The 55,976-nt window shown below is 72.8% G+C and carries 58 protein-coding genes (1 of these 58 cut by a window edge); 32 read left to right on the top strand and 26 right to left on the bottom strand.

Annotated elements, in window-relative coordinates; translation table 11 throughout:
* From ABEB17_RS05690 to ABEB17_RS05680, 3 genes are all read right to left on the bottom strand, one after another.
* Positions 1–1,007 carry the 5' portion of a carbohydrate ABC transporter permease gene (locus tag ABEB17_RS05690; RefSeq protein WP_345715812.1) on the bottom strand. 49 nt of this gene lie to the left of the window's left edge, so only the first 1,007 of its 1,056 coding nucleotides appear in the window; it begins with the start codon at positions 1,005–1,007; its stop codon lies off the left edge, out of view.
* A 6-nt stretch (positions 1,008–1,013) separates the two neighbouring features.
* A complete protein-coding gene (locus ABEB17_RS05685; protein ID WP_345715624.1) occupies positions 1,014–2,315 on the bottom strand; it encodes an ABC transporter substrate-binding protein in 1,302 nt (433 codons plus the stop codon).
* 254 nt (positions 2,316–2,569) lie between these two features.
* Complete coding sequence (locus ABEB17_RS05680; protein ID WP_345715623.1) at positions 2,570–3,598, bottom strand: LacI family DNA-binding transcriptional regulator; 1,029 nt, start codon at positions 3,596–3,598, stop codon at positions 2,570–2,572.
* A 109-nt stretch (positions 3,599–3,707) separates the two neighbouring features.
* Here ABEB17_RS05680 and ABEB17_RS05675 point away from each other — a divergent pair, with 109 nt between their 5' ends.
* From ABEB17_RS05675 to ABEB17_RS05650, 6 genes are all read left to right on the top strand, one after another.
* Positions 3,708–4,949, top strand: a complete 1,242-nt coding sequence (locus tag ABEB17_RS05675; RefSeq protein WP_345715622.1) for an efflux RND transporter periplasmic adaptor subunit — start codon at positions 3,708–3,710, stop codon at positions 4,947–4,949.
* Entirely contained in the window at positions 4,946–5,665 is a 720-nt protein-coding gene (locus tag ABEB17_RS05670; RefSeq protein WP_345715621.1) for an ABC transporter ATP-binding protein, read from the top strand. Before ABEB17_RS05675 ends, ABEB17_RS05670 begins: the two co-directional genes overlap by 4 nt.
* The gene (locus ABEB17_RS05665) at positions 5,662–6,891 is read left to right on the top strand and encodes an ABC transporter permease (protein WP_345715620.1); all 1,230 of its coding nucleotides are present in this window, start codon (positions 5,662–5,664) and stop codon (positions 6,889–6,891) included. Before ABEB17_RS05670 ends, ABEB17_RS05665 begins: the two co-directional genes overlap by 4 nt.
* A gap of 120 nt (positions 6,892–7,011) precedes the next feature.
* A complete protein-coding gene (locus tag ABEB17_RS05660; protein WP_345715619.1) occupies positions 7,012–7,755 on the top strand; it encodes a DUF5666 domain-containing protein in 744 nt (247 codons plus the stop codon).
* 42 nt (positions 7,756–7,797) lie between these two features.
* Positions 7,798–8,340 carry an amino-acid N-acetyltransferase gene (locus ABEB17_RS05655; protein WP_345715618.1) on the top strand — a complete coding sequence of 181 codons (543 nt, stop codon included), beginning with the start codon at positions 7,798–7,800 and terminating at the stop codon, positions 8,338–8,340.
* Positions 8,341–8,357: 17 nt separating this feature from the next.
* Positions 8,358–9,191 (top strand): polysaccharide deacetylase family protein, encoded by an 834-nt coding sequence (locus ABEB17_RS05650; protein ID WP_345715617.1) that lies wholly within the window; start codon positions 8,358–8,360, stop codon positions 9,189–9,191.
* 18 nt (positions 9,192–9,209) lie between these two features.
* Here the strand turns inward: ABEB17_RS05650 and ABEB17_RS05645 are convergent, their stop codons facing one another.
* From ABEB17_RS05645 to ABEB17_RS05600, 10 genes are all read right to left on the bottom strand, one after another.
* A complete protein-coding gene (locus ABEB17_RS05645; RefSeq protein WP_345715616.1) occupies positions 9,210–10,196 on the bottom strand; it encodes an ABC transporter ATP-binding protein in 987 nt (328 codons plus the stop codon).
* On the bottom strand, positions 10,193–11,005 hold the full coding sequence (locus tag ABEB17_RS05640; protein WP_345715615.1) for an ABC transporter permease: 813 nt from the start codon (positions 11,003–11,005) through the stop codon (positions 10,193–10,195). The genes ABEB17_RS05645 and ABEB17_RS05640 overlap by 4 nt, the downstream gene beginning before the upstream one ends.
* Complete coding sequence (locus ABEB17_RS05635; protein WP_345715614.1) at positions 10,998–11,792, bottom strand: ABC transporter permease; 795 nt, start codon at positions 11,790–11,792, stop codon at positions 10,998–11,000. The genes ABEB17_RS05640 and ABEB17_RS05635 overlap by 8 nt, the downstream gene beginning before the upstream one ends.
* Before the next feature lie 78 nt (positions 11,793–11,870).
* Complete coding sequence (locus ABEB17_RS05630) at positions 11,871–12,761, bottom strand: HhH-GPD family protein (protein WP_345715613.1); 891 nt, start codon at positions 12,759–12,761, stop codon at positions 11,871–11,873.
* 123 nt (positions 12,762–12,884) lie between these two features.
* Entirely contained in the window at positions 12,885–13,901 is a 1,017-nt protein-coding gene (disA, locus tag ABEB17_RS05625) for a DNA integrity scanning diadenylate cyclase DisA (protein ID WP_378227079.1), read from the bottom strand.
* Between the two features lie 193 nt (positions 13,902–14,094).
* Complete coding sequence (gene radA / locus ABEB17_RS05620; RefSeq protein ID WP_345715612.1) at positions 14,095–15,492, bottom strand: DNA repair protein RadA; 1,398 nt, start codon at positions 15,490–15,492, stop codon at positions 14,095–14,097.
* 36 nt (positions 15,493–15,528) lie between these two features.
* Positions 15,529–15,882 (bottom strand): hypothetical protein, encoded by a 354-nt coding sequence (locus ABEB17_RS05615; protein ID WP_345715611.1) that lies wholly within the window; start codon positions 15,880–15,882, stop codon positions 15,529–15,531.
* 72 nt (positions 15,883–15,954) lie between these two features.
* A complete protein-coding gene (locus tag ABEB17_RS05610) occupies positions 15,955–16,647 on the bottom strand; it encodes a class I SAM-dependent methyltransferase (RefSeq protein WP_345715610.1) in 693 nt (230 codons plus the stop codon).
* Positions 16,644–17,459, bottom strand: coding sequence for a DUF3109 family protein (locus ABEB17_RS05605; RefSeq protein WP_345715609.1), 816 nt, complete (start codon positions 17,457–17,459; stop codon positions 16,644–16,646). The genes ABEB17_RS05610 and ABEB17_RS05605 overlap by 4 nt, the downstream gene beginning before the upstream one ends.
* Positions 17,460–17,483: 24 nt before the next feature.
* Positions 17,484–17,621, bottom strand: a complete 138-nt coding sequence (locus tag ABEB17_RS05600) for a hypothetical protein (RefSeq protein ID WP_345715608.1) — start codon at positions 17,619–17,621, stop codon at positions 17,484–17,486.
* Positions 17,622–17,690: 69 nt separating this feature from the next.
* Here ABEB17_RS05600 and ABEB17_RS05595 point away from each other — a divergent pair, with 69 nt between their 5' ends.
* Genes ABEB17_RS05595 through ABEB17_RS05560 form a run of 8 tightly spaced genes read left to right on the top strand, consistent with a single transcriptional unit; the run spans position 17,691 to position 24,515 of the window.
* The gene (locus tag ABEB17_RS05595; protein ID WP_345715607.1) at positions 17,691–18,623 is read left to right on the top strand and encodes a Ppx/GppA family phosphatase; all 933 of its coding nucleotides are present in this window, start codon (positions 17,691–17,693) and stop codon (positions 18,621–18,623) included.
* A gap of 36 nt (positions 18,624–18,659) precedes the next feature.
* Entirely contained in the window at positions 18,660–19,478 is an 819-nt protein-coding gene (locus ABEB17_RS05590; RefSeq protein WP_345715606.1) for a sugar phosphate isomerase/epimerase family protein, read from the top strand.
* Positions 19,475–20,095, top strand: coding sequence for a TetR/AcrR family transcriptional regulator (locus ABEB17_RS05585; RefSeq protein WP_345715605.1), 621 nt, complete (start codon positions 19,475–19,477; stop codon positions 20,093–20,095). The genes ABEB17_RS05590 and ABEB17_RS05585 overlap by 4 nt, the downstream gene beginning before the upstream one ends.
* Before the next feature lie 60 nt (positions 20,096–20,155).
* Positions 20,156–20,884, top strand: coding sequence for an ABC transporter ATP-binding protein (locus ABEB17_RS05580; protein WP_345715810.1), 729 nt, complete (start codon positions 20,156–20,158; stop codon positions 20,882–20,884).
* A complete protein-coding gene (locus tag ABEB17_RS05575; protein ID WP_345715604.1) occupies positions 20,881–21,615 on the top strand; it encodes an ABC transporter permease in 735 nt (244 codons plus the stop codon). Before ABEB17_RS05580 ends, ABEB17_RS05575 begins: the two co-directional genes overlap by 4 nt.
* A gap of 23 nt (positions 21,616–21,638) precedes the next feature.
* Positions 21,639–22,574: a proline dehydrogenase family protein gene (locus ABEB17_RS05570; RefSeq protein ID WP_345715603.1), complete on the top strand. Its 936-nt coding sequence runs from the start codon at positions 21,639–21,641 to the stop codon at positions 22,572–22,574.
* Positions 22,575–22,577: 3 nt separating this feature from the next.
* Positions 22,578–23,381: a pyrroline-5-carboxylate reductase gene (gene proC, locus ABEB17_RS05565; RefSeq protein ID WP_345715601.1), complete on the top strand. Its 804-nt coding sequence runs from the start codon at positions 22,578–22,580 to the stop codon at positions 23,379–23,381.
* 12 nt (positions 23,382–23,393) lie between these two features.
* Positions 23,394–24,515 carry a GNAT family N-acetyltransferase gene (locus tag ABEB17_RS05560; protein WP_345715600.1) on the top strand — a complete coding sequence of 374 codons (1,122 nt, stop codon included), beginning with the start codon at positions 23,394–23,396 and terminating at the stop codon, positions 24,513–24,515.
* A gap of 5 nt (positions 24,516–24,520) precedes the next feature.
* Here ABEB17_RS05560 and ABEB17_RS05555 read toward each other — a convergent pair whose 3' ends face one another.
* Positions 24,521–26,080: a tetratricopeptide repeat-containing diguanylate cyclase gene (locus ABEB17_RS05555; protein WP_345715598.1), complete on the bottom strand. Its 1,560-nt coding sequence runs from the start codon at positions 26,078–26,080 to the stop codon at positions 24,521–24,523.
* 157 nt (positions 26,081–26,237) lie between these two features.
* Here ABEB17_RS05555 and ABEB17_RS05550 point away from each other — a divergent pair, with 157 nt between their 5' ends.
* Positions 26,238–26,756 (top strand): GNAT family N-acetyltransferase, encoded by a 519-nt coding sequence (locus ABEB17_RS05550; RefSeq protein WP_345715597.1) that lies wholly within the window; start codon positions 26,238–26,240, stop codon positions 26,754–26,756.
* Positions 26,757–26,889: 133 nt separating this feature from the next.
* Here the strand turns inward: ABEB17_RS05550 and ABEB17_RS05545 are convergent, their stop codons facing one another.
* Complete coding sequence (locus ABEB17_RS05545; RefSeq protein WP_345715596.1) at positions 26,890–27,528, bottom strand: potassium channel family protein; 639 nt, start codon at positions 27,526–27,528, stop codon at positions 26,890–26,892.
* Positions 27,529–27,550: 22 nt separating this feature from the next.
* Positions 27,551–28,975, bottom strand: coding sequence for a TrkH family potassium uptake protein (locus tag ABEB17_RS05540; RefSeq protein ID WP_345715595.1), 1,425 nt, complete (start codon positions 28,973–28,975; stop codon positions 27,551–27,553).
* Between the two features lie 91 nt (positions 28,976–29,066).
* Between ABEB17_RS05540 and ABEB17_RS05535 the strand changes: the two genes are divergently transcribed.
* The 7 genes from ABEB17_RS05535 to ABEB17_RS05505 all read left to right on the top strand — a co-directional run bounded on the left by ABEB17_RS05535 (position 29,067) and on the right by ABEB17_RS05505 (position 34,969).
* The gene (locus ABEB17_RS05535; protein ID WP_345715594.1) at positions 29,067–30,254 is read left to right on the top strand and encodes an acetoin utilization protein AcuC; all 1,188 of its coding nucleotides are present in this window, start codon (positions 29,067–29,069) and stop codon (positions 30,252–30,254) included.
* Positions 30,255–30,455: 201 nt separating this feature from the next.
* Positions 30,456–30,656 carry a helix-turn-helix domain-containing protein gene (locus ABEB17_RS05530; RefSeq protein ID WP_345715593.1) on the top strand — a complete coding sequence of 67 codons (201 nt, stop codon included), beginning with the start codon at positions 30,456–30,458 and terminating at the stop codon, positions 30,654–30,656.
* A 153-nt stretch (positions 30,657–30,809) separates the two neighbouring features.
* Positions 30,810–30,908 (top strand): 30S ribosomal protein bS22, encoded by a 99-nt coding sequence (locus tag ABEB17_RS05525; RefSeq protein ID WP_003792170.1) that lies wholly within the window; start codon positions 30,810–30,812, stop codon positions 30,906–30,908.
* Positions 30,909–31,015: 107 nt separating this feature from the next.
* On the top strand, positions 31,016–32,050 hold the full coding sequence (locus tag ABEB17_RS05520; RefSeq protein WP_345715592.1) for an NAD-dependent epimerase/dehydratase family protein: 1,035 nt from the start codon (positions 31,016–31,018) through the stop codon (positions 32,048–32,050).
* Positions 32,047–33,222: a lysophospholipid acyltransferase family protein gene (locus ABEB17_RS05515; protein ID WP_345715591.1), complete on the top strand. Its 1,176-nt coding sequence runs from the start codon at positions 32,047–32,049 to the stop codon at positions 33,220–33,222. The genes ABEB17_RS05520 and ABEB17_RS05515 overlap by 4 nt, the downstream gene beginning before the upstream one ends.
* Before the next feature lie 5 nt (positions 33,223–33,227).
* Positions 33,228–34,142 (top strand): M15 family metallopeptidase, encoded by a 915-nt coding sequence (locus ABEB17_RS05510; protein WP_345715590.1) that lies wholly within the window; start codon positions 33,228–33,230, stop codon positions 34,140–34,142.
* Positions 34,139–34,969: a L,D-transpeptidase family protein gene (locus ABEB17_RS05505; protein ID WP_345715589.1), complete on the top strand. Its 831-nt coding sequence runs from the start codon at positions 34,139–34,141 to the stop codon at positions 34,967–34,969. Before ABEB17_RS05510 ends, ABEB17_RS05505 begins: the two co-directional genes overlap by 4 nt.
* Before the next feature lie 21 nt (positions 34,970–34,990).
* Here ABEB17_RS05505 and ABEB17_RS05500 read toward each other — a convergent pair whose 3' ends face one another.
* From ABEB17_RS05500 to ABEB17_RS05460, 9 genes are all read right to left on the bottom strand, one after another.
* Positions 34,991–35,989 carry a methyltransferase gene (locus ABEB17_RS05500; RefSeq protein WP_345715588.1) on the bottom strand — a complete coding sequence of 333 codons (999 nt, stop codon included), beginning with the start codon at positions 35,987–35,989 and terminating at the stop codon, positions 34,991–34,993.
* A gap of 57 nt (positions 35,990–36,046) precedes the next feature.
* Positions 36,047–36,226, bottom strand: coding sequence for a hypothetical protein (locus ABEB17_RS05495; RefSeq protein ID WP_345715587.1), 180 nt, complete (start codon positions 36,224–36,226; stop codon positions 36,047–36,049).
* Between the two features lie 181 nt (positions 36,227–36,407).
* Positions 36,408–37,850, bottom strand: a complete 1,443-nt coding sequence (locus ABEB17_RS05490; RefSeq protein ID WP_345715585.1) for a trypsin-like peptidase domain-containing protein — start codon at positions 37,848–37,850, stop codon at positions 36,408–36,410.
* Positions 37,851–37,966: 116 nt separating this feature from the next.
* Positions 37,967–40,054, bottom strand: coding sequence for a M4 family metallopeptidase (locus tag ABEB17_RS05485; RefSeq protein WP_345715584.1), 2,088 nt, complete (start codon positions 40,052–40,054; stop codon positions 37,967–37,969).
* Between the two features lie 276 nt (positions 40,055–40,330).
* Positions 40,331–41,536 (bottom strand): DUF5667 domain-containing protein, encoded by a 1,206-nt coding sequence (locus tag ABEB17_RS05480; RefSeq protein WP_345715583.1) that lies wholly within the window; start codon positions 41,534–41,536, stop codon positions 40,331–40,333.
* 106 nt (positions 41,537–41,642) lie between these two features.
* Positions 41,643–42,335 (bottom strand): sigma-70 family RNA polymerase sigma factor, encoded by a 693-nt coding sequence (locus ABEB17_RS05475; protein WP_345715582.1) that lies wholly within the window; start codon positions 42,333–42,335, stop codon positions 41,643–41,645.
* Positions 42,336–42,347: 12 nt separating this feature from the next.
* Entirely contained in the window at positions 42,348–43,151 is an 804-nt protein-coding gene (locus ABEB17_RS05470) for an HAD family hydrolase (RefSeq protein ID WP_345715581.1), read from the bottom strand.
* Between the two features lie 77 nt (positions 43,152–43,228).
* Positions 43,229–43,918, bottom strand: a complete 690-nt coding sequence (locus ABEB17_RS05465) for a hypothetical protein (protein ID WP_345715580.1) — start codon at positions 43,916–43,918, stop codon at positions 43,229–43,231.
* Positions 43,915–44,466 carry an RNA polymerase sigma factor gene (locus tag ABEB17_RS05460; RefSeq protein WP_345715579.1) on the bottom strand — a complete coding sequence of 184 codons (552 nt, stop codon included), beginning with the start codon at positions 44,464–44,466 and terminating at the stop codon, positions 43,915–43,917. The genes ABEB17_RS05465 and ABEB17_RS05460 overlap by 4 nt, the downstream gene beginning before the upstream one ends.
* Positions 44,467–44,534: 68 nt before the next feature.
* Between ABEB17_RS05460 and ABEB17_RS05455 the strand changes: the two genes are divergently transcribed.
* The 9 genes from ABEB17_RS05455 (at position 44,535) to hemB (ending at position 54,840) form a co-directional block, all read left to right on the top strand.
* Positions 44,535–45,164, top strand: coding sequence for a hypothetical protein (locus ABEB17_RS05455; protein WP_345715578.1), 630 nt, complete (start codon positions 44,535–44,537; stop codon positions 45,162–45,164).
* Positions 45,165–45,317: 153 nt separating this feature from the next.
* The gene (locus ABEB17_RS05450; protein WP_345715577.1) at positions 45,318–45,506 is read left to right on the top strand and encodes a hypothetical protein; all 189 of its coding nucleotides are present in this window, start codon (positions 45,318–45,320) and stop codon (positions 45,504–45,506) included.
* A 44-nt stretch (positions 45,507–45,550) separates the two neighbouring features.
* Positions 45,551–48,526: a helix-turn-helix transcriptional regulator gene (locus ABEB17_RS05445; RefSeq protein WP_345715576.1), complete on the top strand. Its 2,976-nt coding sequence runs from the start codon at positions 45,551–45,553 to the stop codon at positions 48,524–48,526.
* 135 nt (positions 48,527–48,661) lie between these two features.
* Complete coding sequence (locus ABEB17_RS05440; protein WP_378227040.1) at positions 48,662–48,937, top strand: glutaredoxin family protein; 276 nt, start codon at positions 48,662–48,664, stop codon at positions 48,935–48,937.
* Between the two features lie 187 nt (positions 48,938–49,124).
* Positions 49,125–49,838, top strand: coding sequence for a redox-sensing transcriptional repressor Rex (locus ABEB17_RS05435; RefSeq protein ID WP_345715573.1), 714 nt, complete (start codon positions 49,125–49,127; stop codon positions 49,836–49,838).
* Positions 49,835–51,181: a glutamyl-tRNA reductase gene (locus tag ABEB17_RS05430; protein ID WP_345715572.1), complete on the top strand. Its 1,347-nt coding sequence runs from the start codon at positions 49,835–49,837 to the stop codon at positions 51,179–51,181. Before ABEB17_RS05435 ends, ABEB17_RS05430 begins: the two co-directional genes overlap by 4 nt.
* Positions 51,178–52,221: a hydroxymethylbilane synthase gene (gene hemC / locus ABEB17_RS05425; RefSeq protein WP_345715571.1), complete on the top strand. Its 1,044-nt coding sequence runs from the start codon at positions 51,178–51,180 to the stop codon at positions 52,219–52,221. The genes ABEB17_RS05430 and hemC overlap by 4 nt, the downstream gene beginning before the upstream one ends.
* On the top strand, positions 52,218–53,861 hold the full coding sequence (locus ABEB17_RS05420; protein WP_345715570.1) for a bifunctional uroporphyrinogen-III C-methyltransferase/uroporphyrinogen-III synthase: 1,644 nt from the start codon (positions 52,218–52,220) through the stop codon (positions 53,859–53,861). Before hemC ends, ABEB17_RS05420 begins: the two co-directional genes overlap by 4 nt.
* A 4-nt stretch (positions 53,862–53,865) precedes the next feature.
* Positions 53,866–54,840 (top strand): porphobilinogen synthase, encoded by a 975-nt coding sequence (gene hemB / locus ABEB17_RS05415; protein WP_345715569.1) that lies wholly within the window; start codon positions 53,866–53,868, stop codon positions 54,838–54,840.
* Positions 54,841–54,940: 100 nt separating this feature from the next.
* On the opposite strand, the gene ABEB17_RS05410 is transcribed toward hemB, so the two are convergent.
* Positions 54,941–55,504 (bottom strand): YceI family protein, encoded by a 564-nt coding sequence (locus ABEB17_RS05410; RefSeq protein WP_345715568.1) that lies wholly within the window; start codon positions 55,502–55,504, stop codon positions 54,941–54,943.
* 113 nt (positions 55,505–55,617) lie between these two features.
* Here ABEB17_RS05410 and ABEB17_RS05405 point away from each other — a divergent pair.
* A partial coding sequence (locus tag ABEB17_RS05405; RefSeq protein ID WP_345715567.1) for a MarR family winged helix-turn-helix transcriptional regulator occupies positions 55,618–55,976 on the top strand: 359 nt, incomplete at its 3' end.

Below are 55,976 nucleotides of genomic sequence, written 5' to 3'. Positions count from 1 at the left end.
ACCAGCACCACGATGATCAGGAAGGTCACCCAGGCGACGGCGGCCGCCTTGCCCAGCTGCAGGTACTGCCAGCCCTGCTGGTACATGAACAGGCCGATGGTCTGGTACTGGTGCACGGCACCGCCGTCCGCGCTGCCGTTGCCGAACAGCAGCGGCTCGCCGAACAGCTGGGTCGCGCCGATCGTGGACACCACGATGGTGAACAGGATGGTCGGCCGCAGTCCCGGCAACGTCACGTGGCGGAACTGCTGCCAGCGGCTCGCGCCGTCGATCGCCGCGGCCTCGTAGAGGTCCTGCGAGATGGACTGCATGCCGGCGAGGTAGATCAGCGCGTTGTAGCCGGTCCAGCGCCAGGTGACGATGATCGCGATGGCGACCTGCGCCGTCCAGTTGCCGTTGCGCCAGTCGACCGGGCCGACGCCGAACCAGGACAGGATCCAGTTGGCGAAGCCGGCGTCGCGGGCGAACAGCTCGGAGAACACCAGGGTGGCCGCGGCGACGGACGTCGCGTACGGCGTGATCATCGAGACCCGGAAGAACGTGCGGACCCGCATCGAGTAGTTGAGCAGGTGCGCCAGCGCGAGGGCCAGCAGCAGCTGCGGCACCGTCGACAGGACGCCGATGGTGAAGGTCTTCCAGAGCGCGTTGTAGAACAGCGGGTTGCTGAACAACCAGCGGAAGTTGTCCAGGCCGATCCAGGTCATCTCCGAGCCGAGCTTGTACTCGTGCAGGCTGATCCAGACGGTGTTGACCAGGGGGAACAGCCCGAAGGCGGCGAAGATCAGGAAGAACGGCGACACGTAGGCGTAGGGGGCGGCCTTCGCCTCGAAGCGGAAGGCTCGCTGGCGCCAGGTGCGACGCCGCCGCTCCCCCACCCGCACGGATGCGGGTGGGGGAGCGTCCTGCGACGACGGGCCCTCGCCCGAGCCGCCCGAGGCCGTGCTGGCGGTGCTCGAGGCGGTGTCGGGCGAGGCCCCGGCCGCGGCTGCAGACGACACGTCAGACAGGCCCGGTCAGCCGAGCTGGTTCTTGAGCGTGTCGTTCAGGGTGGCCCACGCCTTGTCCGGCGCGACGTGGTTCGTCTCGACCGACTGGAGCGCGGTGCTGATCTGGTTCTGGATCGTGCCGTCGTCCTTGCCGTGGATCTGGGTCGGCGCGGAGGCGGCGATGTCACCGAACACCTTGCCGATGGCGGCCCCGCTGAAGTAGTCGTCCTTGGTGTCGGCGACCAGCGTGAACGCGCCCTTGTTGGACGGGAAGTTGCCGACCTTGTTGAAGACCGTGGCCTGCTGCTCGGGGTCGGTCAGCCACTTGATCAGGTCAGCGGCCTGCTTCTGGTGCTTGCTCTGCTTCGGGATCGAAAGGTAGGCGCCGCCCCAGTTGCCGCCCACGCCGCCGGGCAGCGTCGTGACGTTCCACTTGCCGCTGCCGGCGTCGCCGGCCTTGCCCTTGATGTAGCCGATCATCCAGGACGGGCAGGCGATCGTGGCGAACGAGCCCTTGCCGAAGCCGGAGTCCCACTCGGGGGTGAACTGGCCCAGCTTGGCGGTCAGACCGTCCTGGCCGGCCTTGGCGGCGAGGTCGTAGGCGTGCTTGACGGCGGGGTTGGTGTTCCAGATCAGCTGGCCCGACTCGTCGTAGTAGATCTTGGACTCGGTGGAGACCACGACGTTGTAGAGCCCGCCGGCGGCGTCCGTCCAGGCGGCGCCCTTGGGGGCCTTGGACTTGAACTGCTCACCCATGGCGATGTAGTCGTCCCACGAGGTGAGCTTGGTGGCCAGCTCGGCCGGGTCGGAGGGCAGTCCGGCGGCCTTCATCAGGTCGGTGCGGTAGCAGATGCCCGTCGGGCCGATGTCGGTGCCGAGACCCAGGACGGCGCCGTCCTTCGTGGTGGCGGCCGCCTCCTTCCACGCCGGGTAGCTGGCGACCTGCGCGCCGGCGCTGGTGCCCTTGAGGTCCAGCCACTTGTCGCCCTGGTTCTGCGCGACGTCGGTGATCCGGCCGACCTCGATGGCCTGCACGTCCGAGGCGCCGCTGCCTGAGGCGAGCTTGGTCTGCAGCGCGGTCCAGTAGTTCTTCTCCTGCTCGGTGGAGTCGTACTTGATGGTGATCTCGGGGTGGTCGGCCTGGTACTTGTCGAACAGCCCGGCCTCCTTGTACCCGAAGGTGCCGAAGAGGCTCACCGTGAGGGTGGTCTTGCCCCCCGGGGTCGAGCCCGTTGCCGAGTCGTCGCTGTCGCTTCCGCAGGCAGTGAGGCCCAGGGCCACGCAGATCGTCGCGGCCGCTACCGCGGTCGCCGGACGTCGCAGGTGCATCGTTGTGCTCCTTCTGGCCCGAGGGCCGTTCGTCGTTGAACGTGTTCGTCCTTGAACGTGTGCGATATGAGAGCGCTCTCGCACTTGATGAGAGCGCTCTCACGCTGGCCGGAATACTCGCGTCCGGGGACTAGCGGTGTCAAGGTGTGGCGGACAACAAATTCATCACGGCGCCGCTCCCGCGCACCCATCGCGCTACACGGGGTATTCCGGCACGCATAGCCACGGGAAGCGCGAATGGTGCGGAATCGGGGCTACGTGGTCTCGCGGACGACGAGCTCGGTGGGCAGCATCACGGACGTCGACACCGGGTCGCCGTTGACCAGGGCCAGCAGCAGCAGCGCCATCTCGCGACCGAGCTGCTCCATGGGTTGGCGCACCGACGTCAGCGGCGGGTGGGCGGCGGTGGCCAGCGGGCTGTCGTCGAAGCCGACCACCCGGACGTCGCCCGGCACGGAGAGCCCGGCCTCGCGGATCGCCCGCATCGCGCCGACCGCCATCTGGTCGTTCGCCGCGAACACGCCGTCCGGCGAGAAGCGTTGCCGCAGTAGGTGGTTCATTGCGTCGAAGCCGCCCTCGGTGGTGAAGTCGGACTGCATGGTCCGGCTCGTGGCGACCTTGCGGCCGGCGGCTCGCAACCCGGCCTCGTAGCCGGCCAGCCGGTCCTGCGCGGCCGGCATGTCCAGCGGCCCGGTGATCGTGGCCAGGCGGGTGCAGCCGACGTCCAGCAGGGCCTGGGTCGCCAGCTCGGCGCCGGTCAGGTTGTCGGCGTCCACGTTCGGGATGTCGTCGTCGGGGCGGAAGGGGCGGCCGCTCAGCACCACCGGGATGCCCACCTCGCGCAACCGGGTCGGCAGCGGGTCGTCGCCGTGCAGCGAGACGAACATCGCGCCGTCCACGTGGCCGCCCGCGGCGAACCGGAAGAACTGCTCGTGCTCGGCCTGGTTGGCCAGCACGACGAAGACGAGCTGGACGCTCTGGTCCGACACGGCGCGGTGCGCCCCGCGCAGCACGGCCGGGAAGAACGGGTCCTGGAACAGCCGCTCCTCGGACTCGGACACCACGAACGCGATGGAGTCGCTGCGCCGGGTGACCAGCGACCGCGCGGCCCGGTTGGTCACGTACGACAGCTCGGCCGCCGCGTCCAGCACGGCCTTCTTCGCCGACTCACTGACCCGCGGCGACCCGGACAGCACCCGCCCGGCGGTCGCCCGGGACACCCCGGCCAAGGCCGCCACGGACTCCAGCGTGGGCAGGCCGGGCGCTCCGCTGTGATCTCGCACGTGCCGGAGTGTAGGGCCCTGGGACGGCCTGTGGCTCGCGGCGAGATCGACAGCCCGCACACCGGACGTTCACAGGTCCTGCACAGGAACGCTCGTCATCCTTCCCGTCATGAAGCTTCCACGTCCCGGGCGGGTGGCCACGGTCAACCTGTCTATCGCCGCCGTCCTCGTCATCGCCCTCGTCATCGGATTCCTTGTGCTGCACGGGGACGGGGGGACGGCGACGGCCTCGACCGCGCGCACCGCGACCGTGTCCACCGGCGACGTCAGCGCCACCGTGAGCGCCACCGGCACCAGTGCGCCGACCTCGACCTCCGAGGTCTCGTTCACCAGCAGCGGCACCATCGCGAGCATCAAGGCGAAGGTCGGGCAGACGGTGAAGAAGGGTCAGGTGCTCGCCACCCTGGACACCGACCAGCTGCAGACCGCGGTGGACGTCGCGCAGGCCAAGCTGGACGCCGCCCAGGACCAGTACTCCGCCGCGGTGGAGGGCTACGACGACGCCGTGGACGCCGAGAGCTCCGCGGACGACACGGCCAGCACCAGCCAGAACGGCCAGAGCCAGCAGTCGTCCGCGACCTCGGTCTCGTCGGCGTCCGCCCAGCTCGCGTCGGCCCGGGCGAGCCGCCTGCAGGCTGAGAGCGACCTCGAGTCCGCGCAGACCGCCCTCGCCGGCGCCACGCTGCGCAGCCCCCGCGCCGGCACCGTGCTGACCGTGAACGGGACCGTCGGCGGTTCGTCGGGCGGGTCCAGCGGGAACGGCTCGAGCACCGGCTCCGACACGACGTCCGGTCTGTTCACGATCGCCGACCTGACCAGGATGGAGGTGTCCGCCTCGTTCGCCGAGGCCGACGCCATGGCCCTCAAGGTGGGCCAGGTCGCCACCACCGTCTTCAACGCCGCCGAGGGCACGCCGGTCACCGGCAAGGTCACCTCGGTCGCCCCGACCCCGACCACCGCGAACAACGTGGTCAGCTACGCGGTCACCGTGAGCCTGCCGACCCTGCCGAAGGGCCTGCGGTCCGGGCAGAGCGCGACCGTGACCGTGACGACCGGCAGCAAGACCAACGTGCTGACCGTGCCGAGCTCAGCGATCACCAGCGGCGGCAGCACGCACACCGTCACCGTGGTGGCCAACGGGCAGCAGACCCGGACCCCGGTCGAGATCGGTCTCGAGGGCGACCAGCTCACCGAGGTCACCAGCGGCCTGACCGCCGGGCAGCAGGTGCTCCTGGCGACCGCGTCGACGTCGTCCGGCAACGGCTTCCCCGGCGGCGGGAACTTCCCCGGCGGCGGCGCCGGACCGGGTCTGGTCACCAACGGCAACGCCCCGGCCGGCGGCGCCCGGTGAGCGAACCGCTGCGCGAGAACGTCATCGAGCTCGCCGACGTCCGCAAGGTCTACGGCCACGGCGACGCCGCGGTCGAGGCCCTGCGCGGCATCAACCTGGACATCGCGGCCGGCGACTACGTCGCGATCATGGGGGCCTCCGGCTCGGGCAAGTCGACGCTGATGAACCTCATCGGCTGCCTGGACGTGCCGACCACCGGCAGCTACCGGCTGGACGGCGTCGACGTCAGCGACCTGGGTGAGGACTCGCTGGCGCAGGTGCGCGGACGTCGGATCGGGTTCGTCTTCCAGTCGTTCAACCTGATCCCGCGGATGTCGGCCGCCGCCAACGTCGAGCTGCCGATGACCTACGCCGGCGTCCGGGCGAGCGAGCGCCGCCGCCGGGCCGCTGCCGCGCTCGAACGGGTCGGGCTGACCGACCGGGCCGACCACCGACCCAACCAGCTGTCCGGCGGTCAGCAGCAGCGGGTGGCGATCGCCCGCGCGCTGGTGATGGCGCCCGCGCTCGTCCTGGCCGACGAGCCCACCGGGAACCTCGACAGCCACTCCAGCGGCGAGGTGATGGCCATCCTGGACCAGCTCAACGCGTCGGGCCGGACCGTCGTCCTGATCACCCACGAGGACGACGTCGCCGCCCACGCCTCCCGCCAGCTGCGGCTGGTCGACGGGCAGATCGTGTCCGACGTCCGCACCCGTGACCTGGTCGGTGTGGCGTGAGCCCGCTCGAGGTCGTCCGGTCCGCCCTGCGCGGCCTGACCGCGAACCCGTTGCGGTCCACCCTGACGACGCTCGGCATCCTGATCGGGGTCGGCGCGGTCATCGTGCTGGTCGCGGTCGGCAACGGGTCGTCCAAGGCGATCGAGGCGTCGATCGAGCAGCTCGGCACCAACACGCTGACCGTGTCCAGCCAGGGCGGTCGCGGCTTCTCGGCCCGCGGCGGCGGACAGCAGCAGCAGCTGACGTCCGGCGGGATCACCCTGTCGGTGGCGCGCCAGCTGACCAACACCGACCTCGCGCCGGACGTCAAGAGCGTGACGCCCGAGGCGACGACGTCCGCGACGGTGACGGCCGGCGACACCAGCGTCACCGTGAACTCGATCGTCGGGACGTCGGTCTCGTACTTCGAGGCCACCAACAGCCCGGTCGACAAGGGCACCTACTTCACCCAGGCCGACGTCGACGCCAGCCGACAGGTCGCCGTGATCGGCCCGACCACGGCCGACAACCTGTTCAGCGGGCAGAACCCGGTCGGCCAGCAGATCACGGTCGGCAACCTGCGGCTCACGGTCGTCGGGGTCCTGGCAGAGAAGGGATCCAGCGGGTTCCAGGACGCCGGTGACACGATCATCGCGCCCATCACGACGGTGCAGCGCAGCCTGACCGGCTACGGCGCGCTCAGCTCGGTGGTCGTGCAGGCCACCGGTGCCTCGACCGTGGACGTCGCCGAGTCCGAGGTCACCTCGATCCTGGACAACGCGCTCGGGGTGACCAGCAGCAACGACCGCACCTACCGGGTGCTCAACCAGTCGCAGCTGCTCAGCACGCGCACCGAGGCGAGCAAGACGTTCACGGTCCTGCTCGCCGCCGTGGCCGGGATCAGCCTGCTCGTCGGCGGCATCGGGATCACCAACATCATGCTGGTCACGGTCACCGAGCGGACCCGCGAGATCGGCATCCGCAAGGCCCTCGGCGCGCGGACCGGCGCCGTGCTCGGCCAGTTCCTCACCGAGGCGACAGCGCTGAGCCTGCTCGGCGGCGTCCTCGGGGTCGCGGCGGCGCTCGTCACCGTCAACTTCACGATCTCCGGCATCGAGCCCGTGCTGGTGCCGTCGTCGATCGCGCTCGCCCTTGCGGTGTGCGTGGTGATCGGCGTGTTCTTCGGCGGGTACCCCGCCGGCCGCGCCGCCCGGCTTCGACCCATTGACGCCCTGCGTCATGAGTAGCCCGCCGGCCCTTCCGTCCGCCCCGCCCCGTGACCTGTCACGGACGGGGCACCGAGCCCACCGCAAGTGCCCCGTCTGCGTCCTGTCAGCGCGGGGGAACCAGCACAACGAGGAGATGCAATGAGCGACCAGACCCAGCCGCCCGTGGAGCCGGGTGCGACCCAGCCGCTGGGCCAGACCCCGCCGACCCAGCAGCAGCCGACCCAGCAGCAGCCGACCCAGCAGCAGCCGACCCAGCCGCCGACCGGCCCGTACGCGGACGACCCGCTGGCCGCCCCGCCGGCCGGGGTCGCCGCGGAGCCGCAGCTGACGCCGCGGCGGACGGGCTCCGGCCTGCCGAAGAGCACGATGGCCGTGCTCGCCGTCGCGCTGCTGGTCGTCGGCGGCGTCGTCGGCGCCCTCATCGGGCACTCCGTCGGTGGCGACGACACCGTGCAAGCGAGCGGCCGCAACGGGTTCGGCAACGCGCGCGGGGGCTACGGCCTGCAGGGCCAGGGTGCGCCCGGCCAGGGTCAGCAGGGCCAGCAGGGTCAGCAGGGTCAGCAGGGTCAGCAGGGTCAGCAGGGGGCAGGACCGCAGGGGCAGGGTGGCCCGGGCCGCGGACTGGCGACCGGCACGGTGACCGCGGTCGACGGCGACACCATCACGGTGAAGACGGCGGACGGCAGGTCCGTGAAGGTCAAGGTCACCGACAGCACGAAGTACTCCGTGACGAAGGAGGGCTCGAAGGCCGATGTGAAGGTCGGCGAGCAGCTGCTCGTCACCGGCCAGGCGGGGGACGACGGCACCGTCGACGCCAGCACCATCCGCACCGGCGACCAGCTCACCTTCCAGCGCCCCGGCGCCACCACGCAGGGCAACTGACCCTCCCTCACAGCGGCTGCGGCGGACGGCAGAATGGCCGCCATGGCCCCTGGTTTCAAGGTACGGATCGCCCGGACGTCCGACGTCCGGGCGATCCGTGCGCTCGTGGAACCGCTCGCCCGGGACCGGGTGCTGGTCAGCAAGGACACCGTCGCGTACTACGAGGGGCTCCAGCAGTTCGTCGTGGTGGACGGCGCCGAGGGCCGGCTCGCCGGGTGCGGCGCGCTGCACGTGCTCTGGGACGACCTGGCCGAGGTCCGCACGCTCGCGGTCGGCGACGAGTACCGCGGGCTCGGGGTGGGCGCGGCGCTGCTCGCCGCGCTCGTCGAGCGGGCGGTCGAGCTCGGCGTCCACCGGCTGTTCTGCCTCACGTTCGAGGTGGACTTCTTCACCCGGCACGGCTTTCGGGTGATTGACGGCACACCGGTGACGCCGGATGTCTACGCGGAGCTCCTGCGCTCGTACGATGAAGGGGTTGCCGAGTTCCTCGACCTGGACCGGGTCAAGCCGAACACCTTGGGCAACACCCGGATGCTGCTCGAGCTCGATCCGCCGAGCGGCGCGAGGGGGGCATCGACCGACTGAGGAAGGGGCTGGACGCCGTGCGCAAGTCGTGGGGCCGGCTGCGCAGGCCGCGGACCGTGGTGCTGGTGGCGCTCATGCTGGCGGCGCTCGCCGCGTCCGCGCCCACCGCCGGCGCCTCCCTGGGCCGCCACCACGGGACGTCGTCCACGACCGCCGCCGAGCACGCGCCGTCCGCGCACCTGCCCGTCGGCCTGCCGGCCACCTCGCCGACCGCGAGCACCCCCACCAGCTCGCCGACGAGCACCCCGACCAGCTCGCCGACGGCCAGCCCGCTGCCCACCGGGGGGACGCCGACCAGCCCGCAGCAGCGCCCGGACGTCGTCTACCTGACCTTCGACGACGGGCCGGACCCGCACTGGACGCCGCAGATCCTCGCCCTGCTCGACCGGTACCACGTCCGGGCGACGTTCTTCGAGATCGGTGACGAGGTCAGACGGCACCCCAGGACCGCTGCGCTCGTCCGCGCTGCGGGCCAACCGGTCGGCAGCCACACCTCGCACCACCGCAACCTGACCAAGCTGGCCGGCACCCGGCTGATCCGCGAGATCACCGGTGGCCCGGCCGGCGCGACGTGCCTGCGACCGCCCTTCGGTGCCGTCGACGCGCACGTGCGCCAGGTCGCCGCCGCCCAGGGGCAGAGCATCGTGCTGTGGAACGTCGACACCGACGACTGGGCGAAGCCCGGCACGGCGTCCATCGAGCGCGAGCTGCTGCGGCACGCCCGGCCCGGCCGGACCGTGCTGATGCACGACGGTGGCGGCAACCGGGCCCAGACGCTGGCCGCACTGAAGGTCGTGCTGCCGAAGCTGGTGGCGCGCGGCTACCGGTTCGACTCGGTGCCCGGCTGCTGACCCGTCCTGCTCGAGCGCCTACCGCGGCGCGGACAGGTACAGCCGGCGGACGACGTCCTCGATGTCCGGCTCCTCGACCGCGAGGTCGCGCACCTCGACCCGCTCGCTGACCGCAGCCAGAACCGTTGCGGCCGTGGTGGTCTCGGGTGCGAACGCGAGCCGTTGACGCAGCCCGTCACCCTGCGACCCGACGTGCCGGGTGCCGGGGACGTCGACCAGGTCCGGCCACGGCTCGACCAGGTCCACCACGAGCACCCGGTCCGCGCCGACCCGGGTGACCAGGCCGGGCAGCGTGCCGTCGTAGGCGAGCCGGCCGTGGTCGACCACCAGCACGCGGTCGCACAGCCGCTCGATGTCACCCATGTCGTGCGTGGTGAGCAGCAGGGTGGTGCCGTGCTCAGCGCGCTCGGCGCGCAGGAACGCCCTCAGCCGCTCCTTGCTCAGCACGTCGAGGCCGATCGTCGGCTCATCCAGCACCACCAGCTCGGGCGAGTGCAGCAGTGCGGCCGCGACCTCGCCGCGCATCCGCTGGCCCAGGCTCAGCTGGCGCACCGGTTGGGCGAGGAAGTCGGCCATCTCCAAGCGGTCCACCAGCTCGTCCCGGCGGGTCTGCCACGCGCCGTCCGGCAGCCCGTGGATCGCGGCCAGCACCCGGAACGACTCGACCAGCGGGAGGTCCCACCACAGCTGGCTGCGCTGACCGAACACGACGCCGATGTGCCGGGCCAGCTCCCGCCGCTGGCGCACCGGGTCGAGTCCGCAGGTGCGCACGGTCCCGGACGTCGGCACCAGGATCCCGCTGAGCATCTTGATCGTCGTCGACTTGCCCGCGCCGTTCGCGCCGATGTAGCCGACGGCCTCGCCCGCGGTGATCGTGAAGCTGATGTCGTCCACGGCCGTGACCACGCGCTTGGTGCGGCGGACCCGTCCGGCGGACTGGCGCAGCACGAACTCGCGCCGCAGGTCCCGCACCGTCAGCACGTCCCGTGCGCCCTGCTCGCTCATCCGCCTGCTCCCGTGTAGTGCCGAAGTCCGAAACGCCACCACAGCAGCGCCGCCGCCCACGCCAGCGCCGCCATCACCGGCGTGAACCAGCCCAGCCACGCCGGCAGCCCCGGCGGGCCGGCCTGGTCGGTGAGGACCAGGGTCGGCAGGTAGCTGACGAAGGCGGCCGGGACGACGAAGGTGAAGAACACCCGGGCCACCGAGTGCAGCACGCTCGTCGGGTAGCTGGACACGTACGACGAGCCGTACGTGAACGCGTTCGTCATCTCACCGCCGTCCACCAGCCAGAACTGCGCGCCGGCGGCCCCGACGAACAGGGCCGCGAAGATCGCGGCGCCGGTCACCGGTGTGATCACGAGGAGGACGACCTTGGCCGGCGTCCAGTCGTCGATCGCGATGGGCAGCGCGACGACGAGGACGACGACGCCCATCGCGGTCCGGGCCAGCCGGCGCAGCGACAGGTCGCTGGTGACCAGCTGGGCGAGGGCCGGCAGCGGGCGCAGCAGCATGGCGTCGAGGGTGCCGGTGCGGATGTAGCTCGGCAGCGTGTCCAGGTGCCCGACGACCGTGTCCGCGATCGACCAGGAGACGTTCGCCAGGGCGAAGACGAGCAGTGCCGGGCCGAATGCGAGCCCGCCGAGCGCGTCGACGTTGTGGAACACCACGTAGATCTCGCTGAGCTCGAGCAGGGCCAGCCCGAGCTGGCCCAGCAGGTCCAGCGCGAAGCTCGTCCGGTAGGCGGTCTGGGACGCCAGCCGGCTGCCGAGGAGCACCCGGTAGGCCGGCAGGTCCCGGAGCAGGTCAGCCACCCTGCACCACCAGCTTGCGGGTGGCCCGCGCCAGGACGACCCGGCCGAGCAGCAGCGTCGCGGCAAGCCAGGCGGCCTGGACGACCAGCAGCTCGACCGCGGCCCAACCGTGCACCCGACCGGACAGGACGTCGACCGGCACCTGCAGCATCGACGGGAACGGGGTGGCGTGCGCGATCGTGCTCATCCAGCCCGGGAACCAGGCGACCGGCACGATCAGCCCGGACAGCACGTTGCTGGCCACCACGTAGAGCGTGAGCGTGCCGCGCACGTCCATCAGCCAGAACGCGGTGAGGTTGACGGCGAAGCGGCACGCGTAGGAGATCGCGACGGCCATCGGGATGCTCAGGGCGGCCAGCAGGTAGGGCAGGGGTTCGCGTGGCAGGGCGACGCCGAAGAAGGCGAAACCGACGAGCAGGGGTGGCAGGCCGCGGGGGAGGAGCATGTAGGCGCCGCGGCCCAGGTCGCTGGCCAGCCCGGACAGCTGCAGGTCCAGGGGCCGGGCCAGGTCGACCGCGATGTCCCCGGTGCGGATGCGGTCGGCGAGCTCGCGCCAGCCGAACAGACCGACCGTCGCGACCAGGGACTGGCACAGCCAGCTGTACGTCGCGCCCTGCTGGGCGTCGTAGCCGGCGATGGCACCGCCGGCTGCTGCGATCGCGGCGATCGTGATGCTGGCCTTGACCACGCCGAACACCGTGTTGGTCAGCGCCCCGGCGACCGACGCCGTCCGGTACGCCGCGTACCGCGTGAAGCCTGCGCGGACCAGGACGAGGAAGGCGCGCACAATCGCAGCACCCTACTCCCGACCGGTCAGCCGGGCCGGTCAGCCGGGCCGGTCAGCCGGGCCGGTCAGCCGGGCCGGTCAGCCGGGCAGCGCGTACGTGTCGTCGTCCGGGCCGGGCTCGGCGAGCCCGTCGTGCACCAACCCGGCCAGGCAGCGGTCGCGCTGGTGCGGGTCGCGCAGGTCGTCGTCCGGGACCGCCCTGACCAGGTCGGCGCGCCGCACCGGGCGGTGGGCGGCGCGCAGCACGGCCAGCAGCCGGCCGCGCACCTGCCGGTCCGTGCCGTGCCAGGTCTGGCCGCGGCGGGGAGGTCCGTCGTAGGGCGGCGCGCCGGCCAGCTGCCAAGCGCAGCGGTCGGCGATCGGGCAGTCCCCGCACTGCGGCTGGCGCGCGGTGCAGACGAGGGCGCCGAGCTCCATGACGGCGATGGCCCAGCGGGCGGCAGTGGCGTCGTCGTCCGGGAGCAGGCTGGTGGCCGTGGCGCGCTCGGCGGCGGTCAGGGCTGGGGCCGCCTGGGCGCGACCCTGGACGGCGCGGGCCAGCACCCGCCGCACGTTGGTGTCCAGGACGGCGTGCCGCTGGCCGAACGCGAACGTGGCCACCGCAGCCGCCGTGTACTCACCGATGCCGTCGAGAACGCGCAGCTCGTCGAGGTCGTCCGGGACGACGCCCGCGTGCCGGTCCCGGATCTGGGTCGCGGCGGCGTGCAGGCGCAGGGCGCGGCGCGGGTAGCCGAGCCGTTCCCAGGCCCGGACGGCGTCACCCGCGCTCGCCGCCGCCAGGTCGCTCGGGGTGGGCCAGCGCTGCATCCAGGTGCGCCAGACCGGCTCGACCCGGCGGACGGGCGTCTGCTGCAGCATCACCTCGCTGACCAGGACGCCCCAGGCCGTGCGGTCCGGCTGGCGCCACGGCAGCTCGCGGGCGTTGGCGTCGTACCAACCGACCAGCGCCCCCACCAGCTCGCTCGCCACGCTCCCTCGTTCCTCGCGCTGCCTGCGTCGACGCCCGCCTGGTGTCGCCGCGTTCCTGTCGCGGCGGCACGTTGCGTCGCGACAACCCGGGCCAGCCACCGTGTCAGGTGAGGGGGGGCGGGGTTAGACGTAGCGCTCGAGGATGCTGGACTCCGCGAGGCGGCTCAGACCCTCGCGGACGGCGCGCGCGCGGCCCTCGCCGACGCCGTCGACGGCCTGCAGGTCCTCCAGGCCGGCGGCCAGCAGCTTCTGCAGGCTGCCGAAGTGCTCGACGAGCCGCTCGACGATCGCGCCGGGCAGGCGGGGCACCTTCGACAGCAGCCGGTACCCGTGCGGGCTCACCGCCGCGTCGAGGGCGTCGCCGACGACGCTGTAGCCCATCAGCCGGGCCACCGCGCTGAGGTCGAGCAGCTCGGTCGACGACAGCGCGCCGAGACCGGCGAGCATCGAGCTGAAGTCGACGGTCGTCGCCGCCGGGCTCAGGTAGTCGCGGATGACCAGCTCGCGGTCCGGGCCGACGCCACCGATGAGCTCCTCGAGCTGCAGGGTGAGCAACCGGCCGTCGCTGCCGAGCTCGATGACGTAGCCGGAGATCTCGTCACTGATCCGGCGGACCATCTCGAGCCGCTGGATCACCGCCGCGACGTCGCGCACGGTGACCAGGTCCTCGATCTCCAGCGCGGACAGCGTGCCGGTGACCTCGTCGAGCCGCAGCTTGTACCGCTCGAGGGTCGCCAGCGCCTGGTTCGCCCGGGACATGATCGCGCTGGAGTCCTCGAGCACGTGCCGCCGGTTGCCCACGTAGAGCGCGATGATCCGCATGGACTGGCTCACGGCGATCACGGGGTAACCCGTCTGCTTCGCGACCCGCTCCGCAGTGCGGTGCCGGGTGCCCGACTCGGTGGTCTCGATCGACGGGTCGGGCAGCAGCTGGGTGCCGGCCCGCAGGATCCGCGAGGCCTCCCGGTCGCACACGATCGCGCCGTCCATCTTGGCCAGCTCGCGCAGCCGGGTGGGGGAGAACTCGACCTCGAGCGGGAAGCCGCCACTGGCGATGCTGTCGACGACCTTGTCGGTGCCGAGCACGATCAGGGCGCCGGTGCGTCCACGCAGGATCCGCTCGAGACCCTCGCGCAACATCGTTCCCGGCGCGGCGGCGGCAAGGGTCGACCGGAGCAGGTCGTCCTCGCTCAGCTCAATCTGCGCCACGTGCATCCCCTGCCGAACCGGTGGTCAACCTGACCTGCGGGCGTGGGGCCGTACCGGCGCCACGGCGGCAATCGTAGCCTCCCGGTCGCCCGCATCGGGGTAATGGCGCACGGGAGAAGAAGGCTCACACCGAGCGGGTCATGGCCAGCCGGACGGCCGTGCCGAGGTCCCCCGCCTCGATGACCCGGAAACCAGCCGGCGGCGTGAACGTCCCGGCCGATCCAGGGGGCACGATCGCCGCCGTGAAGCCCAGCCGAGCGGCCTCGCTGACCCGCCGCTGCACCCCCGCGACGGGCCGGATCTCGCCCGCCAGACCTACCTCGCCGAACGCGACCGTGCGCGGCACCAGGGCGCGGTCGTTCGCCGCCCCGGCCACGGCGAGCGCGACCGCGAGGTCGGTCGCCGGCTCGCTGACCCGGACCCCGCCGACCGTCGAGACGTAGATGTCGGCGTTGCGCAGCGTGACCCGCGCGCGCCGCTCCAGCACGGCCATCAGCATCGACACCCGGCTGGCATCCAGCCCGGACGTCGCCCGTCGCGGCGAGGGCAGGACGCTGGGCGCCACCAGCGCCTGCACCTCGGCCAGCAGGGGTCGACGCCCCTCGAGGGTGACCGTCACGCAGGTGCCCGGCACCTGCTCGTGGCCGTCGGCGCCGCCGCGGGACAGGAACAGGCCGGACGGGTCGGCGAGCCCGGTGATCCCGGCGTCCGACAGGTCGAAGCAGCCGACCTCGTCGGTGGGGCCGTACCGGTTCTTCACGGCGCGGACCAGACGCAGTCGCGAGTGCCGCTCGCCCTCGAACTGGATGACGACGTCGACCAGGTGCTCGAGCACGCGCGGGCCCGCGATCGACCCGTCCTTGGTGACGTGACCGACGAGCAGCGTCGCGATGCCGCGGGCCTTGGCCACCGCGATCAGCGCCGCGGCCACCTCTCGGACCTGGGCGACGTTGCCGGCCGCGCCGTCGACGTTGGCGGACCCGATGGTCTGCACGGAGTCGACCACCACGAGGTCCGGTTGGACCTGGTCGATGTGCCCGAGCACCGCAGCCAGGTCGGTCTCGGCCGCCAGGTACAGGGTGCGGGCCAGCGCCTCGATCCGCTCGCCGCGCAGCCGGACCTGGGCCGCGGACTCCTCGCCGGTGATGTAGAGCACGCGGCGCCCCTCGCGCCCCTCGCGCCCGCACACGTCGAGCAGCAGGGTCGACTTGCCGATCCCCGGCTCGCCGGCCACCAGCACGACGGCGCCCGGCACGAGGCCGCCACCCAGCACGCGGTCGAACTCCGGCACCCCCGTGGGACGGGCCTGCGCGAGGTGCGCGTCGACGTCCAGGATCGGCAGCGCCGCGGTGGTCACCGGCCCCGCGGCCGTGGTGCGCACCGGCACCGCGGAGGCGTCCTCGACCGTCCCCCAGGCCTGGCACTCCCCGCACCGCCCGACCCACTTGGTCGTCGTCCAGCCGCACTCGGCGCAGCGGTAGGCGGCCTTCGGCGCGGACTTCTTGGCAGTGGTTCCGGACATGGTGGCGAGCGTAGGCGAGCCCGCCGACAATCCGGCTCAGCCGGCCTTCGTGCCCGCCATGATGGCCGCGCCGATGATCACGGTGATGGACGGCACGATCCCGATGACCAGCCAGGAGAAGTTGCGGGTGCGCTTGTACGCCATCATCGCCACGCCGATCGCGACCGCGGCGCCGACGAACGACAGCCCGGCGGCCACGGCGATGCGCCCCCCGGGCGCGCTGGTGTCCGACGGTGACACCACGAACGCCGGTGCCACGAGGGCGAACAGGAGGGCGGCGCCGACCATGGCGAGCTCGACCAGCGAGATGGCCGGGGGCTTGTCCATGTGGTGGGTGTTGGGATCGGTGTAGCGCATCGGGGGTGCGGGGTTCTTCGCGTGAGCGCTCATAGGTCCACTATCCGCCGATCGCGCTGCGCCGCAACCCCCTGCGGCCCGTGGATCTGGCCGTTGCGGCCGGGTTCAGAACCGGCGCCACCACAGGTTGACCGCGTAGTCGACGTCCGTCCCGCGGTGCTCGTGGAGCAGCTCGTCGGCCAGCCCCGGGGCGAACTCGATCCGCACCACCGCCTCCAGGTCGGACCGGGACCCGAACGCCCAGCGCACGTCGAGGGCCTCGCGCTGCCACCCTCGTCGAGCCCAGAACCGTTGCACCGCAACGGGATCGTAGCGAGGCAGCGAACGACGGAACCAGCCGCCGAACGTCGACCGGCCGGCGTCGTTGTCGATGACGAAGGCGATCCCGCCGGGCCGCACCACGCGGTCGAGCTCGGCCAGGCCGGGTTCGCAGCCCGGGCCGAAGAAGTAGGCCCACCGCGCGTGGACGACGTCCACGCTGGCGTCGGTCAACGGCAGCGCCTGCGCGGTCCCGGCCAGCACCTGCACGTTCGCCAGGCCGGCGACCCGGGACCGGGCGAGCGCCAGCAGCGGCTCGTGCGGCTCCACCCCGACCACCCCGGCGGCGCGTCCGGCGAACCGCGGCAGGTGGAAACCCGTGCCGCATCCCACGTCCAGCACCCGTTGCCCGGACCAGTCGTGCCGGCCGAGCATGGCCGCCTCGATGACGCCGTCCGGGTCGACCGCCCGGTTCTCGATCTCGTAGACGTCGGGCGCGTCCCAGATGTTCGGGCTGGGGATGGCGCCGTGGCCGGTCATCCGCGCTCGGCGGACCCCTGCTCCGCGAGCAGCGTGGCCGGGTGCACGAGCAGGGGAAGCAGCCGGCGTCCGGCCGCCGAGCCGCGGGCCGCCGCGACCGTGGCCAGGTGCGCCTCGCAGCGCTCGGCCAGCAGCTCGAACGCGGCGTCCCCCATGAGCTCGCGCAGCTCGCCCTCGTTGGACCGGAACACCGGCTGCGTCCCGACGTGCGCGTCGCTGTTGCCGCTGCAGTACCAGTCCAGGTCGTGCCCGCCCTCGCCCCAGCCGCGGCGGTCGTACTCGCCGATCGAGGCCTCCAGGTACGACGTCCCGTCCGGCCGCTCGACGGTGCGGTAGGTGCGGCGGATCGGCAGCTGCCAGCAGACCTCCGGCTTGAGCGTGTGGAACGGGACGCCGCGCCGCGCCGCCTCGTGGTGGAAAGCGCAGCCGTTGCCGCCGGCGAAGCCCGGGGAGTTCAGGAACACGCAGGCGCCCTCGACCACCCGGGTCTTGCGGGCGCCGTCCTCCCGCTCGGTCCAGCCCTGCGGGCCGGTGCCCTCGGCGTGCTTCTCCCAGACCTCCGGGGACAGCTCGGCGACCACGGCCTTGACCCGCCGGTAGTCGGCCTTCTCGGTGAAGTGCGCACCGAGCGTGCAGCAGCCGTCGTCGGGGCGGTCGGCGTAGATGCCCTGGCAGCCGCTGCCGAAGATGCACGTCCAGGACGACGTCAGCCAGGTCAGGTCGCAGCGGAACACCTGGCGCTCGTCCTCGGGGCTTGCGGGATCGACGAACTCGGCCCAGGTGCGGGCGATGTCGAGCGGGGTCTCGGGCACGGACCCCAGCCTAGGTGGGGCGGCTCAGTGCTTCTTGCCCGGGACGATCTCGATGTGCTGGTTGTTCTTCGCATCCGACTTGGCGTGCTTGTCGGCGCGCTTCTCCTTGAGGGACTTGCCCGCCTTCTTCGACATGCTCTGGCGGGGGGACTTGTCGGCCATGGGGCCCTGCTCCCTGTAGGAAGCCTGGACGGCTCCGCAGTCGTGACAGTACGCCTGTAGGTTCGAGGCATGCGGCTGGGTGTGCTGGACGTCGGCTCCAACACGGTGCACCTGCTGGTCGTCGACGCCTACCCCGGCGCGCACCCGCTGCCCGCCTTCTCGCACAAGGCGGAGCTGCACCTCGCCGAGCACCTGGACGACGCGGGCGAGATCACCGCGGCCGGTCACGCGGCGCTGCTGGCCGCCGTGCAGGACGCCCTGCGGGTCGCCGAGGACCAGGGCTGTGAGGAGGTGCTGGGCTTCGCGACCAGCGCGATCCGTGAGGCCCCCAACGGTGACGCGGTGCTGGAGGACGTCCGGACCCGCACCGGTGCGGACCTGCAGGTGCTCACCGGGCACGACGAGGCGCGGCTGACGTTCCTGGCGGTGCGCCGGTGGTTCGGCTGGTCCAGCGGCCGGCTGCTGGTGCTGGACATCGGCGGCGGCTCGCTGGAGGTGGCCGCCGGCCTCGACGAGGAGCCGGACGTCGCGCTGTCCCTGCCGCTGGGCGCCGGCCGGTTGACCCGTGAGCTGCTGCCCGGTGACCCGCCGTCCGGCGCGACCGTGCGCGCGGTGCGCGCGAAGGTCCGGGCGGACGTCGCCCGGGTCGTGCGCCAGGTCACCGTGTCCGGCGCTCCCGACCGGGTCGTCGGGTCGAGCAAGACCCTGCGCTCGCTGGCCCGGGTCGCGGGCGCGGCGGCGTCGTCCGAGGGTCCGTTCACGCCCCGCACCCTGGGCCGCGCCGACGTGGCGCAGTGGGCGGCCCGGCTGGCCACGATGAGTGCCCGCGAGCGGGCGGCGCTGCCCGGGGTGTCGCCGCTGCGCGCCGGGCAGCTGCTGGCCGGCGCGCTGGTGGCGGACGCCGCGATGGACCTGCTCGGTGTCGACACGATGCACATCTGCCCGTGGGCCCTGCGCGAGGGCGTCATCCTGCGCCGGCTGGACTGGATCGGTGCGGGCTGAGCGCCGGTTCGGTCTCGCCTTACTAGGGTGGAGGGCATGAGCGGGGCGGTGCGGGTACCGGCGGCGAAGGTCTCGCTGTCCACGGCGTCCGCCTACCCGGAGACCTGCGCGACGAGCTTCGAGATCGCGTCCAGGCTCGGCTACGACGGCGTCGAGATCATGGTCTGGACCGACCCGGTGAGCCAGGATCCCGCTGCGCTGCAACGCTTGTCGGACCACTACCAGCTGCCGGTCGTGGCCATCCACGCGCCGACCCTGCTGGTCACCCAGCGGGTCTGGGGCGCCGACCCGTGGCCGAAGCTGGACCGCGCCTGCGAGGTGGCCGCTGCGGTGGGAGCGGGCACGGTCGTCGTGCACCCGCCGTTCCGCTGGCAGCGCGAGTACGCGCGGTCGTTCGAGTCCGGCATCCGCGAGCTCGAGGAGCGCTCGGGGCTGCGGCTGGCGGTCGAGAACATGTTTCCCTGGCGGGCGCGCAACCGCGAGATCCTGGCCTACCTGCCCGGCTGGGACCCGGTGGGCTACGACTACGCGAACGTGACGCTGGACCTGTCGCACACCGCGACGTCCGGCTCGGACGCGATGGCGATGGCCGAGGCCCTCGGGGACCGGCTGGCGCACGTGCACCTGGCCGACGGCGTCGGGTCGAACAAGGACGAGCACCTGGTGCCCGGCCGGGGTGGCCAGCCGTGCGCGCAGCTGCTGGAGTCGCTGGCCGCCCGGCAGTGGACCGGCAACGTGGTCGTCGAGATCAGCACCCGGAGGCTGCGCGACCGGGAGGCCCGGGAGGCCGACCTGGCCGAGGCGCTCGCCTTCGCCCGGCTCAACCTGGCGGCGCCGGCACCGGACCGCCAGTGACTGCGCCCGAGCGGGACGCGACGGCGCAGCCTCGCCGGCGGGGACGTCGTCCGGCCGGCTCGGACACCCGGGCCGAGATCGTCACGGCGGCCCGGCTGGCCTTCGCCGAGCACGGCTACGAGGCGACCAGCCTGCGGGCGGTCGCGCGCCGGGCCGGTGTCGACCCCGCGCTGGTGCACCACTACTTCACGGACAAGGCCGCCCTCTTCGCCGCCTGCCAGCAGCTGCCGTTCAACCCGACGGAGCAGATCGACCGGGCCGTGGCGGGCGACCCGGACCACGTGGGGGAGCGGCTGGTCCGGTTCTTCCTGTCGACCTGGGACTCGGTCGAGGGACGGCCACGCATCATGGCCCTCGTGGCCGCGGCGAGCACGCACGAGGACGCCGCCCGCACGCTGCGCGAGTTCCTGGCCCGTGAGGTGTTCGGCCGGGTGGTCGCGGGGCTGGGGACCGACGTCCCGGAGCTGCGCGGCTCGTTGGTCGCCAGCCAGCTGGTCGGGCTGGCGATGGCCCGGTACGTCGTCCGCGTCGAGCCGTTGGCCAGCGCGGAGCCCGAGGACGTCGTCCGGTGGCTCGCCCCGACGGTCCAGCGCTACCTGACCGCCCCGCTCGACTGACCCCCGGCGTGAGCAAGGGTCTGGACGGCGCCTGGTCCCTTGAGTTAAATTCATCGGGTGATGAATGAATCAGCGGTAGAGATCAGCGGGCTGCGGGTCGTCCGAGCCGGCCGCACGGTCATCGACGGGCTCGACCTGACGGTGCCCAGCGGCCAGGTCGTCGGCTTGCTCGGCCCGAGCGGCTGCGGCAAGTCCACCCTGATGCGCTCGATCGTCGGCGTCCAGCAGGTCGCGGCCGGCACGGTGGCGGTCTTCGGACGGCCCGCCGGCAGCGCCGCGCTGCGTCGCCAGGTCGGCTACGTGACCCAGGCGCCCAGCGTGTACGACGACCTCACCGTCGCCGAGAACCTCCGGTACTTCGCCACCGTCGTCGGCGCGCCCACCAGCGGGCCGAGCAGCGACGTCGACCGGGTGCTCGCCCAGGTCGACCTCACGAGCCAGGCCGGCGCGCGGGTGGGCCGGCTGTCCGGTGGGCAGCGCTCACGGGTCTCGCTCGCGGTCGCCCTGCTCGGCACCCCGGGCGTGCTCGTGCTCGACGAGCCCACCGTCGGCCTCGACCCGGTGCTGCGCCGCGACCTGTGGAACCTGTTCGCCGAGATCGCCGCCACCGGTACGACGCTGCTGGTGTCCAGCCACGTGATGGACGAGGCGACCCGGTGCGACCGCCTCGTGCTGATGCGCGAGGGTGCGGTGCTCGCCGACGGCACGCTCGCCGCCCTGCTCGAACGCACCGGCACGGACGACGTCGAGCAGGCCTTCCTCGCCCTGGTCGAGCGGGCCGCGGCATGAGCCCTCGACTGACGCTGGCCACGGCCCTGCGGGTGCTCGGCCAGCTGCGGCACGACCGGCGGACCCTCGCACTGATGCTCGTGGTGCCCTGCGTGCTGATCGGGCTGCTCGCCTGGATGTACTCCGGCACGCAGGTGTTCGACCGGATCGGGGCGCCGCTGCTCGGGATCTTCCCGTTCGTCGTGATGTTCCTGGTGACCAGCGTCGCCACGCTGCGCGAGCGGCAGTCGGGCACCCTCGAGCGGCTGCTGGCCATGCCGCTGGGCAAGGGCGACCTCGTCGGCGGCTACGCGGTCGCGTTCGGCCTGCTCGCGGTGCTGCAGGCCGTGCTCGCCACCGCGTTCGCCATCGTGGTCTGCGGGCTGGACGTCGCCGGGCCGGTCTGGCTGCTGCTGGTCATCGCCGTCGTCGACGCGCTGCTCGGCTGCACGCTCGGCCTGTTCTTCAGCGCCTTCGCCGCGACCGAGTTCCAGGCCGTGCAGTTCCTGCCCGCCGTCGTCCTGCCCCAGCTGCTGCTCTGCGGACTGTTCCTGCCCCGGGACGCCCTCCCCGACGTCCTGCGCTGGGTCTCGGACGTCCTGCCGCTGTCGTACGCCGTCGACGCGATGACCACCATGACGCGGTACCCCGACGCCGTCGGCGACGCCCTGCAGGACGTCGCCGTCGTGCTCGCCTTCGCCGTCGCGGCAGTCGTGCTCGGGGCGGCGACCCTGCGGCGGCGCACGCCCTGAGGTCGCTGCCGTAGCCTGACGCCATGCTTCGTCAGGCCCTCCTGCAGATGTCCAAGAGCGACCGCGTCCGGCACCTCGTCGAGACCGCCCCCGTCTCGCGCGGTGTCGTGCACCGCTTCGTGCCCGGCGCGGACGTCGACGACGCCGTCCGGGCGTCGTCCGAGCTGGTCGCCAGCCACCGGCTGGTCACCATCGACCACCTCGGTGAGGACGTCTTCGACCTGGCGCACGCGCGGACCACCCGGGACGCGTACGTGACGCTGCTGCAGCACCTGTCCGACGCCGGACTCAGCGCCGACGGGCGGGCCGAGGTCTCGGTCAAGCTGTCCGCGGTCGGGCAGGCGCTCGAGGGGGACGGCGAGAAGATCGCGCTCGAGCACGCCTGGGACATCTGCCAGGCTGCTCAGCAGGCCGGCACCACGGTCACCCTCGACATGGAGGACCACACCACCACCGACTCGACCCTGTCGGTGCTGCGCGACCTGCGCGGTGACTTCCCGTGGGTCGGCGCGGTGCTGCAGGCCTACTTGCGGCGCACCGAGGCCGACTGCAAGGACCTGTCCGGCAACGGTTCGAGGGTCCGGCTGTGCAAGGGCGCCTACGACGAGCCGGAGTCCGTGGCCTTCCAGTCCCGCGACGAGGTCGACCGCTCCTACGTGCGCTGCACCAAGGTGCTGATGCAGGGTGAGGGCTACCCGATGCTGGCCACCCACGACCCCCGGCTGGTCGACATCGGCGGGGCGCTCGCCGTCCAGGCCGGTCGTAGCCAGGGCAGCTACGAGTACCAGATGCTCTACGGCATCCGGCCCGACGAGCAGCAGCGCCTGGCCGACCAGGGCGAGAAGATGCGGGTCTACGTCCCGTACGGCGACGACTGGTACGGCTACTTCATGCGCCGGCTGGCCGAGCGTCCGGCGAACACCGTGTTCTTCCTGCGCGCGCTGGCCACGAAGGGCTGAGCCATGACCGTTGCGATCCTGGGCGCCGGCGTGATGGGCGAGACCCTCCTGTCCGGCCTGCTCCGCTCCGGCCGGTCGAAGGAGTCGCTGGTGATCAGTGAGCGGCGACCCGAGCGCGCCGCCGAGCTGACCGAGAAGTACGGCGTCGAGGTGCTCGACAACGCGGCGGCCGCGGCCGCCGCGACGACGGTCGTGCTCGTCGTCAAGCCGCAGGACATGGCGACCGCGCTCGGCGAGATCCGCGGGTCCCTGCAGCCCGATGCGCTCGTCGTCTCGCTGGCGGCCGGGATCACCACCACGACGCTGGAAGCCGGTCTGCCAGAAGGAACTCCGGTGGTCCGGGTCATGCCGAACACCCCCGCGCTGGTGGACGAGGGCATGGCCGCGGTCAGCCCCGGCGCGCACTGCGACGAGGCCCACCTGGCCGAGGCGGAGGAGCTGCTGCGCTCGTGCGGTCGGGTGCTGCGGCTGCCCGAGGAGTACCTGGACGCCGTCACCGCCATCAGCGGGTCCGGACCGGCGTACATCTTCTACGTGGTCGAGGCGATGATCGAGGCCGGCGTGCTGCTGGGGCTGCCACGGGCGACGTCCACCGAGCTCGTCGTGCAGACCCTGTACGGCGCCGCGACCATGCTGCGCGAGACCGGCGAGCACCCGACGGTGCTGCGCGAGCAGGTGTCCAGCCCGGCCGGGACGACGATGGCGGCGCTGCGCCAGCTCGACGACCACAAGGTGCGGGCCGCGTTCCTCACCGCGATGGAGGCGGCCCGCGACCGCAGCCGCGAGCTGGCGACCGGCCAGGGCTGACGAGACGTCGCGATGGCCATCGAGTTCCCGGACCCGTTGTGGCGCAAGGTCTTCGAGCAGGCCTGGGAGTCGTACACGACGGGCGGCTGGGGCGTCGGTGCCGTCGTGCTGGACGCCGAGGGCCGGCTGCTCGGGGAGGGCCGCAACCGCAGCGCTGACACCGAGGCAGCGCTCCGCCAGCTGACCGGGACGCCGCTCGCGCACGCCGAGCTGAACGCCCTCGCCGCAGCCGGTGACGACCTGCCCACGGCCGGCACGGTCGTCCGGACCACGCTCGAACCCTGCGCGCTGTGCGCCTCGGCGATCGCCCTGCGCCGGGTCGCCCGGGTCGAGTTCGCCGGGGCGGACCCGTTGTGGCACGGGCTGTACGCGACCCACCGCACGCACCCGCTCCTGGCGCAGCGGTGGCCCGCGCAGGTCGGTCCCCTGACCGACGACGGCGCCCCGCTGGCCGTGCTCGCCGAGGCGCTCCCGCTGAGTGCGTACCTGCGCACCCGTGGCCGCGGTGCGGCGTCCACCCAGGCCTACGCCACGCACAGCCCGGCCCTGCTGGGGCTGGCGCAGGCGATCGCGGACGACGACGCCGTGCTCGACCTGGACCTGGACGCGCTCCTGGCGGCCTGGGGCGACCGGATCGAGGAGACGCAGCCCACCCGGCTGCGCCCGTCGGTGATCCAGGTGGGCGCCGACGACTGGGAGCGGGTGCGCGACGTCCGGATCGCGAGCCTCGCGGAGTCGCCGCAGGCGTTCGGTTCCACGGTGGCGCAGGCGCTGACGTTCGACGAGCAGCGGTGGCGGGACCGCGCCGAGACCGCGACGACCTGGCATGCCGTGCTGGGGGACCGCTCGGTCGGCAGCATCACGTTGCGCGCCGACCCCGACGCCGCCGGGACGGCCGAGATCACCGGCATGTGGGTGGACCCGCAGGCGCGTGGACGGGGCGCCGGTGCGCTGCTCGTGGACACGGCCGTGGCGGCCTGGCGGAGGCTGGCCGGACGTCGCGTCGTCCTGTGGGTCGTGCAGGGCAACGAGGCGGCGACCGGGCTCTACGAGCGCTGCGGGTTCCGTGCCACGGGCCGCACCGAGCTCGAGGACGACGGCCGGGTCGAGCTGGAGCTCGAACGGCTGCTCTGACGCTCCTAGACCGCGACCGCGATCTGGTCGCGCCCCGCTCGCTTGGCCTCGAACAGCGCGGAGTCGGCGGCTCCGAGCGCGTCGCCACCCGAGATGCTCGAGGCGACCCCGATGGACACGGTGACCCGCAGCGCGTCGGCCAGGGTGGTCCAGTCGTGCTCGCGGACGGCGCGGTGCAGCCGCTCGGCCACCGCCTGGGCGCCGACGGCGCCGCCCGTGCAGAGCACGACGAACTCGTCCCCGCCGTAGCGGGCGACCAGGTCGTCGCCGCGGGTGCAGTCGGCGAGGATGCCGCCGAGCGAGCGCAGCACCTGGTCCCCGACCTCGTGCGAGAAGGTGTCGTTGACGGTCTTGAAGTGGTCGACGTCGACGAACACGGCGCCCCGGGTCGGGTCGGCGTCGGCCATCCAGTCGGTGAGGGCGCGCCGGTTGCCCAGGCCGGTGAGCGGGTCGATCAGGGCGGCTCGGCTCATCTCGTCGCTCGTGGCACGCAGCTGGCGGACCAGGGCGCGCTCGCGCAGCTCCCGGCCTCGCGTGCTGGCCTCGTGCACCGCCGCCTGGTGCAGGGTGAGCACCTGCGCCCGGAACCAGTCGTGCGCCGGGTGCGGTCCGTGCACCGCGACCTCGACCTCGGCGAGCGCGTCCAGGGCGACGGAGCGCCACAGGTCCCGGCCGGTGCGCTCGGCGGTGTCGACGACCCGCTGGAAGTGCTTGCGGGCGCGGTCCGGGAAGCCGTGCGCCATCGCGATCCGGCCGATGGTCAGGTAGGCGAGGTCGTGCTCGGGGTAGTCGGCCCGCAGGTCCTCGTCGGAGATCGGCAGCAGCATGGCCCGGGCCCGGTCGTGCTCGCCGAGGCGGGCCAGCACGAACGCCTCGTACACGTCGGCGCGCAGCAGGCCGAACTCGGCGTCCTGCTCGTCCTCGGCGGCGCGGCGGGTGCGCAGCGCCTGCGACTGGCAGGCGCGGTAGTGCACGGTGGCCTCGTCGTGCAGGCCGGCGAGGTCCAGCGTGGCCGCCCAGTGCGCCTCGACCAGGGACAGCTCGCTCGCGATGTACGTGCCGTACCCGGGGTGCAGCGGCAGGATCGCCTCGAGCTGGGTGAGTGCGAGCTCGAAGCTGCGCAACGGCTGCAGCGCGATGGCCAGCGCCAGGGTGGCCGACATGTGGTTGTAGGTCGGGGCGTCGTGCACCTCGAGCAGGTGCTCGGCCTCGCTGACCGCGTCCATGGCCTGGGCGGAGCGGCTGAGCGAGGCCAGGGCGTGCGCCTGCACGGCCAGCGCCTTGGCCCGCCAGACCGGGTCGTCGTCCCCAACCTGCTCCAGCAGCTGGACGGCGCGGTCCACGACCTCCTCGTGCCGGCCCTGCTCGCGCAGCGCCGAGCACAGCGTGTACTGCAGGAACCGCTGGCTGAGGTGGTCGCCGGCGCCCTGGACCAAGATCATCGCGGCACCCGCGTCGCGCAGCGCGCCGGCGGAGTCGCCGTCCAGGTACCGGGCGTGCGCGGCGAGGGCGATGCTCATGTACGGGCCGAACTGCGGACGCAGCACGACCGTGCCTGGGCTCACCTCACCTACCGACGCCACCGATATCACTCCTCGTGCCTCTGGTCGTCCTCTGTTGATTGCATCGGCAAGGGCGAGAGGGACCTGCGGAGATCACCCGTCCGCGCATTCGGGACCACCCAGGCGGCGCAAACCCGGGCGGATCTGCCACGCTACGTGCATGAGTGAGGTCACGGTGCGCGCGCTCGACGGCGACGACTGGAACACCTACCGCGGGCTGAGGCTGGCGGCGCTGCAGGACGCACCCGATGCCTTCGCCTCGAGCTACGAGGACGAGCAGGCGTACGACGAGGCCTTCTGGCGCCTGCGGATGGGGCGGTCGGCGCGGCTGGTGGCCGAGTCGGACGAGGAGGCCGTGGGCATCGTGTCCGTCGGGCAGGCCCGCGAGCACGACGTCGCCGAGCTGTTCGGGATGTGGGTCGTGCCCGGCTTCCGCGGCAAGGGCGTGGCCTGGCAGCTCACCCAGGCCGCGGGCGAGCACGCGCGCCGCGAGGGCCAGCGGGCCCTGAAGCTCTGGGTGTCGACGGACAACGGCCGCGCCGTCGCCTTCTTCAGCAGCGCCGGCTTCCGCCCGGCCGACGAGCGGCGTGCGATGACGAACGACGCGGACGTCGAGGAGCTGGCCATGGTCCTGCCGCTCGGCGACGACCCCGGCTGGGTCCCGACCACGACCCTCTGACCCGCCCCCCCACCCGGACCCCACGCTTCCGCCACCCAAGCCGGTTTCCGCCACCCAAGCCGGTATTCGGCGTCCGGCGCCGGACGCAGTGACGGAAACCGGACTGAGTGGCGGAAGCGTGGGTTTGCCTGGGTCAGGGGCGGGCGGCGAACCGCTCGATCAGGCTCGTCTGGCCGCTGACGATCAGCAGGTCGTGCGGGCTGATCTTGGTGGTCGGAACCGCGTAGGTGAAGTCCCGGTTCGGTGACTTCACGCCGACCACGGTGACCCCGTACTTCGCCCGGATCTGGGACTCGGCGAGCGTGAAGCCGCGGGTCTCCTGGGGCGGGGCCATCTTGACGATCGCGAACCCGTCGTCGAACTCGATGAAGTCCATCATCTTTCCCGACACCAGGTGCGCGACCCGCTCGCCGGCGTCCCGCTCGGGGTAGACCACCTTGGTCGCCCCGATCCGCTCCAGGATCTTGCCGTGCGCCGGCGTGATCGCCTTGGCCCAGATCTGCTTGATGCCGAGGTCGGACAACGTGACCGTGGTGAGCACCGACGACTCGATGGACGTGCCGATCCCGACCACCGCGATCGTGAAGTCGGCCGCGCCGACCTGGCGCAGCGCCTCCTCCGTCGCCGAGTCCGCCTCGATGACGTGCGTCAGCCGGCCGGACCACTCCTGCACGATCGCCGGGTCCTTGTCGACGGCCAGCACCTCGTGGCCCATTCGGTCCAGCGCCTCGGCGATCGAGCTGCCGAAGCGGCCGAGGCCGACGACGAGCACCGCCTTACCTGTGGGTTCCTTGCTAGCCAACGACGGGCCTCTCTTCCGGTAGCCGGACGACGCGGCGGCGGTCGCGCAGGGCGAGCGCCGCCGCCAGGGTCATGGTGCCGGTGCGCCCGGCGAACATCAGGGCGGTCAGCAGGTACTTCCCGGCATCCGGCAGCTCGGCGCTCAGCCCGGTCGAGAGGCCGCAGGTGCCGAACGCCGACACGACCTCGAACAGGACGACGTCCAGCGAGCGCCCGGTCATCGCCAGCAGCGCCAGGCTGAAGCCCAGGACCAGCGTGGACCCGGCCAGCAGCACGGTCACGGCCAGCCGCAGACTGCCCGGCGGGATCCGGCGTCCGAACGCCTCGACGTCCCGGTCGCCGCGCGCCTCGGCGACCGTCGCGAGCACCAGCACCGCCAGCGTCGTGACCTTGATCCCTCCGGCGGTCGACGCGCTGCCCCCGCCGATGAACATCAGCACGTCCTGGAACGCCCAGGTCGACTCCCGCATCTCGTTCACCGGGACGGCGGAGAAGCCGCCCGAGCGCGGCATGACCCCGGCGAACACGGAGTTCAGCACCCGGTCGCCCAGGCTCATCCCGCCGAGCGTGCCGGGGTTCGTCCACTCGAACGCGGCGAACCCGACGACCGCGACCCCGAGCACCAGGCAGGTGGTGACGACGGTCAGCTTGGTGTGCAGGTTCCAGCCGCGGCGGCCGCGCCGCACCCCGTCGCGCCGCCGCAGGTTGGTGGCCACGGTGAGCATCACCGGAAAGCCCAGGCTGCCCAGGAACACGCCGATCGCGATGGGCCCGAGCACGAAGGGGTTGCCGGCCCAGTGCTCCACGCCGCCGGTGTGCACGGAGAAGCCGGCGTTGTTGAACGCGCTGATCCCGTAGAAGAGGGAGTGGTAGAGCGCGGTGCCGGTCCCCTCGCCCTCGGCCAGGAAGCTGGGCAGCAGGACCAGCGCGATGGTCAGCTCGATCGCGGTGGAGCTGATGATGACGGCGCGCAGCAGCCCGCTGACGTCCGAGAGTCGCAGGGCCTTGGTCTCGCTGGCGGCGATCAGCCGCTGGCGCAGGCCGAGCCGGCGGGCCACGGCCAGACCCAGCAGCGACGCCAGGGTGATGATGCCGAGGCCACCGACCTTGATCGCGCACATGATCACGACCTGCCCGGTGCCGGACCAGTACGTGGCCGTGTCCACCACGGTCAGCCCGGTGACGCACACCGCGGACGCCGCGGTGAACAGCGCGTCGACGAACGGCGCCCGCTGCCCGGACGACGTCGCCACCGGCAGTGACAGCAGCGCCGTGACCAGAAGGATGACCAGGGCGAAGACGGCCAGCGCCAGGCGGGCCGGCGACTGCCGGGCGGCGTTGTCGATCCAGGTCCGCACGAGCGCGGTCGGACCGCCCAGGCGGCGGGTGACCGAAGGGACCGCCCGGCTGGTCGCCATCACGTCCCCCCTGCTCGCCGACTGCTCTGCCCATATGGTGCCGCTCCGGCGCGTCCGGCACGAGCGCACCGCGCCGGGTAGCGTCTGCGGCATGGCGAGGCAGCTGCGCGTGCTCTGGGACGACTCGTTCACGAAGTACGACTTCGGTGCCGCCCACCCGATGGACCCGCTACGGCTCGACCTGACGGCCCGGTTGTGCCGGGCGCTCGGCCTGTTCGACGACGCGAGCCGGGTCGAGGTGGTCGGCGCCGAGCCCGCGGACGACGCGCTGCTGGCCACCGTGCACGACCTGGACTACGTCGCCGCGGTGAAGGCCGCCTCGCTCGACCCGTCGTCCGCCGACCCGTCCCGCGGGCTCGGCACGGACGACGACCCGGCCTTCGTCGGCATGCACGAGGCGAGCGCCCGCGTCGTGCAGGGCAGCGTCGACCTGGCGACGGGGGTGTGGGACGGCGAGGTCGAGCACGCGGTGAACTTCTGCGGCGGCCTGCACCACGCGATGCGCGACCGGGCCAGCGGCTTCTGCGTCTACAACGACGCGGCCGCGGGGATCCAGCGGCTGCTCGACCTCGGCGCGCAGAAGGTCGCGTACGTGGACGTCGACGTGCACCACGGGGACGGCGTGGAGCGGATCTTCTGGGACGACCCGCGGGTGCTCACCATCTCGGTGCACGAGAGCGGGCGGGTGCTCTTCCCCGGCACCGGCTTCGCCGAGGAGCTCGGTGGCGCCCGGGCGCAGGGCAGCGCGGTCAACGTGGCCCTGCCGCCGGGGACGTCGGACGCCGGCTGGCTGCGCGCGCTGCACGCCGTCGTCCCGCAGCTCGTGCGAGCCTTCGAGCCGGACGTCCTGGTGACCCAGCACGGCTGCGACAGCCACTTCCTCGACCCGCTGGCCCACCTGGCGGTCTCGGTGGACGCCCAGCGCGCCGCGCAGCAGAGCCTGCACGACCTGGCCCACGAGGCGGCCGGCGGGCGCTGGCTGGCCCTCGGTGGAGGCGGGTACGAGGTGGTGGACGTCGTCCCGCGCTCCTGGGCGCACCTGGTGGGCATCGCCGCGCACACCCCGGTGCCGACGTCCCGGGAGGTCCCGGCGGACTGGCTGGAGCACGTCCGCACCCGGCTCGGCCGGCCCGGTCCGGCCCACATGGGCGACGGCCGGGACCCGTGGTGGCGCTCCTGGGAGGTCGGCTACGACCCGGAGGACGGCGTGGACCGGGCCATCATGGCCACCCGCAAGGCGGTCTTCCCGCTGTACGGCCTGGACGCCTGGTTCGACTGACCTCGTCCGCGCAAAAGGGCACAAGTGGGGAGGGACGGCGCGCGGCGCGACACGCCGAAGGCGGCGGTGCTTGACCAGACGGGTGAATGTTGATCTAGGTCTTCCCCACGAGTCACTCCTGCCCCTATCGTGAACACGCACGCAATCGGACACCGGTGGGGAAGCCGGTGCCGCGCGTCATGCCTGAGGACCGGTGGACACATGCCGAAGGACAACAAGCTCGCCGAGGTGCGGTTCCTGACCGTCGCCGAGGTGGCGGAGATCATGCGCGTCTCGAAGATGACCGTGTACCGCCTGGTGCACGCGGGTGACCTGCCCGCCGTCCGGGTCGGTCGCTCGTTCCGCGTGCCGGAGCAGGCCGTGCACGACTACCTGCAGACGTCGTACATCGAGACCGCCTGATCCAAGGGCTCCGGACGGCCGCTCCCGACGGGGGCGGCCGTCCGCCGTCCCGACCTACCCCCAACGGGCGGTAGGATGGCCGGGATTCGGTCGGTGGCTGCCAGTGGCTCCGGCGACCAGGCACCGTCCGACAGACACTGAACGAGGTATTCCATGGGCTCGGTCATCAAGAAGCGCCGCAAGCGGATGGCGAAGAAGAAGCACCGCAAGCTGCTGCGCAAGACGCGTCACCAGCGTCGCAACAAGAAGTGAGCGAAGCGGCCCCCGGACCATCGGTCGGGGGCCGTCCGCATACTGGAGCCGAGCACGCGCAGTCGAAGCAGGCAGTCGAGGACGCAGTCGAGCGAGGACGGTGACACGTGGGGCAGGTCGTGCTGGTCACCGGGGTGTCCCGGTACCTGGGCGGCCGCTTCGCGCGCCTGCTGACCGATCACCCGGGCATCGACCGGGTGATCGGGGTGGACGTCGTCCCCCCACCGCACTCCATCGGCGACGCGGAGTTCGTCCGGGCCGACATCCGCAACCCGATCATCGCCAAGGTGATCGCCCAGGCGGGCGTCGACACGGTCGCGCACCTCAACGTCATCGCCACGCCGGTCTCCGCCGGCGGACGGGTCTCCATGAAGGAGATCAACGTCATCGGCACGATGCAGCTGCTCGCCGCCTGCCAGAAGGCGCCGAGCGTGCAGCGGCTCGTGGTCAAGAGCAGCGCCGCGGTCTACGGCTCCTCGCCCCGCGACCCGGCCATGTTCAGCGAGGACATGGGCCCCAAGGCGCTGCCGCGGGCCGGCTTCGGCAAGGACTCGGTCGAGGTCGAGGGCTACGTGCGCGGCTTCTCCCGCCGCCGGGCCGACGTCGAGGTGTCCGTGCTGCGCTTCGCGAACATCATCGGCCCCGGCATCTCGACCACGATGACCGACTACTTCTCGCTGCCGGTGGTCCCGACGGTGCTCGGCTTCGACGCCCGTCTGCAGTTCGTCCACGAGGACGACGCGCTGGACGCCCTCGCGGTCGCCACGGTCCGCCCCGAGGGCGCTGGGCTGGTGAACGTTGCCGGCGACGGCGTGATCACGGTCTCCCAGGCCGCCAGGCTGGCCGGCCGGGTGACCGTCCCGGTGCCGATGCAGGCCACCGGCTGGGTCGGCCAGGTCGTGCGCCGCTCGCGGCTCGCGGACTTCTCGCCCGAGCAGATGAACCAGCTGGCGCACGGACGCGGGCTGGACACCACCCGGATGCGCGAGGTGCTGGGCTTCGAGCCGCGACACACGACCCTCGAGGCGTTCCAGTCGTTCGTGGACGCCCGGCGCGGGCCGCGCGCCGCTCTGGTGCCGCGGCTGGTCGACGCGACGCGCGCCGCCGAGCAGTGGGTGGACCGGCAGGTGAGCGAGGCATGAGCTCGGAGCAGGACGGGCGGGTGATCCCGCTGGACCGCGGGCGCGCCAAGGGCGGCGCGAAGCCCGCGGCGATGCCCCTGTCGAAGCCCGCACCGAAGCCCACGGGCAAGGGCGCGGACGTGCTCGCGGCGGGTGCCCGACGCGCCTCCGGGGAGCGGGCCAAGCGCCGCGGCACCCCGCTGATCGCGGACTCGGCGCCACCGCCGGTGCCCGAGGTCATCCCGCCGGGCGACCAGCCCACGCACGGGGGAGCCCTCAACCCGGCGACCCTGCTGCAGCACGCGGTGGGGGCGATCGTCGAGGCGCTGGTCACCGAGGGACGCCGGGCCGGCGTCGCGGACGTCGACCAGCACGTCGCGCACGCCCTGGCCTTCCTGCGGCGCCGGCTGTCCGGTGACTACGTGGTCGACGAGTTCGGCTTCGACGCCGACCTGACCGAGGCGGTGCTGCCCGCGCTGCGACCGTTGTACCGCAGCTGGTTCCGGGTCGAGGTGCGCGGCATCGAGAACATCCCGCACACCGGCGGCGCGCTGGTCGTGGCCAACCACTCCGGCACCATCGCGATGGACTCGCTGATGACCCAGCTGGCCGTGCACGACGAGCACCCGGCGTCGCGCAACCTGCGCATGCTCGGCGCCGACCTCGTGTTCGCCGCGCCGTTCGTGGGCTCCTTCGCGCGCAAGACCGGCACCACACTGGCGATCCAGTCCGACGCGGAGCGGCTGCTGCGCTCCGGCGAGCTCGTCGGGGTCTGGCCGGAGGGTTTCAAGGGGATCGGCAAGCCGTTCAGCGAGCGGTACAAGCTGCAGCGGTTCGGGCGCGGCGGTTTCGTGTCCGCGGCGCTGCAGGCGGGGGTGCCGATCGTCCCCTGCTCCATCGTCGGCGCGGAGGAGATCTACCCCATCCTCGGCAACTTCAAGTCACTCGCCCGACTGCTGGGCGTCCCGTACCTGCCGATGACCCCGACCTTCCCGTGGCTCGGCCCGCTCGGGCTGATCCCGTTGCCCAGCAAGTGGATCATCGAGTTCGGGGCACCGATCGACACCGCCGACCTGGACGGCGGTGCCGACGACCCGATGCTGGTCTTCAACATCACCGACCAGGTGCGCGAGACGATCCAGCAGACCCTGTACGCGCTGCTCATGCAGCGCCGGTCGGTGTTCTTCTCGTGAGGGCCGTGCACACCGGCCTCGCGGCCGGTCTCGCCGTCGCGCTGCTCGCCCTGGCCGGGTGCGGCGCGGACGATCCTGGGACGACGGCCACGTCCGCCAGTCCGAGCGCCAGCAGCTCCGCGCCGACGGCCACCACCAGTGCCCCGAGCCCGACGACGTCCACCCCGGCACCGACCACGGCCAAGCCGAAACCCAAGCCGAAGCCCAAGCCCAGCAAGGCGACCAGCACGACGTCGACGTCGCCCACGGCCCTGGCGCCGGTCCCGGCGAAGGGCGCGCAGCCCACGGTGCGGTTCCCCAAGAACCAGCCGGCCCAGGGCGGCGGCGCGAACGCGCAGGTCTCCGCGATCCCGGACTCGGTGTGGCAGCGGATGGTCGGCTACTCCTGGACCAAGGGCTGCCCGGTCGGACGCTCCGGCCTGCGCTACGTCACGGTCAACTTCTGGGGCTTCGACGGCAAGCGCTCGCGTGGCGCGATCGTGGTCAACAAGAACGTCGCCTCGGCCACCGCGCGGGCCTTCACGCGGCTGTACGAACAGCAGTTCCGGATCCGGCAGATGCGTCCGATGGACTCCACCTGGGGCAAGAACCCCAAGGGCCCAGGAGCCAACGACTACGCCGCGATGGACGCCGACAACACCTCGGCGTTCAACTGCCGCTACGTCGGGGGTGAGGAGGAGCGCAAGCAGTACTCCAACCACGCCTACGGCAGCGCGATCGACGTCAACGACTTCGAGAACCCGTACATCGCCGACGGCGGCACGATCTACCCCGACGCGTACTACGCCCACCGGCGCTCGCCGGCACCCGGCGTCTTCTCGTCCAGCTCGAGCGCCGCGGTGCGCGCGTTCACCCGCGAGGGGATGACCTGGGGCGGTCGCTGGTCGCACCCCGACTACCAGCACTTCGACGCCCGATGACGGTGCGCCGCAACCTGGTCGTCGTGGCCATCGCCGGGACGGCGCTGCTCACCGGGTGTGCCGACGGCGGGCCAGAGGCGGCCGTGGGTACGCCGACCGCGACCCCAGCGACCTCTGTCACCACGACGCCGTCCGCCACCCCGACACCCTCCGCGACCGCGACGGCGACCCCGACCCGGACGCCGACCAGGAAGCCCAGCCCCGTCAAGCAGGCCAGCCCCCGACCGACCAAGCCGCGGCCGAAGCCGCACCCGAAGCCGGCCGCGGCGCGCTGCTCGGTGCCGTCCGGGGTCAGCGCCACGCAGGTCGTGCTGGTGACGTCGTCCGGCTCCTCGGCCACCGTGCGGGCCTGCCGGCGCAGCGGCAGCCACTACGTCCTCGAGCTCGGGCCGTACTCGGGCCACGTCGGCAAGAACGGGGTGAGCGCGAGCAAGCGCGAGGGCGACCTGCGCACGCCCGCCGGGGTCTTCCCGCTGCGGGGCGGCTTCGGCGCCAACGGCAACCCCGGGCTGGCGACGGGGTCCTGGCTGCGGGTGGACGCCAAGGACGTCTGGGTCGACGACTCGTCGTCCTCGCTCTACAACACCCACCAGCGGACGCCGGCGAGCGGGCGGTGGGACAGCGCCGAGAAGCTGCTGAACACGCCGGCCTACGGCTACGCCCAGGTGATCGGGTACAACGAGGCGCGGACGCCGGGGCGCGGGTCCGCCATCTTCTTCCACGTCGACCTGGGCCACGGCACCGCCGGGTGCGTCTCGCTGCCGACCGGCTCGTTGCTGCGCGTGATGCGCTGGGAGCGGGCCGGCGCGGTGATGGCGATCCGCTGACGTCGGGCCGTCGTGCGGCTGTCAGCCAGCGCGGCGGGCCTCGAGGATCGGGAACGCGCTCCCGGTGTCGATGACCTGCACGAGCGTGAGTCCCGCGGCGGCGAACAGCGCGGCGTACTCGGACTCGGTGCGTTCCTGGCCGCCCGGCAGCACCAGCATGTTCAGGTCGGAGAAGGCCCCCTCGACCTCGCGGCCCGTCCGGCCGAGCACCCGTTCCACGACGAGCACCACGCCGTCCTCGCTGAGCCCTTCGGCGCAGGTGCGCAGGATGGCGACGCAGGCGTCGTCCGGCCAGTCGTGCAGCACCGACTTCAGCAGGTAGGCGTCGGCCGGGGGGACGGCGTCGAAGAAGCTGCCCGAGACCAGCGACCACCGGCCGGCGACCGCGGGTGCCGGCTGGCTGGGCGCCGAGGCGACGACGTGCGCCCGGTCGAACACGGTGCCCGTCAGGTGCGGGTGCCGGGTGAGCACCGCCTCGAGCATGACCCCCTGCCCGCCGCCGACGTCGACCACGCTCGTGCACCCGCTGAAGTCGTACGCGGACGCCACCCGGTCGGCGACCAGTGAGCTCAGCACGGTCATGTTCTCGTTGAAGATGGCGTTCCACTGCGGGTTCTCGCGGCGGTGCGTCCACACGTCGACCCCGTGCAGCTCCTCGAACGCGTTCCGCCCCGTTCGCACGCTGTGCAGCAGGTGTCCCCACGCCGCCCAGACTGCCGGGTCGGCCGTGGTGCGAGCCATCGCCCGCACGCTGCCGGGGACGTCCGAACGCAGACCGTCGGACAGCTCGGTGCCGGCGAACATGCCGTCGGGCCGCTCGACGTAGACGCCGACCGTGGCCAGCGCCCGCAGCAGGCGGCGCAGGGTCCGCTCGTCCGAGCGGGACGCGGCGGCCAGGTCGGCGACCGTGCGCGGACCGGTGACGAGCAGGTCGGACAGACCGAGCTCGGCCGCGACGCACAGCGCGGCCGAGACCCGTACCCCGGAGACCATCGCGCGGAGCTCATCGGTGGAGGTCATGCGCCGATCATCCACCCGGACGCCAGGAGTGACCATGACTCCGTTGCGCGGATCGGGCTAGAGCCGGTTCAGGTCGTCCAGCTGGGTCTGCAGCAGGGCCCGCGCCTGCTCCCCCACCTGGTTCTCGGGCAGTGCCAGGACCGAGGTGATGGTCTGCCTGGTCGCCTCGAGCGCCCAGCGCACCTGGTTGCGTTCACTGCTCAGCTGCTCGATCGTCCGCCGGTCGCCCTCGCTCAACGTGGTGCCTCCCCGTTCGGTGCTGCGATCCCGAGCAAACGGTAGACCCCGATCCCGGCTGCGCGTGGTCGGCGCGCTGTCCGCTGCGCGCCCGTCCCCGTGCGTTGATCACGTTACGTGGGTCTACGTCCGCTTCTCGAGGGTTCTTCGCCTCGAGAAGCGGACGTAGACCTCGGCGCCCTCAGCTGGTCAGGGACGTGTCGTCGATGACCCAGCTGGTCTGCAGGTAGGAGTCCTCGGTCCCGGTGAACCGGATGGTGACCGTCTTGCCCTTGAAGGAGGACAGGTCGAAGGACTTCTGGGCGTACGTCGTGCTGGTCCCGACGTTGGAGTACGTGGCCAGGGTGGTGGTGGTGGAGCCGGAGACGACCTGGGCCTTCATCGAGTCGTAGACCGTGGAGCCGGTCTCGGCGGTGTCCGAGCGCAACCAGAAGGTGAGCGTCGGGTTCCCGGTCGAGGGGACGGCGACCTGCTGGCCGACGGTCTCGGTCCCGGCGGAGCCGTTGCCCCCCAGCCAGAGCTTCCACGAACCCGTCCGGGCCGGGCGGCCGGTGTTGTTGGTGACCGGGCCGGACGTGCCGGTCCAGTTCACCGCACCCGACTCGAAGCCGGGGTTGAGCAGCAGGTTCGTGCCCGTTGGCGGGGTGGTCGTCGGCGTCCCCGTCGGCGTCCCCGTCGGCGTGGACGTCGGGGTGGACGTCGGGGTGGACGTCGGGGTCTGGGTCGGTGTGCCCGCGGGCTTGGTCAGCAGGCAGCCGGCCTTGGTCAGGTCGATGGCGTTGGACGACGTCAGGCACGTGGTGAACCAGGAGGTCTGCTCGCCGTAGCTCTGGCCCTTGGTCGCCTTGGTGTTCCCGTTGGCGTCCACCTCGCAGGGGTTGTTGAGCGTGCACATCGCCCCGTCGTCGTTGCCGGTGTTGTTGATCCCGACGACGTTGCCGCTGGTCGCGTCGAGGATCGGCGAGCCCGACGTCCCGTGCGTGGTGCTGCAGCCGGTGTTGTAGCGGATGGCGTCCTGCCAGGTCCAGGCGTCCTCGCGCAGGGTCGGCACGAAGCCGTTGATCGAGCAGTTCCAGGTCTGCTTCCAGTACGACGACGGGATGACGATGTTCGACCGGTCGCTCGGGTGGGCCGCCTGGATGGTCAGTGCCGTGGCGCTGTACTTCGAGGTGATCGACGCGAAGGTCTCGTTGAGCCGGTAGAGCGCGACGTCGGTGCCGGTCATCGTGGCGTAGAGCAGCTGGTCCGCGCGCACGGTGCCGAGGCTGGACCCGCTGGAGCTGAGCAGGGTGCCGCTGCGGGTGCTCGACTTGTTGACCAGCACCTGCCCGGCGCCGGGCATGCCGCCCTCGTAGCAGTGGCCGTTGGTGAGCAGCATCGCGCGGTCGGTGCTCACGGACGTGGGGTAGCGGACGAGTGCGCCCGAGCAGTTGTTCAGGGCGATGGTGCTGGCGTAGCCGTTCGGTGCGGCGGCGACCGTGGCGGCGGCCGGGGCAGCCGCGACGCCGTCCGTGGTGGCGGACGCGGGGAGGGCCGCCGAGAGCGCGGCGGCCAGGGCGAGCGCTGGGGCGGCGATCAGGGCGAGACGCCGCGGGGTCGCCGCGGGCAGGGTGAGCTGGCGCATGGTGTGGGCCTCCATCAGGCGGGCAGGACAGGTGCGGGGACGACTCGGCCCGGCTACCGGGGAGGTAGCCGGGCCGAGCGTTGACGCTGACCGTGATCAGCGCCGAGGAGTGCGGCTCAGCTGGTCAGGGACGTGTCGTCGATGACCCAGCTGGTCTGCAGGTAGGAGTCCTCGGTCCCGGTGAACCGGATGGTGACCGTCTTGCCCTTGAAGGAGGACAGGTCGAAGGACTTCTGGGTGTACGTGGCGTTGGTGCCCACGTTCGTGTAGGTCGCCAGGGTGGTGGTGGTTGAACCGGAGACGACCTGGGCCTTCATCGAGTCGTAGACCGTGGAGCCGGTCTCGGCGGTGTCCGACCGCAACCAGAAGGTGAGCGTCGGGTTCCCGGTCGAGGGGACGGCGACCGACTGGCCGACGGTCTCGGTCCCGGCGGAGCCGTTGCCACCGATCCAGAGCTTCCAGGAGCCGGTGCGGGCCGGGCGGCCGGTGTTGTTGGTGACCGGGCCGGACGTGCCGGTCCAGTTCACCGCACCGGACTCGAAGCCGGGGTTGAGCAGCAGGTTCGTGCCCGTCGGCGGGGTGGTGGTCGGCGTCCCCGTCGGGGTGGACGTCGGGGTGCCGGTGGGCGTGGTGGTGGAGCAGGTGGCCGAGCCGGCCGCCACGGACAGCGCCGACCAGGCCGCCGCCACACCGGCGCACTGGCTGCTCGAGGCGCCGTACAGGTCGATGGCCGCCTTGATGGTGCTGTTGCGCGCCTGCGGGTACGTCTCGGACGAGACCATGTACGTCGACAGCGCCCGGTACCAGATCTTGGACGCGGCGTCCCGGCCGATGCCGGTCACGGTCGAGCTGTTGCAGGTCGGGCTGTTGTACGAGACGCCGTTGATGGTCTTGGCGCCCGAGCCCTCGCTGGCCAGGTAGAACCAGTGGTTGCCGACCCCGGAGGAGTAGTGCGGGTCGAGGTTCTTGGTGTTGGTCGACCAGCAGTCCGGGCTCGTCCCGTCGCGGGACGGCTTGTCCTGGTAGCGCAGCGGCGTGTTGTTGCCGTTGATGTTGATCTTCTCGCCGATGAGGTAGTCGCCGACGTCCGAGGCGTTGTTCTCGTAGAACTCCACCGAGGTGCCGAAGATGTCGGACGTCGCCTCGTTGAGGCCGCCCGCGTCACCGGTGTAGGCGAGGCCCGCGGTGTTCTCGGTGACGCCGTGGCTCATCTCGTGCGCGGCCACGTCGATCTCGACCAGGGGGCGGGCGTTGCCCGAGCCGTCGCCGTAGGTCATCTGCGAGCCGTCCCAGAACGCGTTCACGTAGGCGTTGCCGTAGTGCACGCGCGAGCGCACGCCGGTGCCGTTGTTGAAGATGCCGTTGCGGCCCATCACGTTCTTGTAGAAGTCCCAGGTGGCGGCGGCGCCGTAGTGCGCGTCGGCGGCGGCCGAGGCCCGGTCGCTGGTGGCGTTGTTGCCCCACACGTTGTCCGCGTCGGTGAACAGCGTGCCGTTGCCGGACGTCGCACCCTTGAGGTCGGTGGTGGTGCCGTTGCCGTGCGCCGTGTCGGTCATCGTGTAGCTGCTGCCGCTGCCGCTCGTGGTGATCGTGACGTTGCCGGAGTACAGGGTCTTGCCGGTGCCCGAGGCGTTGCGGATGTCGTCGTACGACGTCAGGGTCGCGCCGGTCTCGGCGTCCACGATGGTGTGCAGGCGGGTCGGCGTCTGGTCGGCCTTGATGCCGGTGGTGACGACGTCGTAGGCGAGCCGGGGGCTGGCGCCGGCCGCGTACACGACGAGCTCGGACGTCGACTTCTCCTTGCTGGCCTTGGCGAGCGACTGACCGGTGCTCTTCGCCGAGGTCGCGGACACCGACGGCGTGGTCGAGGCGACGGCGACCTTGCCGGAGCCGGCCTTGTCGACGCTGGTCACGGTGCCGGACGGCGCCTCGTGCACGACGAGGTCACCGCCGACGACGCGCAGGCCGTCGTAGGTGCGGTTGTAGCGGACGTGGGTCGCGCCGTTGGCGTCCCGGATGACGTCCTTCACCTGCAGCTGCTCGCCGGAGGCGAGGCCGAGGGTCTTGGCCGTGGACGCGGCGGCCGACTGCTGGCCGGCGATGAGGGCACTGCGGGACGTCGCGGGGCCGGGTTCGCCGGCCTGCGTTGCCGCGGTTGCGCCGATCGGCACAGCCGCGACACCAGCGGTGGCCAGGGCCGCCATCGCTGCGATCGTGGTCTTCCTGTTCAACTCAGCACTCCTGTCAGATCGAGACGGCGTGGGTGCCGTCCCTCGTCGGACGTACGGAGCCCAGACCCAGGCGCGCAGGCGCAGCAGACGGTCGTGCGGCGGGAGCGACCCGAGGGTGGACGGGCAGACTCTGGTGGGGTGTGCCGAGCAGGACAAGCCTTGACAAGTGTCCGTTATCGTGCGGTATCGGTGTTTTGACCAACCCTTGACCAAGAAATGGCCCTGGCGGGATGAACGTGGCCAGGCCGGCTACTCCGTGGGCAGGCCCACGCACAGGCCGCCGAGGCCGATCACGCAGCCGGACGTCGACACGCTGGCCGTGACCGGGCCGAGCGTCACCACGACGGGCGGCACGCTGACCGACGGGCGGCCGTCGGGGGCGGTCGTCACGCTCACCCCGGGCACGGTCACGCCCACGCCGGGCACCGACGCCGTCACCCCCGGGGCCGAGGCGCCGGGCTGCGAGCCACCCGCACCGCCACCGCCGCCGGCCGGTGCGGACGGCGCGACCGTGGGTACGCTGACGCCCGGCCGCGACGAGGGCTTCGAACCCTGCGTGGCCGGGTTGGTCGCCCCGTCACCTGAACCGGATCCACTGCCCGCGGGCGGCGTGCCGGACGTCGTCCCGGCGATCGCCTCGATCTGCCGCCGGACGTCGTCACAGGCACTGCCGCAGGCCTGCGCCTCGCGCTGCAGGGCGGCGTTGCCGACGGCCAGCAGGTCCTGCAGGCGGTGCAGCGCGGGTCCGGAGGCGGTCGGCACCAGCGGGGCGAGCGCCCGCAGGCGGCCCGACGCCTGTGCCGTGGCGTCCGCCAGGGACTGGAGCGCGTCGGGGTCCGGGTGGCCGTTCGCGCTGGACAGCAGCACGCGCTGGGCGCGGGCCAGGTCCACCGCGGCCTGGTTGAGGGCCACGTTCACGTCGGCCGAGCTCGGGTCGCCAGCGGCGACCAGCGAGTCCACCTCGTCGAGCCGGTGGTCGACCTGGCGCAGCAGGGCCTTGCCGCGGGCCAGGTCGCTGCCCGCCATGCGCACCTGGGCCTGGCCGATGCCCAGCTTGACGTCGTAGAGCCGGTCGCCCGGCAGCGCCCGGCTGGCCAGTCCCGCGACCAGGACGACGAGGCCGAGGACGGTGGCGAGCGTGACCGGCACGAGCCCCTTGGGCCACCGCACCACGAGGGTGCGCGGTGCGGTGGGGGTCGCACGGCTGGAGGGCGAAGCCGACGCCGGACGGCGCTCGGCCCGCTCGTGAGCGGTGGTGACCAGCTGGTCGCGCAGCCGCGCGACGAAGGCGGGGTCCGGGCCGACCTGCGGTCGCGGGATCGACCGGGCGAGGGTCGCGAGGGTGGCCAGCTCGCCGCCGTCCGCATTCGCGGCGGTGTCGGCGGTGTCGGCGGTGCGCGGACCGTCGAGCAGGCGCGCGAAGGCCTCGGCGTCACGGCGCGTCGTCATCGCCATGGCCGGCACCTCCCCGCTGTCGAACTGCCCCCGGCCACCCACCCAGTCCAACGACCGATCCTGTCTGGGGTTACGGCCGGGGTTACGGCCGGGGTCACGGCTCGCTTCACGGCCGCTCACCCCCCAGCTCGCGGTGCAGGGCGCGGACGGCGCGCAGCTGCAGCTGCTTGATCGCGCCGGCGCTGCGGCCGAGGGCCTCGGCGGTCTCGGCGAGCGAGAGCCCCTGCAGGAAGCGCAGCGCCAGGCACTCCTGCTGGTCGGGCTTGAGCCGCTTCATGGCCTCGACCAGCCGCTCGTCGCGCATCCGGTTCAGCACGTCCTGCTCGGGGGAGGGTTCACGCTCGTCGCCGTCCAGCAGGTCCGCCGTCGTGACCTCAAGCTTGTAGCGCGAGGACTTCACGTGGTCCAGGACGATGTTGCGGGCGATGGTGACGAACCAGGCGGCGATGTCCCGGCCGGTCCAGGTGAAGCTGTCCAGCCGGCGCAGCGCCCGGACGAACGTCTCGGACGTCAGGTCCTCGGCAGTGTGGTGCGAGCCGACCCGGTAGTAGATGTAACGGTAGACGACGTCGACGTACCGCTCGTAGAGCAGCGCGAACGCCTCGGCGTCGCCGCCCTGGGCCAGCGTGACCAGGCCGTGGACCCGCTCGAGCTCGGCGTCGTCGTCCGGGATCGGCCCGGGCGGCTCCGACGGCCGCAAGGAGCCGCTCCCGGACGTCGCCACCGACCACAGCACGCGCAGTCCCGCCACCCCGGCTGGTGCACCGGGGCGGTAAGGGGCCAACGTCGTGATGGTCACGTGCTCCTGGCTCTAGTGGTTGCGACGGCGCAGCGCGGCGCCGGCCACGACCCCGCCGGCTGCGGCCCCCACGCCGGCCAGGGCGGGTACGCCGACCTTGGCGGCCTTGCGTCCGGTGCGGTAGTCCCGGATCCGCCACCCCTGCGCCTTGGCGTGCGCGCGCAGCCTGGCGTCCGGGTTGATCGCGCAGGGCTTGCCGACCAGCTGCAGCATCGGGATGTCGTTGCTGGAGTCGGAGTAGGCGTAGCAGCGGGCCAGGTCCAGCCCCTCGTGCTCGGCCAGGGCGCGGATCGCATCGGCCTTGGCCGGGCCGTGCAGCGGTTCGCCGACCAGCCGGCCGGTGTAGACGCCGTCCACGCTCTCGGCCACGGTGCCCAGTGCGCCGGACAGCCCGAGGCGCTGCGCGATCGTGTCCGCCATCTCGATGGGGGTCGCGGTGACCAGCCAGACCCGCTCACCGGCGTCCAGGTGGAGCTGGGCCAGCGCGTGCGTGCCCGGCCAGATCTTGTCGGCGATGACCTCGTCGTAGACGTGCTCGCCGATCGAGGTGATCTCGGCGACCGAGTGGCCCTCCACGAACGACAGTGCCCGCTCGCGGATCAGCTGGACGTGCTCCATCTTCTCGCCGAGCGCCTTGAACCGGGCCTGCATCCAGCCCATCCGGGCGAGGTCCTGGACGGTGAAGAAGTCCCGGCGGTACAGCTCGCGGGCGAAGTAGAAGATGCTCGCCCCGCGCAGGATCGTGTTGTCGACGTCGAAGAACGCGGCCACCGCGGGATCCGGCGGCACGCGCAGCTCCTCGTCCAGGGCGTCCACGTACCCGAGGGTAACGACGTCGGGCCGTGCGCACACGCTCGTCGCGTGGCGAGTGTGTGCAGAGGGCGTGGCGTTCCTCACGACCGGTCGTGGTCGATGACCTCCCGCTCGATGGCCTCACGCTCGGACGGCGCGACCGTCGTGGGCACCGCGAGTCGCCGGTTCAGCGAGAACAGCCGCCCCAGGACGGGCATCAGCACGATGTTCAGCCCGTGCAGCATCCCGATGATCAGCAGGATCCCGGCGATCCGGCCGAGCTCCCAGGTCAGCTGGGCCGCGGTCACGCCCTGGCCGCCGGGCGTCCTCCAGTCCTGCGACGGCTCGAACCGCACGGTGAACAGGATGTACGAGCTGAAGATCAGGTAGTACACGATGTCGGTCAGCACGATGTAGCTCTTGCCGGTCAGCGGGTTGTCGTGGAAGACGTCGGCCGCGTAGGCGCGCCCGAACCGCTTGATGAACGGGCCGAGCCAGAGCGCGAGCGCGACCAGTGCGACGTCCGTGGCCAGCTCCAGCACCCACCAGTCCATGTCTCCTCCTCCGTTCGGTCGCGACGGCGCCGCTGACCGGGTCATGCCCCACACCAGCCCCGCGAGCCCGGCCAGTGCGGCCAGCCCCAGCAGTGCGCGACGCAGGTGTCGCGCGGTCCTGCCCCGGCGGTCGTCGGCGACGCTCTCGCGCACCCGCTCCGCCAGGTCGTTGGCGGGGCGCACCTGCCCCGCCTCGTCGGCGAGGGCGTCGCGCAGCTGACGTTCGATGTCGCTCATCGCGTCGACGTCCTCTCGTCCAGCCGGTCCTCGAGGGCACGCAGCCCGCGCTTGAGGTGCGTCTTGACCGAGTTCACGGACAGGCCCAGGGTTGCGGCGACCTCGGCGACCGGGAGCTCCAGGTAGTAGCGCAGCACCAGGCAGTCGCGCTGCCGGCGGGGCAGCCGCCCGAGCGCTTCGACGACGCGGCGGGCGTCGTCCCGGGCGGTGACCTGCTCCTCGACGCTGGCCGGTTCCGGGTCGGCAGGCGGGCGGTGCCGCGTCGACATCAGCCCGCGCCGGTTGTGGTCGCGGGCCAGGTTCAGCACGATCGCCCGCAGGTACGCGCGAGCGCTGTCCGCTCGGCGCAGCCGGGGCAGCGAGCGGGACAGCCGGATGAACGCCTCCTGCACCAGGTCCTCGGCCGCTGCGCGGTCGTCGACGAAGAACCGGGCGAGCCGGACGAGGGTGGCCCCTTCCTCCGCAAAGAGGCGCGTCAGCAGGGCGTCCCCGGTCTCGACCGGGTCCGCGCGTGCAGCCCTCGCCTCCACGACGACGACGTCCTCCATGACTGCTAGGACGAACCCCGGCGCCCGACGGGTGACAGCCGAGGCCCACTGATCTTCGTCCTGTCCTGGTGTCACCCGCCAGCCCCCCGGCGCCCGTCTACCTGGGCGAGGCAGCACGCCGACTCGCGGCGGCACCCACGCTGCTGAGCACCCAGGGGGTCCTCGTGGTCGATCAGGCAGCGGTTCGGACGACGTCACCGGCGGCGGTGGGGCGGCCCCGCCCGTGGGGGTGGTGGGAGGTCCCCGCCGGGATGGTGCTGGGCGCCGGGTGGGGCGTCGCGGCGAGGGTGTGGATGCGGTACATCAGCACCGAGCCGGAGTTCAGCTGGACCGGAACGCTGCTCATCGTCGGCGTAGCGGGGCTGGCGGGCACCTCCCTGGCGGTCGTCGACGTCCTGCGCCGGCGGTCCGCCCGGATCTGGCGGGTGCTGCTCGCCCTACCGGCGCTGCTGATGTTCGCCAGCCCGGGGATGCTCATGCTGCCACCGGCCCTGCTGGGCGGCTTCGCGCTCGGCCGGCGGGGGCCCCGTTGGCTGCGGCTGGTCGTCGGCGCCGTCGCGGCGGTGGCCGCGCTCTGGCCGGCGATCGCGCTGGACCTGCAGGACGACGGGTTGGCCGCGCTGCCGGGGTACCTGCTGCTCTGCGCGGGCCTGGCCGCTGGCTGGTCCCTGGTGGTGCGGCCCCGCCCGACCGCCTGAGCGCCACCTCAGGCCGGTCCGCTACCTCAGGCGGGTGGGGTCGTCGTCCTGCGGCCAGAGATAGGGCGTCCACCCGATGCCCGGGGGTACCTCAGACGCGCAGAGTCGGTGCATCACGAGGAGAGATCCCAGAGATCAGCACGAGGAGTCGACATGTTCCACGCACTGTCCACCGAGTCCGTGACCACCGAGGTCAGCTACCACACCGACCGGATCCGCAGCGACTTCAGCAACCGGCTGCGCCGCCGCCGCCCGGTCAACAACCCCGCTCCGCAGGGCCCGCAGCGCGTCGGCCCGGTGACCGTTCCCCCGCGCCAGCGGGTCCGCCCGGCCGGAGCCTGACAAAGGTGTTCGCCCTTGTCGGTGCCGCCCACGATGATGTGGACGTGAGCGCGCCGACGTCCGACCCCGCAGCCCCGCTGGTCGGTCGAGCCGATGAGCTCGACCGGCTGGTGGGGCTCGTCGACGTGCGCGGCGAGCCGCCCGCGGCGTCCTGCGTCCTGCTGTCCGGCGACGCCGGCGTCGGCAAGACCCGGCTGCTCAGCGAGCTGCGGACGGCCGCGCTGGACGCGGGTTGGCAGGTGGTTGTCGGGCACTGCCTCGACTTCGGTGACAGCACGCTGCCGTACCTGCCGTTCAGCGAGGTGTTCGGGCGGCTGGCCGGCGAGCAGCCGGCGCTCGCGCAGCGGGTGGTCGAGGCCTTCCCCGCCATCGCCCGCCTGATGCCCGGACGACGCCTGCTGGGTGAGGACGCGGGCGACCGGATGGACCGCTCGGCCCTGTTTGAGGCCGTGCACGGCGCGCTCGGGATGCTGGCCGAGCAGCAGCCGGTGCTGCTGCTGGTCGAGGACGTGCACTGGGCCGACCAGTCCACCCGCGAGATGCTCTCGTTCCTGTTCGCCCGCCAACGTGAGGTGCCCGTCGGCATCGTGGCGTCCTACCGGACGGATGACCTGCACCGGCGACACCCGCTGCGGGCCACCGCTGTCCAGTGGGGGCGGCTGCCGTCCGTGCAGCGGGTCGCGCTCGACCCGCTGGCCGACCGGGCGGTGCGCGAGCTGGTCCGGGCGCTCCACCCCGAGCCGCTGGCCGAGGCCGAGGTGCGCGCCATCCTGCGCCGGGCCGAGGGCAACGCCTTCTTCATCGAGGAGCTGGTCGCGGGCGTCGAGCGCGGCGGTGGCCCGCTGTCGTGGGACCTCGCTGAGCTGCTGCTGGTCCGGCTGGACCGGCTGGACGACGACGCCCGGGCCGTCGTGCGCGCCGCCGCGGTCGCCGGCCGGCGGGTCCCGCACCCGTTGCTCGTCCAGGTCGCGGGGCTGGACGAGCCGGTGCTGGACGCCGCGCTGCGGGCGGCCGTGGACGCCAACGTGCTGGTGCCGGCGGGCAGCGACGGCTACGCGTTCCGGCACGCGCTGCTGGCCGAGGCGGTGTACGACGACCTGCTGCCGGGGGAGCGGGTCGCGTTGCACGCGCGGTACGTGCGGGCGCTGGAGTCCGGGGAGGTCGCCGGGACGGCGGCCGAGCTGGCCCGGCACGCGCGCGCCGCGCACGACCTGCCCACGGCGGTGCGGGCCAGCATCCAGGCCGGTGACGAGGCGATGAGCGTCGGCGGCCCGGACGAGGCGAGCCACCACCTCGAGACGGCTCTCGAGCTGCTGGGCGGTTCGAACGGCGCCCAGGGCCGCGGCGGCGAGCTGGCGCCCGACGTCGACCGGGTGCTGCTGTCCCTGCGCGCAGCCGAGGCCGCGATGGCGGCCGGCCGGGTGCACCGGGCGATCGCGCTGACCGAGGACCAGCTGGCGTCGCTGGACGACGACACCCCGCCCGCCACCCGGGCGACGGTGCTGCTCACCATGGCGTCGATCGCGCTGGTCATGGACACGCCGCTGGACGTGCTGGCGATGACGTCCGAGACCCTCGAGCTGGTGCCGGCCGAGCCGCCGTCCAAGCTGCGGGCCAAGGCGATGAGCATGCACGCGAGGGCGAACCTGGACGTCTACCGGCGCGACGAGGCGGCGCGCTGGGCGAACGAGGCCACCGCGATGGCCACCGAGCTGGGGCTGGCGATGGTGCTGGCCGAGGCGGCGACCACCCGCGCCTACCTGGATCGCCGGGCGGGCGACGCCAAGGCCAGTCGCGAGACGCTGGAGGCGGTGGCCAGCAAGGCCCGGGCGAGCGCCGACGTGTCGGCCGAGCTGCGCAGCCTCTACGGTCTGGGCGCCCTCGCGTTCGAGACCGGTGACCTGCCGGCGGCTCGGGCGGCGTTCGGCGAGGCGGTCGCGGTCGGGGGGAGCCGGGGCCGGCCGTGGGCGCCGTACGCGATCGAGGCCCGTCAGCAGGCCGCGAACGTCGCCTTCATCCAGGGCGACTGGGACGCCGCGGTGACGCTGACCGACGTCCGGGACGCCGCGCCGCCGGCGGCGGCCGAGGCGCTGCTCGCCGCGCAGAGCCTGGCCGTGCTGGTGGGCCGGGGTGACCCGCGCGCGGTCGACCTGCTCGAGGCGGTGCGCCCCTGGTGGGACCGCGAGGGCGTCGTCGCGATCTGCTGCAGTCCCATGATCGACGGGTTCGGCGACGCGGGTGACGCGGCCGCCGCGACCGCGGTGCACGACGACATCGTCACGGCGGTCACCACCCTGTGGCGGCGCTCGTCCCTGCAGGCGCAGGTGCGGATGTCGGCGCTGCTGCTGGGGCAGCTCGCCGCCGAGGCCGCCCACGAAGGCACCGCCCAGCGCGCCGACCTCGCCCGCCAGGGGGACGAGGTCGCCGCGCGTGGCCTGGCGTCGGCGACGTGGACGAAGGAGCCGCAGGGGCGGCCCGGCCCCGAGGGCGCCGCCTGGGTGGCCCGGCTCACTGCCGAGCACGCCCGGCTGCGCTGGGTGAGCGGCGTCGACGCCCCCGAGGCGGACGAGCTGGTGCGGCTGTGGAGCGCGGCGGTTCAGGCCTTCGAGACGTTCGGCCACGCCTTCGAGACCGCGCGCAGCCAGGCCCGGCTCGCTGCGGTGCTGCGGGCCGCGGGCCGTGGCGACGAGGCGGAGCCGCTGCTGGTGGCCGCGCGGGCCACGGCCCTGCGACTCGGCGCCCAGCCGCTGCTGGCCGAGCTGCGCCGGGTCGGGCCTGGCAGCCGGGCGCGCGCCGCGGCGGCGGCCGCCGACGACGGTCAGCCGACCGCGCTGACTGGGCGCGAGCGCGAGGTGCTCGAGCTGGTCGGTCAGGGGCGGAGCAACGGTGAGATCGGGCAGCAGCTGTTCATCAGCACGAAGACGGTGAGCGTGCACGTGTCCAACATCCTGGCCAAGCTCGGCGCCAGCGGCCGCACCGAGGCGGCGGCGCTGGCCCGGCGCCGCGGTCTGCTCGACTGACCGCCGTGATCATGCACGTTCGCCCCGGCCCGCCCCCCACCTCCGCGGTGATCATGCACGTTCGCCCCGGCCCGCAGGGGGAGCCGTGGGCGAACGTGCATGATCACCGCGGGAGGGGCGGGTTACGGTGGCTGCGTGGGTGAGCCGCGGATCACGTTGGTCGGCCGGGACGGCTGCCACCTGTGCGACGACGCCCGCGAGGTGGTCCGCCGGGTCGCCGAGGACACCGGGGCCGGCTGGGTCGAGCTCGACGTGGACGACGACCCCGACCTGTTGCGCCAGTACGGAGAGATGGTGCCGGTCGTGCTGGTCGACGGCTCCCAGCACGACTTCTACCGGGTCGACGAGCGCCGCCTGCGGGACGCGTTGCAGGGCCGCCGGCTGGGCGTCTTCCGGCCCCGACGCGGGTGACCCGGGTCACTTAGCGGTCCGGTTGCGATCTCGCAACTTTGTGCACACCTTCACAAGTGCTTATCGTGTAGCCGTTCGCCGAACGCGACCCACCCAGGAGCGCGTCGGTGCGGACCGTCTGCTAGTGGCATCGGCGGGGTCTGCCGTGAGCGAGGAGTAGCGACAGCGCGGTGAAGGCAGTGGCGCAGTGAAGGACGAGCAGGTCTCGCGCCGGGGCATCCCAGAGGCGACCGTTGCCCGGCTTCCCGTGTACCTTCGCGCGCTCGGCGCCCTCGCGGAGCGCGACACCACCACCGTGTCCTCCGAGGAGCTCGCCGTCGCAGCCGGAGTCAACTCCGCCAAGCTGCGCAAGGACCTGTCCCACCTCGGTTCCTACGGGGTGCGCGGCGTCGGCTACGACGTCGACTACCTCGTCTACCAGATCTCCCGCGAGCTCGGCCTCACCCAGGACTGGCCCGTGGCCATCGTCGGCATCGGCAACCTGGGTCACGCGCTGGCCGGCTACGCCGGCTTCGCCACCCGCGGCTTCGAGGTCGTGGCGCTGTTCGACACCGACCCGCGGGTCGTGGGTGAGACGGTCGCCGGTCTGCCCGTGCTGCCGCTGGACGACCTCGAGGAGGTCAGCGCCCGGCGTCCGATCTCGATCGGGGTCGTCGCGACGCCGGCCGGCCCGGCCCAGCAGGTCTGCGACCGGCTGGTCGCCGCCGGGGTGCGCAGCGTGCTGAACTTCGCGCCGTGCGTGCTGAACGTCCCGGACGACGTCGACGTGCGCAAGGTCGACCTGTCCACCGAGCTGCAGATCCTCGCCTTCCACGAGCAGCGCAAGGCCCTGGCCAGCGGCGCCGCCCTCGACGCGGCGTCGCTCGCCACCCGCACGCTGGCCGCCGGGGGGGACGCATGAGCCTGCTCGCCATCGGCCTGTCCCACCGGACCGCCCCGCTCGACCTGCTGGAGCGTGCCGCGCTGTCCCCGGACGCCGCCCGCGACCTGGCCGGCGTCGTCCTGCGGGGCGAGCACGTCAGCGAGTCGCTGGTGCTGGCCACCTGCAACCGGGTCGAGGTCTACGCCGAGGTCACCACGTTCCACGGCGGCCTGACCGACCTGGGCGACGCGCTCTGCCGCTCGACCGGGCTGGCCCTGGACGAGCTCAAGGACCACCTCTACGTGCACTACGCGGACCGCGCGGTCACGCACCTGTTCTCCGTGGCCTGCGGCCTGGACTCGATGGCCGTCGGCGAGAGCCAGGTGCTCGGCCAGCTGCGCCAGGCGCTGCGCAGCGCGCACGAGGCCGGCGACACCGGCCGGGTGCTCGAACCCCTGATGCAGCAGGCGCTGCGGGTCGGCAAGCGGGCGCACGCCGAGACCGGGATCGACCGCGCGGGCGCCTCACTGGTCGGCGCCGGGCTACGTCGCGCCGAGCAGGTCGTCGGCCCGCTGACCGAGCTGGACGTGCTGGTCGTCGGCGCCGGGTCGATGAGCGCCCTGGCTGCCACCACCGTGTACCGCGAGGCCGCCGGCTCGATCACGGTGGCGAACCGCACGCCCGAGCACGCCGAGCGCGTCGCGGCCGCCGTCGGCGGTCGCTGGGTCGCGCTCCCCGACCTGGCCGCCGAGCTCGCCCGGGCCGACCTGGTCATCTCGTGCACCGGCGCCGTCGGGCACGTCGTGGACGTCGACACCGCCCGCGCCGCCGCCGAGCAGCGGGCCGCGCTCCGGCCGGACCGCCCGCAGCTGTACGTCGACCTGGGGCTGCCGCGCGACGTCGACCCGCTGGTCGCCGAGCTGCGGGGCGTGCACGTGGCGGACCTCGAGGTGCTCGGCCAGGACCTGTCCGCCGCCGAGCTGGGCGAGGACGTCGACCAGGTCCGCCGGCTCGTCGACGGTGAGGTCGAGGACTACCTGACCTCGGTGCGGGTGCAGGCCGTGGCGCCGACCGTGGTGGCGCTGCGCGCGCGGGCCGCCGAGGTCGTGGACGCCGAGCTGGCCCGCCTGGGCAACCGGGTCCGCGAGATCGACCCGGCCGTGCGCGACGAGCTCGAGCAGACCGTGCACCGCGTCGTCGAGAAGCTGCTGCACGCGCCGACCGTGCGGGTGAAGGAGCTGGCCAGCCGGCACGACGGCGGGTCCTACGCCGCGGCGCTGCGCGAGCTCTTCGACCTGGACCCCGAAGAGGTCAGCGCCGTCTCCGAGGTGCCGTCCGAGAGCGACGTCGCCGCCCTGCTCACCGGGGGTGGTCCGCGATGACCGCTGCCACCCCTTCCCCCCAGGCGCTGCGCCTCGGCACCCGACGCAGCCCGCTCGCGATGGCCCAGAGCGGCCAGGTCGCCGCGGCGATCACCGCCGCCACCGGCAGCGCGGTCGAGCTCGTCGAGGTGACCACCGAGGGCGATGTGAGCCGCGAGCACCTCACCCAGATCGGCGGCACCGGGGTCTTCGCCGCCGCACTGCGGGCCGCGCTGCTGGCCGGTGAGGTCGACCTCGCCGTCCACTCGCTCAAGGACCTGCCCACCACGCCCGAGCCGGGCCTGACCATCGCCGCGGTCCCCGTGCGCTCGGACGCCCGCGACGTCCTGGTGGCGCGCGACGGGCTCACGCTCGGCGAGCTGCCGGCCGGCTCACGGCTCGGCACCGGCTCGCCGCGCCGGGCCGCCCAGGTGCTCGCGCTCGGCCTGGGCCTCGAGCTGGAACCCGTGCGCGGCAACGTGGACACCCGGATCGGGTTCGTCCACGACGGCGTGCTGGACGGCGTCCTGCTGGCTCGCGCCGGCCTCATCCGGCTCGATCGCGCTGACGAGGCCACCGAGGTGCTCGACCCCCTGCAGGTGCTGCCCGCAGCCGGCCAGGGCGCGCTCGCGGTCGAGTGCCGCGCCGACGACACCCACCTGGTGGCGGCGCTCGCCGCGCTGGACGACCCCGACACCCGGGCCGCGGTCACCGCCGAACGGGCGCTGCTCGCCGCCCTGGAGGCCGGCTGCACGGCGCCGGTCGGGGCGCTGGCCGAGGTCGTCGAGTCGCTGGACGCCGACGGCCACGTCGTCCTGGAGCTGTTCCTGCGCGCGGTCGTCGCCGCGCCGGACGGCTCGGACCTGCTGCGCCGCAGCGCTTCCGGACCCTTCGACCAGCCGGTCGAGCTCGGCCGCACGCTGGCCGCGGAGCTGCTCGAGGACGGCGCCGCCGACCTCGTCACGCACCACCCCCCTCAACCCGACCCAGGCTCCACCGCGCACGACCCCAGCACGTCCGACCTGTCCAACCACCAGCACTCAACGGAGCGTGTCTCGTGACCCCCACGCCCCCCGCCCGCAGCACCACCGACGCTCAGGGCAACGCGCCAGCCAGGTCCACGGGAACGGTCGCCTTCGTCGGCACCGGGCCCGGTGACCCCGGCCTGCTGACCCTGCGTGCCGTGGACCTGATCGCCGCGGCCGACGTCGTCGTCCTCGACCAGCTCCTGCGCGAGGACGACGTCGCCCGCTGGGCCCGGCCCGACGTCGAGTACGTCGACGCCGCGTTCGGTGTCGACGGCGCCCCGCTCACCCAGGCCAACCGGGCCAAGCTCGTCACCCGGTCCGCCAAGGGCGGCCGGCGTGTCGTGCGGCTCATGGACGGCGACCCGTCGACGTTCAACGGCCTGGCCGAGGAGGCCCTGGCCTGCCGCAAGGCCAGCGTGCCGTTCGAGGTCGTGCCCGGTGTCTCGGCAGTCAGCGCGGTGCCGGCGTACGCGGGCGTACCGCTGACCACCAAGGCCAGCCGCGCCGTCCACGTCATCACCCCGCACGACACCAAGGTCGACTGGTCCCGCTCGACCGGGGACGACGTCACCGTCGTGATCATGGGCGAGCCGCCCGTCGTGACGGCCGCGCTGGCCGACCTGCTGGCCGCCGGACGGGCCGAGACGACGCCCGTCGCGGTGACCAGCCGCGGGACGTCGACCGAGCAGCGCACGTTGACCGCGACGCTGGCCGACGCCTCGGCGACGGTCGCCGGCGCCGGCCTGGAGCGTCCCGTGCTGGCCGTCGTCGGGGCGCCGGTGGCGCTGCGCGACGAGCTGTCCTGGTACGAGACCAAGCCGCTGTTCGGCTGGCGCGTCCTGGTGCCGCGCACCAAGGACCAGGCGCACGCCACCACGGACCGGCTCGCCGAGTTCGGTGCGGTCAGCGAGGTCGTGCCGACCATCTCGGTCGAGCCGCCGCGCACCCCGCAGCAGATGGAGCGGGCGATCAAGGGCCTGGTCACCGGCCGCTACGAGTGGGTCGGCTTCACCAGCGTCAACGCGGTGCGCGCCGTCCGCGAGAAGTTCGAGGAGTTCGGGCTCGACGCCCGCGCCTTCTCCGGCCTGAAGGTCGCCGCCGTCGGCGGCGTCACCGCCCGCGCGCTCCAGGAGTGGGGCATCGAGCCCGACCTGGTGCCCAGCGGCGAGCAGTCCGCGCACGGCCTGCTCGAGGACTGGCCGCCGTTCGACGACGTGCTGGACCCCATCAACCGGGTGTTCCTGCCGCGCGCCGACATCGCCACGGACACCCTGGTGGCCGGCCTGCACGAGATCGGCTGGGAGGTGGACGACGTCACCGCCTACCGCACGGTGCGCGCCGCTCCGCCGGCCGCGCCGGTCCGCGAGGCGATCAAGTCCGGCACCTTCGACGCGGTCGTGTTCACCTCGTCCTCGACCGTGCGCAACCTGGTCGGCATCGCCGGCAAGCCGCACGCGTCGACCGTGGTGGCGTGCATCGGCCCGGCGACGGCGAAGACCGCCGAGGAGCACGGCCTGCGGGTCGACGTCCTGGCGCCGGAGGCCAGCTCGGGTGCGCTCGTCGAGGCGCTCGCCGAGTACGGCGCGGCGCTGCGGCTCTCGGCCCTCGAGGCGGGCGAGCCGGTGGTGCGCCCGAGCGAGCGGAAGAACTCGGCCCGCCGCAAGGCGCGCTGAGCTGATGGGATACCCGGCCCAGCGGCCGCGCCGACTGCGTTCCACGCCGTCGGTGCGGCGGCTGGTGGCCGAGACCCGGCTGCACCCGGCGGACCTGGTGCTGCCGGTGTTCGTCCGTGAGGGCGCCACCGAGCCGGTCCCGCTGACCTCGATGCCGGGCGTCGTCCAGCACTCGCTGGAGTCGCTGCGCAAGACGGCCCGTGAGGTCGTCGAGCTCGGGCTGGGCGGGATCATGCTGTTCGGTGTCCCGGCGGCGCGGGACGCGGTCGGCTCCGGCGCCGACGACCCCGACGGCATCCTGAACGTCGCGCTGCGGGCGGTGCGCGAGGAGGTCGGCGACGACACGGTCGTGATGGCTGACCTGTGCCTGGACGAGTTCACCGACCACGGGCACTGCGGGGTGCTGGCGGTGGACGGGTCCGTCGACAACGACGCCACGCTCGCGCGGTACGCCTCGATGGCGCTCGCCCAGGCCGACGCGGGCGCCCACGTCGTGGGGCTCTCCGGGATGATGGACGGCCAGGTCGGGTACGTCCGGGCCGCGCTCGACGCGGCGGGCCGGGACGACGTCCTCGTGCTGGCGTACGCGGCCAAGTACGCGTCCGCGTTCTTCGGGCCGTTCCGCGAGGCCGTCGAGTCGACGCTGACCGGCGACCGGATGAGCTACCAGCAGGACCCGGCGAACGCCACGGAGGCGCTGCGCGAGGTGCGGCTCGACCTCGAGGAGGGCGCCGACCTGGTGATGGTGAAGCCGGCCATGCCGTACCTGGACGTGGTGCGGGCGGTGGCCGAGGTGTCCGACGTCCCGGTCGCGGCGTACCAGGTGAGCGGCGAGTACGCGATGGTCGAGGCGGCTGCCGCTGCGGGGATGATCGACCGCGAGCGGGCGATCATGGAGTCGCTCGTGGGGATCAAGCGGGCCGGGGCGCAGATCGTGCTGACCTACTGGGCTGCCGAGGTCGCGCGCACCCTCCGCTGACCGCCCACCCCCCCGCTTCCGCCACTCAGTCCGCTTTCCGCGACTCAGGCCGGTTTCCCGTGAGGAAAACCGGCCTGAGTGGCGGAAACGTGCGGGTGGGTCAGGCGGACTTGCCGGCCTCGACCTCGAGGACGAGCTTGACCTTGTCGCCGACCAGCACGCCGCCGGTCTCGAGCGCGACGTTCCACTCCAGGCCGAAGTCCTTGCGGCTGATCTCGGTCTCGGCGGAGAAGCCGGCGGTCGGGTTGCCCCCGGCCATCGGGTTGCCGGCCGCACCGTTGTACTCGAGCTCGAAGGTGACCGGACGGGTGACGCCCTTGATGGTCAGGTCGCCGTCCAGCAGGAAGTCGTCGCCGTCGGCGCGGATGCCGGTGGAGGCGAAGGTGAGCTCGGGGTAGGTCTCGGCGTCGAAGAAGTCGGCCGAGCGCAGGTGGTTGTCGCGGTTGTCGTCGCGGGTGTCGATGCTGGCGGCGGCGACGGTGGCCTGCACGCTCGACTCGAGCACGTTCTCGGCGACGGTGATGGTGCCCTCGACCTTGCTGAACCGGCCCTTGACCTTGCTGACCATCATGTGGCGGACGACGAAGCCGACCTCGGTGTGCGAGGAGTCGATGGTCCAGGTGCCGGTGGTGAGGCCTGCGAGGGTGGTGGCGGTGGCGGTCATTGACGCTCCCTGATTTCCTGTCGATGTCTGTGGGGTCCTGCGGTGGTTGTAACTTCAACCACCATAGATCTATTTCGTTTACAGTTCAACTTTTCACCAGGTAGTATCACATCATGAGCACGAGCACCGGACCCCGCACGGCCGCCGAGCCGACCACACGATGGTTGGACGCCGAGGAGCAGCAGGCCTGGCGGTCCTACCTGCGGGCCGGCCGGCTGCTCGACGAGGAGCTGCGCCGCGGTCTGGAGTGCCACGGCCTGAGCCACCCCGAGTACGAGATCCTCGTCCGGCTGTCGGAGTCCCCGAGCCGGGTGCTGCGCATGTCGGACCTGGCCAAGCACGTGGTCAGCTCACGCAGCCGGCTCACCCACACCGTCTCTCGGTTGGAGCGCGACGGCCTCGTCGTCCGGCGGGCCAGCACCTGCGACGGGCGCGGCGTCGAGGCGGTCCTGACCGACCGCGGATTCGAGGT

Source organism: Angustibacter luteus, from assembly GCF_039541115.1.
GTDB classification, from domain to species: Bacteria; Actinomycetota; Actinomycetes; order Actinomycetales; family Angustibacteraceae; genus Angustibacter; species Angustibacter luteus.
Note: the sequence above shows the minus strand (reverse complement) of the source record. Positions and strands in the feature narration are given on the sequence as shown.

Excerpts from the sequence above, each read along its gene's own strand:
- ABEB17_RS05480 (WP_345715583.1), bottom strand. The coding sequence starts at position 41,536 with ATGGCGATGACGACGCGCCGTGACGCCGAGGCCTTCGCGCGCCTGCTC.
- ABEB17_RS05540 (WP_345715595.1), bottom strand. The coding sequence starts at position 28,975 with ATGGCGACCAGCCGGGCGGTCCCTTCGGTCACCCGCCGCCTGGGCGGT.
- ABEB17_RS05515 (WP_345715591.1), top strand. The coding sequence starts at position 32,047 with ATGAGCTCGGAGCAGGACGGGCGGGTGATCCCGCTGGACCGCGGGCGC.
- ABEB17_RS05430 (WP_345715572.1), top strand. The coding sequence starts at position 49,835 with ATGAGCCTGCTCGCCATCGGCCTGTCCCACCGGACCGCCCCGCTCGAC.
- ABEB17_RS05660 (WP_345715619.1), top strand. The coding sequence starts at position 7,012 with ATGAGCGACCAGACCCAGCCGCCCGTGGAGCCGGGTGCGACCCAGCCG.
- radA (WP_345715612.1), bottom strand. The coding sequence starts at position 15,492 with ATGTCCGGAACCACTGCCAAGAAGTCCGCGCCGAAGGCCGCCTACCGC.
- ABEB17_RS05570 (WP_345715603.1), top strand. The coding sequence starts at position 21,639 with ATGCTTCGTCAGGCCCTCCTGCAGATGTCCAAGAGCGACCGCGTCCGG.
- proC (WP_345715601.1), top strand. The coding sequence starts at position 22,578 with ATGACCGTTGCGATCCTGGGCGCCGGCGTGATGGGCGAGACCCTCCTG.
- ABEB17_RS05530 (WP_345715593.1), top strand. The coding sequence starts at position 30,456 with ATGCCGAAGGACAACAAGCTCGCCGAGGTGCGGTTCCTGACCGTCGCC.
- ABEB17_RS05675 (WP_345715622.1), top strand. The coding sequence starts at position 3,708 with ATGAAGCTTCCACGTCCCGGGCGGGTGGCCACGGTCAACCTGTCTATC.
- ABEB17_RS05575 (WP_345715604.1), top strand. The coding sequence starts at position 20,881 with ATGAGCCCTCGACTGACGCTGGCCACGGCCCTGCGGGTGCTCGGCCAG.
- hemB (WP_345715569.1), top strand. The coding sequence starts at position 53,866 with ATGGGATACCCGGCCCAGCGGCCGCGCCGACTGCGTTCCACGCCGTCG.
- ABEB17_RS05485 (WP_345715584.1), bottom strand. The coding sequence starts at position 40,054 with ATGGCGGCCCTGGCCACCGCTGGTGTCGCGGCTGTGCCGATCGGCGCA.
- ABEB17_RS05450 (WP_345715577.1), top strand. The coding sequence starts at position 45,318 with ATGTTCCACGCACTGTCCACCGAGTCCGTGACCACCGAGGTCAGCTAC.
- ABEB17_RS05490 (WP_345715585.1), bottom strand. The coding sequence starts at position 37,850 with ATGCGCCAGCTCACCCTGCCCGCGGCGACCCCGCGGCGTCTCGCCCTG.
- ABEB17_RS05505 (WP_345715589.1), top strand. The coding sequence starts at position 34,139 with ATGACGGTGCGCCGCAACCTGGTCGTCGTGGCCATCGCCGGGACGGCG.
- ABEB17_RS05615 (WP_345715611.1), bottom strand. The coding sequence starts at position 15,882 with ATGAGCGCTCACGCGAAGAACCCCGCACCCCCGATGCGCTACACCGAT.
- ABEB17_RS05550 (WP_345715597.1), top strand. The coding sequence starts at position 26,238 with ATGAGTGAGGTCACGGTGCGCGCGCTCGACGGCGACGACTGGAACACC.
- ABEB17_RS05580 (WP_345715810.1), top strand. The coding sequence starts at position 20,156 with ATGAATGAATCAGCGGTAGAGATCAGCGGGCTGCGGGTCGTCCGAGCC.
- hemC (WP_345715571.1), top strand. The coding sequence starts at position 51,178 with ATGACCGCTGCCACCCCTTCCCCCCAGGCGCTGCGCCTCGGCACCCGA.
- ABEB17_RS05610 (WP_345715610.1), bottom strand. The coding sequence starts at position 16,647 with ATGACCGGCCACGGCGCCATCCCCAGCCCGAACATCTGGGACGCGCCC.
- ABEB17_RS05535 (WP_345715594.1), top strand. The coding sequence starts at position 29,067 with ATGGCGAGGCAGCTGCGCGTGCTCTGGGACGACTCGTTCACGAAGTAC.
- ABEB17_RS05590 (WP_345715606.1), top strand. The coding sequence starts at position 18,660 with ATGAGCGGGGCGGTGCGGGTACCGGCGGCGAAGGTCTCGCTGTCCACG.
- ABEB17_RS05655 (WP_345715618.1), top strand. The coding sequence starts at position 7,798 with ATGGCCCCTGGTTTCAAGGTACGGATCGCCCGGACGTCCGACGTCCGG.
- ABEB17_RS05560 (WP_345715600.1), top strand. The coding sequence starts at position 23,394 with ATGGCCATCGAGTTCCCGGACCCGTTGTGGCGCAAGGTCTTCGAGCAG.
- ABEB17_RS05595 (WP_345715607.1), top strand. The coding sequence starts at position 17,691 with ATGCGGCTGGGTGTGCTGGACGTCGGCTCCAACACGGTGCACCTGCTG.
- ABEB17_RS05645 (WP_345715616.1), bottom strand. The coding sequence starts at position 10,196 with ATGAGCGAGCAGGGCGCACGGGACGTGCTGACGGTGCGGGACCTGCGG.
- ABEB17_RS05685 (WP_345715624.1), bottom strand. The coding sequence starts at position 2,315 with ATGCACCTGCGACGTCCGGCGACCGCGGTAGCGGCCGCGACGATCTGC.
- ABEB17_RS05460 (WP_345715579.1), bottom strand. The coding sequence starts at position 44,466 with ATGGAGGACGTCGTCGTCGTGGAGGCGAGGGCTGCACGCGCGGACCCG.
- ABEB17_RS05600 (WP_345715608.1), bottom strand. The coding sequence starts at position 17,621 with ATGGCCGACAAGTCCCCCCGCCAGAGCATGTCGAAGAAGGCGGGCAAG.
- ABEB17_RS05465 (WP_345715580.1), bottom strand. The coding sequence starts at position 43,918 with ATGAGCGACATCGAACGTCAGCTGCGCGACGCCCTCGCCGACGAGGCG.
- ABEB17_RS05500 (WP_345715588.1), bottom strand. The coding sequence starts at position 35,989 with ATGACCTCCACCGATGAGCTCCGCGCGATGGTCTCCGGGGTACGGGTC.
- ABEB17_RS05525 (WP_003792170.1), top strand. The coding sequence starts at position 30,810 with ATGGGCTCGGTCATCAAGAAGCGCCGCAAGCGGATGGCGAAGAAGAAG.
- disA (WP_378227079.1), bottom strand. The coding sequence starts at position 13,901 with ATGTTGCGCGAGGGTCTCGAGCGGATCCTGCGTGGACGCACCGGCGCC.
- ABEB17_RS05410 (WP_345715568.1), bottom strand. The coding sequence starts at position 55,504 with ATGACCGCCACCGCCACCACCCTCGCAGGCCTCACCACCGGCACCTGG.